At 37.5% G+C, this 57,671-nt stretch carries 54 protein-coding genes (1 of these 54 running past the window's edge); 25 read left to right on the forward strand and 29 right to left on the reverse strand.

Translation table 11 applies throughout. The features are described 5' to 3' along the window. Positions 1 to 193 precede the first annotated feature (193 nt). Positions 194 to 1,171, reverse strand: a complete 978-nt coding sequence (cra, locus tag BTO23_RS12730; RefSeq protein WP_105063707.1) for a catabolite repressor/activator — start codon at positions 1,169 to 1,171, stop codon at positions 194 to 196. A 292-nt stretch (positions 1,172 to 1,463) separates the two neighbouring features. Between cra and fruB the strand changes: the two genes are divergently transcribed. Genes fruB through fruA form a run of 3 tightly spaced genes read left to right on the forward strand, consistent with a single transcriptional unit; the run spans position 1,464 to position 5,359 of the window. Next, entirely contained in the window at positions 1,464 to 2,600 is a 1,137-nt protein-coding gene (gene fruB / locus BTO23_RS12740; protein ID WP_105063708.1) for a fused PTS fructose transporter subunit IIA/HPr protein, read from the forward strand. Positions 2,601 to 2,603: 3 nt separating this feature from the next. Continuing rightward, positions 2,604 to 3,587, forward strand: coding sequence for a 1-phosphofructokinase (gene pfkB / locus BTO23_RS12745; RefSeq protein WP_105063709.1), 984 nt, complete (start codon positions 2,604 to 2,606; stop codon positions 3,585 to 3,587). A gap of 29 nt (positions 3,588 to 3,616) precedes the next feature. Beyond that, positions 3,617 to 5,359, forward strand: a complete 1,743-nt coding sequence (gene fruA, locus BTO23_RS12750) for a PTS fructose transporter subunit IIBC (RefSeq protein WP_105063710.1) — start codon at positions 3,617 to 3,619, stop codon at positions 5,357 to 5,359. A gap of 74 nt (positions 5,360 to 5,433) precedes the next feature. On the opposite strand, the gene BTO23_RS12755 is transcribed toward fruA, so the two are convergent. Next, on the reverse strand, positions 5,434 to 5,958 hold the full coding sequence (locus tag BTO23_RS12755) for an outer membrane beta-barrel protein (RefSeq protein WP_061003578.1): 525 nt from the start codon (positions 5,956 to 5,958) through the stop codon (positions 5,434 to 5,436). 76 nt (positions 5,959 to 6,034) lie between these two features. On the opposite strand from BTO23_RS12755, the gene BTO23_RS12760 reads away from it, so the two are divergent. Further along, positions 6,035 to 6,649 (forward strand): LysE family translocator, encoded by a 615-nt coding sequence (locus BTO23_RS12760; RefSeq protein WP_105063711.1) that lies wholly within the window; start codon positions 6,035 to 6,037, stop codon positions 6,647 to 6,649. 162 nt (positions 6,650 to 6,811) lie between these two features. Next, entirely contained in the window at positions 6,812 to 7,471 is a 660-nt protein-coding gene (locus tag BTO23_RS12765; RefSeq protein WP_060992111.1) for an HAD family hydrolase, read from the forward strand. A gap of 85 nt (positions 7,472 to 7,556) precedes the next feature. Here BTO23_RS12765 and BTO23_RS12770 read toward each other — a convergent pair whose 3' ends face one another. From BTO23_RS12770 to BTO23_RS12785, 4 genes are all read right to left on the reverse strand, one after another. Then, positions 7,557 to 8,399: an SGNH/GDSL hydrolase family protein gene (locus tag BTO23_RS12770; RefSeq protein WP_060992112.1), complete on the reverse strand. Its 843-nt coding sequence runs from the start codon at positions 8,397 to 8,399 to the stop codon at positions 7,557 to 7,559. Positions 8,400 to 8,411: 12 nt separating this feature from the next. Further along, the gene (locus BTO23_RS12775) at positions 8,412 to 9,293 is read right to left on the reverse strand and encodes a LysR family transcriptional regulator (RefSeq protein ID WP_060992113.1); all 882 of its coding nucleotides are present in this window, start codon (positions 9,291 to 9,293) and stop codon (positions 8,412 to 8,414) included. Then, a complete protein-coding gene (locus BTO23_RS12780; RefSeq protein WP_060992114.1) occupies positions 9,293 to 9,679 on the reverse strand; it encodes a nitrous oxide-stimulated promoter family protein in 387 nt (128 codons plus the stop codon). Before BTO23_RS12780 ends, BTO23_RS12775 begins: the two co-directional genes overlap by 1 nt. Before the next feature lie 185 nt (positions 9,680 to 9,864). Further along, positions 9,865 to 10,080: a hypothetical protein gene (locus BTO23_RS12785; RefSeq protein ID WP_060992115.1), complete on the reverse strand. Its 216-nt coding sequence runs from the start codon at positions 10,078 to 10,080 to the stop codon at positions 9,865 to 9,867. Between the two features lie 404 nt (positions 10,081 to 10,484). Between BTO23_RS12785 and BTO23_RS12790 the strand changes: the two genes are divergently transcribed. Together BTO23_RS12790 and BTO23_RS12795 are read left to right on the forward strand one after the other, a co-directional pair. Next, positions 10,485 to 11,003 carry a YbhB/YbcL family Raf kinase inhibitor-like protein gene (locus tag BTO23_RS12790; RefSeq protein ID WP_060992116.1) on the forward strand — a complete coding sequence of 173 codons (519 nt, stop codon included), beginning with the start codon at positions 10,485 to 10,487 and terminating at the stop codon, positions 11,001 to 11,003. Positions 11,004 to 11,050: 47 nt separating this feature from the next. Then, positions 11,051 to 11,836 (forward strand): helix-turn-helix transcriptional regulator, encoded by a 786-nt coding sequence (locus tag BTO23_RS12795; RefSeq protein WP_061012052.1) that lies wholly within the window; start codon positions 11,051 to 11,053, stop codon positions 11,834 to 11,836. 81 nt (positions 11,837 to 11,917) lie between these two features. Here the strand turns inward: BTO23_RS12795 and BTO23_RS12800 are convergent, their stop codons facing one another. The 6 genes from BTO23_RS12800 to BTO23_RS12820 all read right to left on the reverse strand — a co-directional run bounded on the left by BTO23_RS12800 (position 11,918) and on the right by BTO23_RS12820 (position 18,080). Further along, positions 11,918 to 13,042, reverse strand: coding sequence for a M20 family metallopeptidase (locus BTO23_RS12800; RefSeq protein WP_060992118.1), 1,125 nt, complete (start codon positions 13,040 to 13,042; stop codon positions 11,918 to 11,920). 9 nt (positions 13,043 to 13,051) lie between these two features. Next, the gene (locus tag BTO23_RS12805; protein ID WP_060992119.1) at positions 13,052 to 13,519 is read right to left on the reverse strand and encodes a YjiG family protein; all 468 of its coding nucleotides are present in this window, start codon (positions 13,517 to 13,519) and stop codon (positions 13,052 to 13,054) included. Next, entirely contained in the window at positions 13,519 to 14,256 is a 738-nt protein-coding gene (locus BTO23_RS12810) for a nucleoside recognition domain-containing protein (protein WP_060992120.1), read from the reverse strand. The genes BTO23_RS12805 and BTO23_RS12810 overlap by 1 nt, the downstream gene beginning before the upstream one ends. Before the next feature lie 406 nt (positions 14,257 to 14,662). Next, a complete protein-coding gene (locus BTO23_RS21245; protein WP_081092014.1) occupies positions 14,663 to 17,215 on the reverse strand; it encodes a dermonecrotic toxin domain-containing protein in 2,553 nt (850 codons plus the stop codon). A gap of 86 nt (positions 17,216 to 17,301) precedes the next feature. Then, entirely contained in the window at positions 17,302 to 17,436 is a 135-nt protein-coding gene (locus BTO23_RS21595) for a hypothetical protein (protein ID WP_281260273.1), read from the reverse strand. A gap of 101 nt (positions 17,437 to 17,537) precedes the next feature. Beyond that, a complete protein-coding gene (locus BTO23_RS12820) occupies positions 17,538 to 18,080 on the reverse strand; it encodes a hypothetical protein (protein ID WP_105063712.1) in 543 nt (180 codons plus the stop codon). A 277-nt stretch (positions 18,081 to 18,357) separates the two neighbouring features. On the opposite strand from BTO23_RS12820, the gene BTO23_RS12825 reads away from it, so the two are divergent. Further along, the gene (locus BTO23_RS12825) at positions 18,358 to 18,552 is read left to right on the forward strand and encodes a hypothetical protein (protein WP_060992122.1); all 195 of its coding nucleotides are present in this window, start codon (positions 18,358 to 18,360) and stop codon (positions 18,550 to 18,552) included. 136 nt (positions 18,553 to 18,688) lie between these two features. Next, complete coding sequence (locus BTO23_RS12830) at positions 18,689 to 19,534, forward strand: mechanosensitive ion channel family protein (RefSeq protein ID WP_172795079.1); 846 nt, start codon at positions 18,689 to 18,691, stop codon at positions 19,532 to 19,534. Positions 19,535 to 19,626: 92 nt separating this feature from the next. Here the strand turns inward: BTO23_RS12830 and BTO23_RS12835 are convergent, their stop codons facing one another. After that, a complete protein-coding gene (locus tag BTO23_RS12835) occupies positions 19,627 to 20,355 on the reverse strand; it encodes a LuxR family transcriptional regulator (RefSeq protein ID WP_281260274.1) in 729 nt (242 codons plus the stop codon). A 244-nt stretch (positions 20,356 to 20,599) separates the two neighbouring features. Here BTO23_RS12835 and BTO23_RS12840 point away from each other — a divergent pair, with 244 nt between their 5' ends. The 7 genes from BTO23_RS12840 (at position 20,600) to luxG (ending at position 27,700) form a co-directional block, all read left to right on the forward strand. After that, positions 20,600 to 21,181, forward strand: coding sequence for an acyl-homoserine-lactone synthase (locus BTO23_RS12840; RefSeq protein WP_060992124.1), 582 nt, complete (start codon positions 20,600 to 20,602; stop codon positions 21,179 to 21,181). An 82-nt stretch (positions 21,182 to 21,263) separates the two neighbouring features. After that, positions 21,264 to 22,700 (forward strand): long-chain-fatty-acyl-CoA reductase LuxC, encoded by a 1,437-nt coding sequence (gene luxC / locus BTO23_RS12845; protein WP_060992125.1) that lies wholly within the window; start codon positions 21,264 to 21,266, stop codon positions 22,698 to 22,700. Positions 22,701 to 22,715: 15 nt separating this feature from the next. Then, positions 22,716 to 23,639, forward strand: coding sequence for an acyl transferase (locus BTO23_RS12850; RefSeq protein WP_061003586.1), 924 nt, complete (start codon positions 22,716 to 22,718; stop codon positions 23,637 to 23,639). A 41-nt stretch (positions 23,640 to 23,680) separates the two neighbouring features. After that, entirely contained in the window at positions 23,681 to 24,745 is a 1,065-nt protein-coding gene (luxA, locus tag BTO23_RS12855; protein WP_061003589.1) for a luciferase subunit alpha, read from the forward strand. A 34-nt stretch (positions 24,746 to 24,779) separates the two neighbouring features. Further along, a complete protein-coding gene (luxB, locus tag BTO23_RS12860) occupies positions 24,780 to 25,760 on the forward strand; it encodes a luciferase subunit beta (RefSeq protein ID WP_061003590.1) in 981 nt (326 codons plus the stop codon). Between the two features lie 83 nt (positions 25,761 to 25,843). Beyond that, entirely contained in the window at positions 25,844 to 26,986 is a 1,143-nt protein-coding gene (gene luxE / locus BTO23_RS12865; RefSeq protein ID WP_061003591.1) for a long-chain-fatty-acid--protein ligase LuxE, read from the forward strand. Positions 26,987 to 26,989: 3 nt separating this feature from the next. Continuing rightward, positions 26,990 to 27,700: a flavin mononucleotide reductase LuxG gene (gene luxG, locus BTO23_RS12870; RefSeq protein WP_060992129.1), complete on the forward strand. Its 711-nt coding sequence runs from the start codon at positions 26,990 to 26,992 to the stop codon at positions 27,698 to 27,700. A 68-nt stretch (positions 27,701 to 27,768) separates the two neighbouring features. Here the strand turns inward: luxG and BTO23_RS12875 are convergent, their stop codons facing one another. Further along, positions 27,769 to 28,212, reverse strand: a complete 444-nt coding sequence (locus BTO23_RS12875; RefSeq protein ID WP_060992130.1) for a dCMP deaminase family protein — start codon at positions 28,210 to 28,212, stop codon at positions 27,769 to 27,771. 207 nt (positions 28,213 to 28,419) lie between these two features. Here BTO23_RS12875 and BTO23_RS12880 point away from each other — a divergent pair, with 207 nt between their 5' ends. The 6 genes from BTO23_RS12880 to BTO23_RS12905 all read left to right on the forward strand — a co-directional run bounded on the left by BTO23_RS12880 (position 28,420) and on the right by BTO23_RS12905 (position 36,298). Next, complete coding sequence (locus BTO23_RS12880) at positions 28,420 to 29,805, forward strand: MATE family efflux transporter (protein WP_060992131.1); 1,386 nt, start codon at positions 28,420 to 28,422, stop codon at positions 29,803 to 29,805. Positions 29,806 to 29,917: 112 nt separating this feature from the next. Then, complete coding sequence (locus BTO23_RS12885) at positions 29,918 to 30,469, forward strand: sugar O-acetyltransferase (protein ID WP_061003593.1); 552 nt, start codon at positions 29,918 to 29,920, stop codon at positions 30,467 to 30,469. A gap of 191 nt (positions 30,470 to 30,660) precedes the next feature. Then, complete coding sequence (locus BTO23_RS12890) at positions 30,661 to 31,941, forward strand: hemolysin family protein (protein ID WP_105063713.1); 1,281 nt, start codon at positions 30,661 to 30,663, stop codon at positions 31,939 to 31,941. A gap of 271 nt (positions 31,942 to 32,212) precedes the next feature. Next, positions 32,213 to 33,547: a GGDEF domain-containing protein gene (locus tag BTO23_RS12895; protein WP_105063714.1), complete on the forward strand. Its 1,335-nt coding sequence runs from the start codon at positions 32,213 to 32,215 to the stop codon at positions 33,545 to 33,547. After that, entirely contained in the window at positions 33,534 to 34,865 is a 1,332-nt protein-coding gene (locus BTO23_RS12900; protein WP_105063715.1) for a GGDEF domain-containing protein, read from the forward strand. The genes BTO23_RS12895 and BTO23_RS12900 overlap by 14 nt, the downstream gene beginning before the upstream one ends. Further along, positions 34,862 to 36,298: an EAL domain-containing protein gene (locus tag BTO23_RS12905; protein ID WP_061003599.1), complete on the forward strand. Its 1,437-nt coding sequence runs from the start codon at positions 34,862 to 34,864 to the stop codon at positions 36,296 to 36,298. Before BTO23_RS12900 ends, BTO23_RS12905 begins: the two co-directional genes overlap by 4 nt. Positions 36,299 to 36,370: 72 nt before the next feature. Here the strand turns inward: BTO23_RS12905 and BTO23_RS12910 are convergent, their stop codons facing one another. Together BTO23_RS12910 and BTO23_RS12915 are read right to left on the reverse strand one after the other, a co-directional pair. After that, positions 36,371 to 37,243, reverse strand: a complete 873-nt coding sequence (locus BTO23_RS12910) for a hypothetical protein (RefSeq protein WP_061003601.1) — start codon at positions 37,241 to 37,243, stop codon at positions 36,371 to 36,373. Beyond that, positions 37,243 to 37,959 (reverse strand): ABC transporter ATP-binding protein, encoded by a 717-nt coding sequence (locus BTO23_RS12915; protein WP_060992138.1) that lies wholly within the window; start codon positions 37,957 to 37,959, stop codon positions 37,243 to 37,245. Before BTO23_RS12915 ends, BTO23_RS12910 begins: the two co-directional genes overlap by 1 nt. A 227-nt stretch (positions 37,960 to 38,186) precedes the next feature. Between BTO23_RS12915 and BTO23_RS12920 the strand changes: the two genes are divergently transcribed. Together BTO23_RS12920 and BTO23_RS12925 are read left to right on the forward strand one after the other, a co-directional pair. Then, positions 38,187 to 38,411, forward strand: a complete 225-nt coding sequence (locus BTO23_RS12920) for a hypothetical protein (RefSeq protein WP_146107794.1) — start codon at positions 38,187 to 38,189, stop codon at positions 38,409 to 38,411. 210 nt (positions 38,412 to 38,621) lie between these two features. After that, positions 38,622 to 39,419 (forward strand): RecX family transcriptional regulator, encoded by a 798-nt coding sequence (locus BTO23_RS12925; RefSeq protein WP_105063716.1) that lies wholly within the window; start codon positions 38,622 to 38,624, stop codon positions 39,417 to 39,419. Between the two features lie 340 nt (positions 39,420 to 39,759). Here BTO23_RS12925 and BTO23_RS12930 read toward each other — a convergent pair whose 3' ends face one another. The 12 genes from BTO23_RS12930 to BTO23_RS12985 form a co-directional block, all read right to left on the reverse strand. Then, on the reverse strand, positions 39,760 to 40,515 hold the full coding sequence (locus BTO23_RS12930; protein ID WP_105063717.1) for a hypothetical protein: 756 nt from the start codon (positions 40,513 to 40,515) through the stop codon (positions 39,760 to 39,762). Positions 40,516 to 40,608: 93 nt separating this feature from the next. Next, complete coding sequence (locus tag BTO23_RS12935; RefSeq protein ID WP_105063718.1) at positions 40,609 to 43,725, reverse strand: efflux RND transporter permease subunit; 3,117 nt, start codon at positions 43,723 to 43,725, stop codon at positions 40,609 to 40,611. A gap of 21 nt (positions 43,726 to 43,746) precedes the next feature. Continuing rightward, positions 43,747 to 44,901, reverse strand: a complete 1,155-nt coding sequence (locus BTO23_RS12940) for an efflux RND transporter periplasmic adaptor subunit (RefSeq protein WP_105063719.1) — start codon at positions 44,899 to 44,901, stop codon at positions 43,747 to 43,749. Positions 44,902 to 45,123: 222 nt separating this feature from the next. After that, positions 45,124 to 46,377: a BatD family protein gene (locus BTO23_RS12945; protein WP_105063720.1), complete on the reverse strand. Its 1,254-nt coding sequence runs from the start codon at positions 46,375 to 46,377 to the stop codon at positions 45,124 to 45,126. Further along, the gene (locus tag BTO23_RS12950) at positions 46,377 to 48,152 is read right to left on the reverse strand and encodes a vWA domain-containing protein (protein WP_105063721.1); all 1,776 of its coding nucleotides are present in this window, start codon (positions 48,150 to 48,152) and stop codon (positions 46,377 to 46,379) included. The genes BTO23_RS12945 and BTO23_RS12950 overlap by 1 nt, the downstream gene beginning before the upstream one ends. After that, positions 48,145 to 49,200, reverse strand: a complete 1,056-nt coding sequence (locus BTO23_RS12955) for a vWA domain-containing protein (protein ID WP_105063722.1) — start codon at positions 49,198 to 49,200, stop codon at positions 48,145 to 48,147. The genes BTO23_RS12950 and BTO23_RS12955 overlap by 8 nt, the downstream gene beginning before the upstream one ends. Further along, entirely contained in the window at positions 49,193 to 49,726 is a 534-nt protein-coding gene (locus BTO23_RS12960; RefSeq protein ID WP_105063723.1) for a DUF4381 domain-containing protein, read from the reverse strand. Before BTO23_RS12960 ends, BTO23_RS12955 begins: the two co-directional genes overlap by 8 nt. Continuing rightward, positions 49,726 to 50,685, reverse strand: coding sequence for a DUF58 domain-containing protein (locus BTO23_RS12965; RefSeq protein ID WP_061029675.1), 960 nt, complete (start codon positions 50,683 to 50,685; stop codon positions 49,726 to 49,728). Before BTO23_RS12965 ends, BTO23_RS12960 begins: the two co-directional genes overlap by 1 nt. Before the next feature lie 5 nt (positions 50,686 to 50,690). Then, complete coding sequence (locus BTO23_RS12970; protein WP_105063724.1) at positions 50,691 to 51,671, reverse strand: AAA family ATPase; 981 nt, start codon at positions 51,669 to 51,671, stop codon at positions 50,691 to 50,693. A gap of 28 nt (positions 51,672 to 51,699) precedes the next feature. Further along, positions 51,700 to 52,995, reverse strand: a complete 1,296-nt coding sequence (locus BTO23_RS12975; RefSeq protein WP_105063725.1) for an anaerobic sulfatase maturase — start codon at positions 52,993 to 52,995, stop codon at positions 51,700 to 51,702. A gap of 76 nt (positions 52,996 to 53,071) precedes the next feature. Continuing rightward, entirely contained in the window at positions 53,072 to 54,592 is a 1,521-nt protein-coding gene (locus BTO23_RS12980) for an arylsulfatase (RefSeq protein ID WP_105063726.1), read from the reverse strand. A 49-nt stretch (positions 54,593 to 54,641) separates the two neighbouring features. Further along, positions 54,642 to 55,403 carry a hypothetical protein gene (locus BTO23_RS12985; protein ID WP_105063727.1) on the reverse strand — a complete coding sequence of 254 codons (762 nt, stop codon included), beginning with the start codon at positions 55,401 to 55,403 and terminating at the stop codon, positions 54,642 to 54,644. A 182-nt stretch (positions 55,404 to 55,585) separates the two neighbouring features. Between BTO23_RS12985 and BTO23_RS12990 the strand changes: the two genes are divergently transcribed. Beyond that, complete coding sequence (locus BTO23_RS12990) at positions 55,586 to 56,449, forward strand: LysR family transcriptional regulator (protein WP_060992158.1); 864 nt, start codon at positions 55,586 to 55,588, stop codon at positions 56,447 to 56,449. 44 nt (positions 56,450 to 56,493) lie between these two features. Here the strand turns inward: BTO23_RS12990 and BTO23_RS12995 are convergent, their stop codons facing one another. Then, positions 56,494 to 57,671 carry the 3' portion of an HlyD family secretion protein gene (locus BTO23_RS12995; RefSeq protein WP_060992159.1) on the reverse strand. The gene runs 46 nt beyond the window's last position, so the window shows 1,178 of its 1,224 coding nt (coding positions 47-1,224); the start codon falls outside the window, past its right edge; its stop codon occupies positions 56,494 to 56,496.

The following is a 57,671-nucleotide window of genomic DNA, read 5'->3' on the forward strand; positions in this document are numbered from 1 at the left end:
CCGTATTTTTGAATGGGACATGTTTTGATAACGAACTTCAATTTAAAGTACAAGCCGTAGAAGATAAAGTAGCTGATGATTTTGTGTTCCCTAAGTTAAAAAAAGAATCTCAAGCTTATGTCGATGAGTATGGTGTTCCCGTTGGTATTTGGTAAGTGAGAAAAACTGGCTGCCGCAACAGCCAATCTAATGATCAACGAATAACAATCTTTCTAGGAATTAATTCAATCCCTGCTTGATAACGCTTTGCTGATGCATTCAACCCCAATGCTAATGCGCTATCTGCAATTAATTCAAACTGTTGTGGTAGAGAGTTAATCTTAATAGGTAAAAAGTCTAACAAGCGGTTATCACCAAAGGTGCCAAATTTAACGGTTTCCACTAATTCGGGCTTCTCAATCAGTACATCCAGAATACCTTCAAGTAGGATATAAGACGTCGTGATGATTGCATCTGGTACAGTGTCTTCTTTTATCCACTGTTCAAAAACCGCTTTTCCTGATTCGCTGTTAAAGTGCTCACCATGACCTGTAATACTTACTAACCCTTTTTCTTTGGCTTTAGCTTCAAATCCCAGCAGACGCTGACGAGATATATTCAGTTCAGGTAAAGCACCAATTAAACCTATTGATTTTACGTTCTCATTAACTACCGACTTGGTTAACTCGTAAGCCGCATCAAAATCTTCGCTAATAACACAGCCAAAGTGCTCATCATCTAATGAACGGTCAATCGCGATAATTGGTGTGCCTTTTTCTTGAATCGTTAAATAGTAATCACTGCCATCAGGTAAGCAACTTGCAACGAACAGGGCATCAATACGACGACTAATTAATGCGTGTGCGACGTTTTTTTCTGTTTCAGGATCATCATCAGAGCAGCCAATTAAAATCTGATAACCTGCTTTACGAGAATTGTACTCTAAAAGTTTAGCCAGCTTGGCGTAACTGGTGTTTTCAAGATCAGGAATGATTAATCCAAACGAACGACTACTGCCAGCCCGCAATGCAGAAGCGGCATGATCTGGACGATAATTATGTTCATTAACCACAGCCATGACTTTTAATTGGGTCTTTTCGCTGATGCGATATTTCTGTGCCTTACCATTAATGACATAGCTTGCAGTGGTTTTAGAAACGCCAGCAAGTTTGGCTACTTCATCTAATGTCATGGTTAAGATCCTTAAATTCTGTGGGTCGGATCATAGAAATGTAGATCCAATCAGTTTATGAGTTGAATTATATGATGAATCGTTTCAGTATAAAAGCTGAAACGATTCAGCAAGTTTGAAAAACGTGATAACTGCGTTATTTTTACTTTTTATGACACGATTTTTGAGTAGAAAGCATTTGCTGAACTTTTTTTAACTGTTTTGCTGAATCGATTAAGCTTTATTTAAGCAAGCTTTAAATCGTGATTCAGCAGAGCATAAATTACAAATACAGAGCGAGAGGCTAAGACCCATGCTGACATTGACAAAAAATGACATTACGCTGCAACAAGCGGCAGTAGATAAAACAATTGCGATTAAAGCGATTGCAAAACAACTAACAGAGAAAGGCTTAGTTGCAGATAAGTACGTTGACGGCATGCTAAATCGTGAGCAACAAAACTCGACGTTTTTAGGCAATGGTATTGCGATTCCTCACGGTACAACCGATACCCGTGAATTAGTGAACAAAACAGGTGTTGCTGTTCATCACTTCCCTCAAGGCGTTAACTGGGGTGATGGTAATGTGGCTTATGTTGCTATTGGTATTGCAGCTAAATCAGATGAGCACTTAGGCATTCTAAAGCAACTAACTAAAGTACTTTCTGCCGATGGTGTAGAAGAGAAGCTAAAACAAGCAAAAACAGAAGCCGATATTATTGCATTACTTAATGGTGACGTGCAGTTTGAAGCAGATTTCGATGCATCATTGATTCAATTGCTATTCCCAGCAAGTGATATGATCCAAATGAGTGCGGTTGCTGGTGGCTTACTAAAAAACAGCGGTAATGCTGAAAACCAATTTGTTGCAGAGTTAGTGACTAAAGAGCCTACGCATTTAGGTAAAGGTTTATGGTTGGTAAGTACTGACAAAGGCGTTAAGCGCTCTGGTATGTCTATCGTAACAACAGCGAATGGCTGTGAGTTTAATGGCTTACCTGTAAAAGGTTTGATTGCAATCGCCTCTTGTAATGCCTCTCATAAATCGTTTTTAACGACGATTACAAAAGTGGTTTCAGAGCAGCAACAAGACTCTATTTTATCTGCAACTTCAGAGCAGTTACTAGCGATGTTCTCTACTTCTACTGAAGAAACAACAGTAAGTGTTGATGCAGATAATACAGCAACTTTTAAGATTAAAAATGCACATGGTTTACACGCTCGTCCAGGAGCGATGTTAGTAGCAGAAGCGAAGAAATACGAATCAAAAATCACTGTGCTAAATGTAAATGGTGATGGCAAATCAGTGAATGCGAAGAGCTTGATGAAAGTGATTGCATTGGGCGTTAAACACGGTCATGAACTGCAATTTACAGCAGACGGTTCAGATGCAAAAGAAGCACTAGCCGGTATTGGTGCTGCGATCGCTTCTGGTTTAGGTGAGGGTTGATTTATGAGCATTAATCCAAAAAGCAAAGTGGTTACTATCACGTTGAATCCTGCTTTAGATTTAACTGGCAGCTTAGATGCGTTATCGGTTGGCTCTGTAAGTTTAGTAAGTAAAGGCTCACTTCATGCAGCAGGTAAAGGCGTTAATGTTGCAAAAGTACTGTCTGATTTAGGTGCTAAAGTTACGGTTACTGGCTTTTTAGGCCGTGATAATGAAGAGCTATTTTGCCAATTGTTTGAAGAAATGAATGCCAACGATGAGTTTATTCGTGTTGATGGTGCAACTCGTATTAATGTGAAGTTGGTCGAAACTGACGGTCGAGTGAGTGATATCAACTTCCCTGGAGTTGAAGTATCACAACAAGCGATTGCTGAGTTTGAAGTTCGTTTATTTGAATTAGCTAAAACACATGAATTCTTCGTATTAGCAGGCAGTCTGCCAAAAGGTATCTCTCCTGAGCAGTGTGCTGAATGGATTGAAAAGCTGCATCAAATGGGTAAAAAAGTCTTATTTGATAGTAGTCGTGCCGCGTTAGCAGCAGGTTTAGATGCTCATCCATGGTTAATTAAACCAAACGATGAAGAGCTATCTGAATTTGTGGGTCGCGAGTTAGATACTCCAGAAGCGTGTCAACAAGCGGCTCAAGATCTTGCACAAAAAGGCATTGAAAATATCGTGGTGTCATTAGGCTCAAAAGGCGTAATGTGGCTAGGAAAGAAAGAACAAGCGCAACCAGAATGGATGTATTCGCAACCACCAAAAATGAATGTAGTAAGTACCGTTGGTGCGGGTGATACGTTAGTTGCTGGTCTTTGCTGGGGTCATATGCAGCAAGATTGGGATCGTTCACAAATCTTATCTTTTGCTACCGCTTTATCTGCTTTAGCTGTATCGCAGGTTGGCGTTGGTGTACCAAATGTCGAAGACGTAAAAGAATTACAAAAACAAGTAACCCTACATAACCCTATTTCTACAAACGTGCAGTAATGCGTTTAGACTTAGTTTAAGGACAGATTATGAAAAATATAGCTATCGTTACTGCATGCCCAAGTGGTGTAGCAAACAGCATTATCGCAGCAGGCTTATTAGAACAAGCTGCAGCAAAACTGAATTGGAAAGCATCGATTGAATGTCAATCAAGTGTGTTACCCGTTGAGGTTTTAACTCAAGAAGCAATTGATACGGCGGATGCAATTGTTATTGCTGCAAATTCGATTGTTGATACGTCTCGCTTTGTTGGCAAAAAAGTACATCAAGGTTCAATTTCTGAATGTGCAATTAACTCTGAAGTTTGGCTAGAAAATGCAGTAAACAATGCAAAAGAACTAACGGCATCTGAAGTCACTGTACCAGAAACAGCAATAGTGACTGATGCAACAGGGCCTAAGAAAATCGTAGCGATTACGGCATGTCCAACGGGGGTCGCGCATACTTTCATGGCAGCTGAAGCGCTAGAAGAAGAAGGTAAACGTCAAGGCCACATTATTAAAGTAGAAACTCGTGGCTCTGTTGGTGCTAAAAACCAATTAACAGACCAAGAAATTGCAGAAGCTGATTTAGTTATCATTGCTGCTGACATTGAAGTCGCACTTGATCGCTTTAATGGTAAGCGTCTGTATAAAACAAGCACAGGTTTAGCGCTGAAGAAAACAGAACAAGAGATGAATAAAGCCTTCTCTGATGCGACGGTTTTCCAATCATCAGGTAAAGCGCAATCTTCTCAAACCGAAGAGAAAAAAGGCATGTACAAACACCTTATGACAGGGGTATCACATATGCTTCCTGTTGTTATCGCTGGTGGTTTGCTAATTGCACTGTCATTTGTCTTTGGTATCGAAGCGTTTAAAGAGCCTGGTACGATCGCAGCAACATTAATGGACATTGGTGGTGGTGCAGCATTTGCGTTGATGATCCCTGTTCTTGCTGGTTTCATTGCGTTCTCGATTGCTGACCGTCCTGGTTTAGCGCCAGGTCTAATCGGTGGTATGTTGGCTAGTTCAACAGGTGCGGGTTTTCTTGGTGGTATCGCGGCGGGTTTCATTGCGGGTTATTCTGCAAAATTCATTGCTGATAAAGTGTCTCTTCCTCAGTCAATGGAAGCACTTAAACCAATTCTAATCATTCCGTTTGTGGCGAGTTTGTTCACCGGTCTTGTGATGATTTATGTTGTTGGTGGTCCAGTATCTGGCATCATGTCAGCACTAACTGAATTCTTAAACAACATGGGTTCAACTAATGCAGTACTACTGGGCGTTATTCTTGGTTGTATGATGTGTTTTGACTTAGGTGGTCCAGTAAACAAAGCGGCATACACATTTGGTGTTGGTCTTTTGGCTTCACAGACGTACGGTCCAATGGCGGCTATCATGGCGGCAGGTATGGTTCCTGCGTTAGGTATGGGTTTAGCGACATTCCTTGCTAAGAATAAATTTGAAGCCGGTGAGCGTGAAGCAGGTAAAGCGTCATTTGTTCTTGGTCTATGCTTTATCTCTGAAGGTGCGATACCATTTGCAGCGAAAGATCCAATGCGTGTAATTCCAAGCTGTATGGCGGGCGGTGCATTGACTGGTGGTTTATCTATGCTGTTTGGTGCTCAATTGCTAGCTCCACACGGTGGTCTGTTCGTACTTCTTATTCCAAACGCAATTACGCCAGTATTCATGTACTTGGTAGCGATTGCAGCGGGTACTGCGGTAACTGGTTTTACTTACGCTTTCTTGAAAAACAAAGCGGATGAGAAAGAAGTAGCAACAGCTTAACTTATTCATTATCTAAACAAAATGGGCGCTTCCAAGGTGATTGGAAGTGCCCATTTTTATATTCCTAGAGTGCTCTAGAACATGAAATTTACACCAGCACCAATAGATGAAATATAATCATCAGAAGCTAATGGCATATACTGATATTCAAGGTTGAAAGTAACGGAAGGAAATAACTTCATTACTGTTCCGACGGCAACATAAGGCTTAGTTGACACAGCATCTTGTTTTAATGTTTGGTTATTAACTTTATATTGATATTCAACATTGGTGCGATTTAAACCAAATTTTCCATAAAAAGAGCCGTAATAAGACATAGGGAAATACATTTTGGCTGCAATAGTGGCACCTGTAGCAGATGCTTTATCATTATTAGTTGCTATGTCATTCATTGATGCTGTCATGAAATAACTTAAATCCATCGCAATCATTGGTGCAAAATGATAGTTATAACCAACTTGGGTCATTAACCCACTGCCATGAGAACCATCAATTTTCAGGTTAGCAAAACTTGGCTGAATATAGATTTGGTGTAAAGTGTCTGTTGCTTGTGCAGATGCAGTAGCACCTAGCAACAAAAATGGGAGTAACCTTTTCATTATAAACTCGTTTTTTAACCTAATGCGCGATTTTATTGTGAATGAGACAATGTTGTAAAGAGGAATTCAAGAAGAAATGACATTAACTATTTGGTTTTCATTATTATTGGTATCAATGTTGGGAGCAATGTCTCCGGGACCAAGTTTAGCAACGGTTGCAAAACATACGTTATCTGGTTGTAGAATTAACGGAATTGCCGCTGCATGGGCTCACTCTATCGGTATTGGTATTTACGCGTTTGTCACTGTGATTGGTCTAGCAGTGGTATTACAACAATCTCCAATGTTGTTTAAAACGATCAGTTATTTGGGAGCGGCGTATCTGGCTTATTTAGGCTATGGCGCGTTACGTTCTACAGGTGGGATTGCTGCAAAGTTAGAATCAGGTAAACAAGTGAGTATTATTGAGTCGGCAAAAGAAGGCTTACTAATTTCTCTTTTGAATCCTAAAATTGCGTTATTTTTCTTAGCGCTGTTTAGTCAATTTGTGGCTGTCGGTAACGATCCATTAGATAAAGCAATCATAGTTATTACCCCTATTATTGTAGATGGGCTGTGGTATACCATTATTAGCTGTTTATTATCAACACCTAAGATTGTCGATAAGCTTAGAGCTCAAGCTAAATGGATTGATCGTCTCTCTGGTGTTGTACTTATTTTATTGGCATTACGAGTTATTTTTTATACTTAACTTACTTATTTGAAGTATTACCCGAAAGAGGAAATGAGATTAAGATAAGTGTTCACTTTTTTTGGTGGTTGTTTTCACTTAGTATTACAAATAAGTTTCAAGAGCATACTGTGTATGCGTAAAGCATTCTATTATTTTTGTTATTAATACATAAGGTTTCTCATGACATTTCAAGCTGCAATTTTCGATATGGATGGATTACTTCTAGACACAGAACGCGTGTGTATGGCTATTTTTAAGCAAGCGTGTGAAGCTCAGAATGTTCCATTTATTGAAGAGCTATACCTTTCTATCATTGGTTGTAATGCGAAACGTATTGAGCAACTTTTTCGTGAAGGCTACGGGCCAAGTGTTGATTACCCTGCATTAAATCAAGAGTGGCGAGTGCGTTACACAGCTGTCGTTAAGCACCAAGCAATCCCAGTTAAAGAAGGTGTGATTGAGTTGCTAGAGTGGCTAAAAGCAAATCAAATCCCAATGGCGGTAGCAACATCAACACAACATGATATCGCAATTAAGAAATTAGAATTAGCAGGTCTTGATGGTTATTTTGATGTGTTAGCAACAGGTTGTGAAGTTGAGCATGGTAAACCGCATCCTGAAATTTACTTCTTAGCAGCCGAACGTTTGGGAATTGCACCTGAAGTCTGTCTCGCGTTTGAAGACTCTAATAATGGTACTCGTGCGGCAGTGGCAGCAAACATGATTACATATCAGATTCCTGATCTTGTTGAACCGAGTGTTGAAGTTATTGCCCTTGGTCATCATATTAAACCATCAATGATTAACGTGCTTGAACATTTAAAAGCCCAACGATCTTAAATTTACCCTCGTTGGTGTTAAAAATAGATAAGGCGGAGATGACTATTAGTGTTATCTCCGCTTTTTTGATTGTGTCAGTTATTCGTTATGAACGAGATAACGTTAGTAGTTTTTCAATTTGTGGTTTAAGTACGATTATCCATTTTGAATACGCGAGTGCATTAAGGTGTAGATCATCGCAAGTGTATTGATTTGATAACACCCCATTAGGGCTTAATATCGCATTTACGTCTAAATAAGTCAGTTGATGTTGCTGACAGTAGACTTCTAATCGCTGATTTAATTCCGTTACTTTAGGGTTTAAATGGACCAATTTATTGCCACAATACAAAGTGCTCTGAACCAATATAAAGCAGCGACTCTCTTGCCAGTAAGAGAGCATTTTTGTGTAGTTTTCAAATACCGAATCTACCGAGAACCCTTGAGCTAAATCGTTGACCCCCGCCATGATAGAAATCAGTTTTGGTTTAACTGCCATCGTTGTATCAATTCGACGTAACATGCCAAAAGTAGTATCACCAGCAATGCCTCGATTTACGTGAAGGATATCGGTAAACACATCTTGCCATGGGCCCCACTCGGTGATGGAATCTCCAAATAAAACCACATCTACTTCTGGTACAAAGGTTTGATGGGAGTCAACCAAATGAATATAGCGGCTCATACTGTGTCCTCGTTGAGCAATGTCAATTTCTTTACACAGGAATGCAACTTGTTGTGTGGGATCTGAAATTTCATTTAGTTTTGGCAATAAACCATCAATCTGAGAAGTAAGAGAGCTCAGTTTGGTAGTGAGTTGTAATTCTTCTTTTAAAGAATGTAATTCATTGATCAGGTCATAAATAGAAATAGATTGAAATCGGTGAAAAAGACCATATAAATCAATACTATCATTCTTGAGTAAATAATCGGTTAGTTTTGTTTTCATTGGTAACTGTCTCTATAGCTTTTCAAAAGTATGTTCAATTTCGTCTAACATCCATTCCATGGCATTACCCATACCACTATCACGACGTTTTACCACTCCAATTTCAATCTGCAAGGCATCTGGAATATGGTGAGTCGACAATCGAATGGTTTTGTTTTGATACCATTCCGATTCTAGTACGTGCTCAGGAACGAGAGCCCAACCCACATTACGGATCACTAATGCGGTGATGTAATAATAACTGTCGATGTACCAATGATTGGCTGAAATGGCTTTCTCATGTGAGTGACCAACTCTATCTCGAATAACTAATTGGCGGTGTTGGTTTAACTGTATGAGTGTAGGTGTTTTATGTTCAGCAAGGGGATGTTCTGGTGAGACAACCAATGCCTGATTGAAAAAGCCAAGGGCGCGGTACTCTAACGAATCTGATAAGGTATTCACGCAAAATAAGAAGCCAAGATCCGCTTTTTTTTCTTCTACCCACTTTGCAATATCTGCTTGAGACCCATTAATAATCGTCAACTTTAATAAAGGAAAAGTAATCGATATTTTTTGGAAGAAATCTTCAAATACATCAATAGGAACTGCTTCATCCAAAGCGACGGTTAACGCTATCTCGTTACCTGTCGCAGCTGTATCTGCACGAGCTTGTAGGCGTTCACATTGTTCTAAGATTGCTTGAGCTTCAATAAACATGTCTTCACCGTCTTGAGTTAATACAGGTAGACGTGCGCTTCGATCAAATAAATCAAAGCCAAGGTCGGCTTCTAAATTTGCAATTGCGGTACTAATTCGAGATTGTGCCTTCCCCATTTTACGCGCAGCGGCTGAGAATGACCCACACTTTACTGACGTAACAAAGGCGTTGAGTTGATCCAAAGTCCAATTCATTATTTTTCTCTTTTTTGCAGACGGATATGACGGTTAGAACAATGAGGAGATGGCTTAGGGTTAACTGTTCGTTTTTCAGAGAGCAAATGGCGAATGGCTAAAATAGGATGCTTTAATAGCATTCTAGGGCCAGAAAAACGCATCACAAGACGCATCTGCTCTTTTGGTTCAGGCTTATAGCAATGAATAGGGCAGGTGTTACAGGTTGGCTTGTTTTCACCGTATGGGCAGCGATCTAAACGAATTTCAGCATAATCCATCAAGGTTTGGCATTCTGGACACAAGGAGTGGGTGTGGTGGTTTTTCTTACAATAGATCTCAATCATTGCTGATACAGTTTTAAATTCAGTATTGAGTTTTCCAAGCAGAATATCGCTGGTTTTCATACATCACTCGTTCTTAATCAATCATTATTGAACCAGTATAAAGGGGAAATGATATTGGGTGAAGTGTTCACTTTTTTAGGGGGGAATTGTGGCTTAATATATGTTTATCCCCTAAAGCATATTGCTCCTAAGTATATGCGCTCAAAAGCCATTTAGTTTATCGCTAAATGGCTTTTTTATTTGAATTATTTATCTTCAGAAGTGTAACTTGAATACGAACAGTAATAGCAGCCATTTGATTGTGGGTATATTTCTTTAGCTGCATTTAACGCCGTGCTACATGCTGTGTGGTAGCCAAGAGGTTCACATTTTGTAATGCCAGGACTGTGAGTGCATGTTGCGGTGTGGATTTCATGATCGCCATTATCTTGTTCGTTTTTATCAACATAAAATAAACTCATAATTACCTCTAGAAAATAATATATAAACGGATATCTGAATAATCACAATACGCCTATTCGATGTTGTTGATAGTTAAAAAAATGAATAGTTAGATGTACATCACTTGTAATAATTAAACTTGTGAGGCGTCTTTAATACAGTAATTTTAAAGTTATCTATTGAGCATCTGTAATACTTGTTAGCTCATTAGCTAATGAGACGCATGATTAGAACTTACTTTTGTTTTAATTATGCTAATTCAAATGACTTATCAATTGTATTTATCTTTTAATTTCGCCAAAAGTATCACTAATTACTTTTTATTGTCTTATAATGATACTTATTGGTAATTTTTTCATTGAGTGATCTTTAATAATGTTCCTTAACTTACTTAACCACCTTATTTAAAGTAAAGGAAATTATTATGAAAAAGACAGTGTTAGCGTTACTTACTTTAGCCTCTTTCTCTAGCCAAGCTTTTGAAGTCTCAAGTAATGATATTCACGAAGGTCAATTGATGAAAAGTGAATTTACCTTCTCTGGCATGGGCTGCACAGGTGACAACATCTCTCCACAACTAAGCTGGAAAGATGCGCCAGAAGGAACAAAAAGTTTTGCAATTACTGTATTTGATCCAGATGCACCAACAGGCAGTGGTTGGTGGCATTGGTTAGCGCTTAATATTCCAGCGAATGTAAGCAGTGTTGTTCAAGGCTCACCAATGAAAGATGTGCTACAAACTAAGAATGACTTTGGCACAATGAGCTACGGCGGTGCGTGTCCTCCTGCTGGCGATGGGATGCACAGATACCAATATACAGTGTGGGCGTTACCACAAGAGAAAATTGATTTACCGGCAGATATCTCACCTGCGGTAGTCGGCTATACATTAAATAGTATGGCACTAGATAAAGCGGTGTTAACTGCCACTTATGTTCGTTAGTCGGGTTTATAAAAGGCTAAGAATGATAAATAAACGAGGAGCATGATATGAGTAATACGTTATTTAAAGTACAAACCTATTCAGGGTTGAATGATCAGCATTTACGTAACGTTCATATTTATGCTCCGAGTATTATTTGGGTTAAATCGGGCTGTAAAACCGTATTTCAAGGAACAGATTCATTTGATATTGATGCACGATCGTGGCTATTAACCTCTGCTAATCAAGAATTGAATTTCGTCAATAAAGTCTCTTATGAACACTTTTATTCTGTGCAGCTTTCTTTTTTATCAGCACCACCAAAAGAAATGCTAGAAGAGAGTATGCATCGAGAGGTTAATCGTGAGCATGTTCATGCATTAAAAATCTCGTCGGCGTTAGCTTATGGTTTTTCTATGCTACTTGAAATGAGTACGCACTCGCTGAGTGAAGAGGTACAAAAACTGCATTTAATGGCTTTCTACCAACAATTAGTAGAGTTAGGTGTATTACATGTCCTATTTTCTGGATCTCATGCCTCTTTCCAAAATCAATTAAGTGCTTATTTCTCAAGAGATCCTGCTGAACCTTATCAACTTGAAGAAGTATGCCATGATTTTTCAATGAGCAGAGCGACACTTATACGTCGCTTGCAGCGTGATGGAACCAATTTTAGAACGGTATTATCAAACGTTAGAATGGGTCATGCACTTTCGTTAATGCAAGAGAAGCGCCAAACCCAATTAGAGTTGGCACTACAGTGTGGCTATCAATCTGAAAGTCGTTTTAGTCAGCGCTTTCATCAGCAATTTGGCATGACGCCAAAGCAGTATATGAAGACGGTGGCGTATTAATATTATTAAATAATCCATATAAAAAAAACAGCGAGCACTTAGGCTCGCTGTTTTATTTTTAATCATGAATAAGTAAAGGGTTTACTTAGCTAATTTTGTCAGTACACGCATCAATAACTTAATACGTGGTTCGATTGACTCAAGCAATAAGTACTCATCTGCACTGTGGAAGCCAGCACCGATTGGACCTAAACCGTCAAGTGTTGGTACACCTAGAATTGCAGTATTGTTTGCATCAGAACCGCCACCCACTTCTTGCCAGTTAATACTGATTTCAAGTTCTTGTGCTGATTCCTCTACCATCGCCATTAGTGCTTCAGTTTGTACTGATGGAACCATTGATGGTTTGTATGCTTCACGTTCCACCTTGATAGAGACGCCATCAACAAACGGTGTGTGAGTCATACCATTTAATGCAGTATCAACTTGGTCGTATTCTGAGTTATCCCAGAAACGAACATCAATGATAGCGGTTGCTGAATCAGGAACGATGTTAGCGCCAGCACCACCAGAAACTACACCTACGTTTAGCGTAGTGCCTGATTCAAAGTTAGTCATCGCGTTAGCTGCTAAGATCCAGTTAGCCATTTCAGTAATTGCACTGCGGCCATTCTCTGGTTCATTACCGGCATGAGCCGCTTTGCCACTGAAGGTTACTTTGTAGTTAGCCATGCCTTTGCGTGCTTTAACTAAGCCACCATTTGCACGAGCCGCTTCTGCTACTAGTACGTTTTTCGCATTTTTTGCTGTCTCTTGGATCCAATCAACAGAATCTAATGATCCCGTTTCTTCATCTGGATTCATACACACGCAAATTGATAGCTTATCTAATACCGCTTGGTCTAAGTTACGCAGTGCATATACCACGTTTAATAGGCCAGATTTCATATCAGAAACACCTGGACCATACGCTTTTTCAGCATCCATAGACATTGGGCGTTCTGCCGCAGTGCCTACAGGGAAAACCGTGTCCATGTGACCAATCATCATTACATCAATGTGTTCAGCATCTGGCTTGTTACGAACTTCAAGGCCAACACCAGCTTTGCCACAATCAACGCGTTTTACTGACCAACCATTCATTGCTTCGTATTTTGCAGACATTTGGTTAGCAATAAATTCGATGCCATCAAGTGTGTATGTACCGCAATCTACATCGATAAGAGGGCGTAGTTCTTCTAAGTAATCATTTAAAGAAAAGTTCATCTTGAATCCTTATAGAATCATGTTCATAACAAACATAGCACCGAATGCATTCAGTACAGAAATTGCGATCATTACAGGGATGTAGCGGCCTTCAGTACCGATAGGGCCCATGATACGACCCATGTATTGAACTTGAGAGCCCATTAGGTAGATTGCAGGAGCTAGGATAGCAATGTGAGTACCGTTAAGAATACCTTGGTCAAACAGAGTAATAACAACACCCACTGCGCCGCCCATAGACATCCATGCGCCAATTAGAACTGCAGCAGCTTCACCAGGAAGACCAAAAATAGCCATGATAGGAGAGAATAAGGTTCCCATTAACTCAAGAGCACCCGTAATTTGAAGTGCTTTGATAATAACGAATGCCATTAATACGTTAGGAACAGTAGAAGTCGTTGCAATAACCCAGCCTTTTTTAGCGCCTTCAACGAAGATGTCTGTCACCATTGGTTTTTTTGCTTTAACGTCGCTCATTATGCAGTCTCCTCAGTCATTTTTTTGTCTTGCTTATCGTTATCTTGTCCTTCTTTACCTTCAGTGATATTTAGGTAGATACGGAATAAGTTTGCACCTACAAACTTGAAGGCAAACATAACAACAACAGCAAGACCAATAGAAGAAGGTACCGCTAAAGAACCGTCAGGGTTTGTTAATGTAAATAGCACCGCGCCTGATGAAAAGAAGTTTACAATTGCTGCACCTGCAGTGAATTGGAACATAGTGAAGATATCAGTTTCGCGCTTAGTTAAATGCTTCTCATCCTTTAATTGACGAGTCATTGCTGCACCCGCATCGGTACTTTGTAATGACGCAATTAAGGCTAGGCCAGAGTTACCAGGAATCCCCATTAGAGGACGAAGAAGAGGAGTAAGCAATTTACGAGCAGCATCAAGGGCACCGTAATGCTCAAGAACGTTGATCATACCTAATGCAAACATAACGGTAGGAATAAGTGTTAATGCAAAGATGAAACCGTCACGTGCACCGCTACCGCCTTTACCGCGTAGAGAGGTTGTTGCTGCTTGAACGCCATCTGCTGTTTCAGAAACAGAATAAGCAACTTTACCAAAAGAACCGTTCAGAGTTGTAAAGTCAAGAACACCATACCATTCATTGGATTGCATTAAGCCAGAAAAGAACACAACAGCGAAGGCCAAAGCCACATAGCTGCCAATACCGACTTTACGAGCTTTATCAGCCGATTGAGTCATAATTACCTCGTTTAATTTAAGATTAGAAATTGTGATGGATTAACCATTTGGAGGTATTTTGCGTGAATAGCTTTTAAAAGGGTTTGATTCTTATCAAGAAGTATTTCTAAAAGTAAAAGATTATATAAATAGTTTTTTATTTTGTGATCTATCTGAAATTGTAGATTTTTATGTTGATTTGTTGCGTTATTATGTATTTGGTTATTAAATGTAGAGGCTGGTTAATGTTGAACATGAGGACTGTCGTTTGAAATGTTGTCGATGTATATAAAAGCAGAGAAAATAAGAGATAAAATAAAAAACACCCTTGAGTTATTCAAGAGTGTTTTCTGTTTATTATTGTGGATACTTATTTATTTTATTGCTTATACTGCATAGACGTACAATATAATGTCATGGTTTTTGGTTATTCATTATCGACTGTATTTTCGAGAGCTTCCTCTTCATACCAGAATAAATCTTTACGGCTAGCATAACGATCAGTAAATGACATGTTAGGACTTAACTCATATTTCATTGTGTTTTTGATACGTTCAAATGCGCGCTCTGCAACTTCAGGAGATGCTGTTGAATGAGGATTAATTCTGAGTTCAGCGGTGCGATAAGCTGCATCTTCAACCACTTCTCTATAACTGGAGTTAACACTGTTAAATGGCCCAACGGCAAACATAATGTCTTCAGGTGGAATGTTTAATGTGGCAATTTCACTGAGTGATTCTTCTCGTAAAAGTGTATCGACAACTTGCCCACCGTGATTGAGTTCAATGGCATAGACGTATCCTCGTTGGTTGTCTAATGCATAATTTACGGCAACGGCTTCTTCAGTACTGGTAGAAATAACGCCGCGGATCCCTCGAGTATGATGCGCTAATTGCACATAAGAAACCGGTTCAATTTTACGATTGAATCCAGAATGGAATAATTCATCTGGTAGTCGAGCATCCCCTCTAAATACTAATGAACCTTTTACTTCAGGTTGGTAACGTTGAAGAAAGGGAACATCTAGGATCTCCCTTTGAGCTTGAACTCCTACATTATGCAGTTTTTTTGTATCAGTGAGATAAGCATAAGGATCGACTTGTTGTTCTAATTCATAGAAGTCCCTTAGTGCCTCTTGATCTCGGCCTCCAGTCATATCAGCATAGCCAGAACCGCCTAATCCAGGGTGTTCTGGAAGGTCTTCAGGTAATAAAATTTCAGAAACTTGACTGTGATTTGTTGAACCGTCTGAATTTATTTCAGTAGAAGAGACTCCATCACCACTGTTATTTCCTCCTCTAAGTCCGCCTCGTTCAAGCCATTGGGGTTCACTGGTTTCCATGTTGATAGTACGAACGACTCGGCTGTCTAAAATTAAGCGACCAGTGACAGGATCGACCTCTCGAAAATAACCAAAACCATCGGCTCTTAATAATGTATTTCGACCAGAATCAGTTAATCGAACACCTAATAGTTCCTCACCTGTTTGAGGGTGGTTAACGATTTTAGGCATTGATGTGAACTCGTTTAATGTTTGGGTTGGAACCCCTTCATTTAAGAGGATACGGTTGGGCAATAAATCAACCTCTCTTTCTACAGATAGAGCAAGAGATTGTCCGTATTTTACCATTACAGGTAATACAGTGGCGGTGCCTAAAATTGCAGCATTAACTGCACTCATACGAGTACCAGCTAATCGTTCAGATAATGAATCACCAGTAACGGCTTGATTAACGCTAAGGCCAAGTTGCGTACTACTAAGAGAAAGAGTTAGTGGGATCCCCAATTCAGGAACTAAGATGTCAACGACAGGAAAGAAGACGACCAAGCTATTAGCAATAGACAGTATGTAATCTCTTTGAGATTCGCTGTTTGACTTTATTGCGGTATCCCCATCACTTGCCATACGAGCTTTTCGTTGTTCGGTCATTCTTGCAAAAACATTGCCATGAACAGGGTGGTGTTTCATCATAAAGTAGCGCTTATCCCAATTACCATGAATAAGCTCAGTCAGCGCACTTTCTACACCTGAATATGTCACGCCATCTTGACGTAAATAAAGGCTAAAATGGCTTAGCAATGTATTTTTACTCGCAGGATCTTGTAATCGTTTATATAACGTTTTTCTTAATTGTCGCTCTGTTCTATAAGTAATGAAGGGTTGTTCATTACCAGGAATATATAACAGACCTCCTGAATTTCCTTTTTGTTCAATTACGAGAATATCCGTAGAGTCATACCCATAAATATCGAATCGATAAACATTGATATTATTAGGGCGAACGGGTTTAAGAAGAGAAATGGCGAGTTGATAGTCACCTTGCGTTAGCAAGCCTAATTGATATTGTTGGTGAGCTGAAAAAGCAAAGCTGTCACGCATTAGTTGAGTGTAACTTTCACTATTTTTATTCCAAAATTGGGTTAATTCTGCTGTGTAAGTGGTTTGAATATCCAGATCGTAATAAGCGATGTCCCATAAATCCGATGAGAGAAGACGAACTTCATTGCGCTCATCAAAAATCTCCCCATCGGATCCTTGAGTATAAATTCCAGTATCTAGGTTGATTGTCCCCGGAAAAGAATCTCTGAATTGATTAAAAGTATTGAGCATAACTGCTTGAGAGAGCGTGTAAGATTTATGAGGTGATTCATGGTGTGCCCAGCCATTATAGCTACGTGAACTACTCATTGCACTTTGGAATTCATTATAAAAAACGGCATCTGGATCGATGCCAGTATGACCATGTTTTATTAACGCTGCTTTAAGTTCTCGTGATGTTACCGCAAGAGGGTCAGGGAGTGTTTTCATTAACTTTGCATAGTCATGAACAAAGTGAAGTTTCCATGCTGCATCAAAACGGTGGGAAGGAATTTCGTTGTTATTACTTGTTGGTTTTACATTCGCACTAGCCTGAAAAGAAATATAAAAAAAGGCGAATATCAGGACTAAAACTAATGTTTTAATTATTTTTCTGTTCATAGATTAACCTTGTTATTTTTTGGTTATCTCGCCCTGAAATAGATGTTCATATTTTAGAGCGAGATAAATTTATTTTGATTAAAACCTTAGAAGCAAGACACTGGGTTTAAAAAACATTGTTGATAGACAATATCTGTATCATCAGGGTCGCCGTCGTTTGCCGATACATGTGGAGCGAGTGATGTGGTAAAAATAAAGAAAGTAAAAAGTAATTTTTTCATGGGTATTATCCTTTTATTCGTAGTGAGCAAGCATAAGGTTTATGTTGTAGAAATAGTTATTATTTATTTTTAATATATTGTTATTTAAGTTTTTTATTTACTTAATTAGTTTCGGTACTTTCGTCACCTAGAATACAAAATACTTTAGCTTCCCCTAAAGAGGGCGCTAGTGTAATAAGATCTGAACGCCATCCTGTCGCATCAACTAAAGCTAAGTTTGCAACTAACTTATCATCTTCATTTTTAGCGATTGAGACTAGTGTTGTTGGGTTATAGTGCGAAATTGAATCATGAAAGTAAAAAGGAAGAGAGATGGTTTGATGCCTTCCATTTAATTCAAAAGTTGATTGAATTTGAGGGTCGTTAGAATCAGCGAATCCAAAGGTTTCTCTAAGAAAAGTATAAAGTTTCGGGCGATCATATTCATTCTTAAAAGCTTCACTAAAAGCGATTAAGTCAGAGATTTTTGGAGGTCGAGAGCCTGTGAGTTTTTCATTACAAACGAGATCTAAATGAGCCCAATAAGGGTCTTCGCTTGAGTCGAGTTTTATTTCTTTCCATCTTTCAGATTCAAATATGCTCTCATTAGCAAAACTAGAAAATGAAGAGGTGATTAAGATGGCTGATAGTAGTAATCGTTTCATATATATCCTTATTTAATATTTTTGGGAATGATCCCAATGAGAATGTATATCATTTGTTTGTTTGTTGCTATAGGTAAATGTCGTAATTTTGTGTGAGATATTGACTATATGAATGGATTTTATTGAGTAATTTTATAAAAAATGCAAACTTCATTAAAATAAATTATGTTTATTTACAGCATCTTACTGATATTTTTTTTAGGTTAGTTCTCCGTTCATATTCGATTTAGAAATGGAGTGATAAAGTGAATATTCATTTATAAAAGAGAGTCATATTATGAAACAGCTATTAACTACTATCGTTGCTTTATTCGTTGGTTTTTTTGTATTGGTTTCGAGCTTATTTTTTGCTATTGGATTTAGTATTGTTGGCTTTTTTATGTCAAAAGCGTACGGTAAAAAAGCAGAGCAAGTAATGGATAGAGAAGCAAGAATCATCGAAGGTGAGTATTCTGATGTGACGAATTCTTAATCACTTACGTTGAATTCGTTGTAGTTTAGTGAATCAAGTTCGAGGAAATAGAGCGAGAGGGGTGAAATTATCGCTTACCTATGGGATATTTACTGCTGATATTAAGTAATGCAGTAATAATTTAAAAGAGGTGAGCGTGGAGAGACTGTTATTAGTCATAGATTTCTTATTAGCACATAAGATGATTTTTAGTGTGCTGATTATCAGCTTTATTTTTCTACTACGTCATTTCATGGTGAAGCATATCCGAGGAGATATTGCGTTTTTAACCGAAGAGCAGCGTAAGTGGATTTCTCGAACTAAAAATGGGTCGTTTAGCTTCCTTCTTATTATTTTATTTATTCTCTGGCAATCAGAGATAAATGAATTTGCTCTATCTGTAACGGCGATTGCCGTGGCGATTGTAGTAGCATCAAAAGAAATCATTCTTTGTTTTACTGGATCAATACAACGTGCAAGTTCTCGTTCATTTCGTATCGGTGATTGGATTGAAGTTGGTTCCTTGTGTGGTGAAGTGATTGAGCACAATATGATGGCAACTGTGATTCAAGAAATTGATTTACACCATGGGCAATACGATTACACCGGAAAAACAGCAACCTTACCTAATAGTATGTTCTTTACATACCCAGTCAAAAATCTTAATTTCATGAAGCGTTATGTTTATCATAACTTTTCTATTTGCGTTAAAGAATTTGTAAATCTATACCCAATGATCCCTGACTTATTACATAAAATTGATACACATTGTGAAGATTTTATTGATGTCGCTAGACGCTATAATAGCGTGATAGAAAAACATGCAGGGGTCGATTTACCAGGTTCTGAGCCTCATATCCACATAACGACAACGTCACTGGGGGATCAAAAAGTGCATTACATGATTTTTTGCCCAACAGAAAAAGCATCTCATTTAGAGCAACTTATTCGCCAAGATTTTATGGTGATGTATGAAGAGAAGTTTCCTCAGAAAGAGGGTTAAGTAACGTTTTTGTTATAGAGACAGGATTGAATTTTTTATGTGAGCGCGATTTATTTAAGTCGCGCTCATTTTTTATTCGTGTATAAAAGTGATTAATATGAAGGATTGATAGCGCCAGTTAAGATGGCTTTTGATACGCTTTGACAGCGATTGTTCGTACCTAACTTAGTTTGTGAATTGGTGAGATGAAATGTAACTGTGCGTTCAGCACAACCTAGAATTTTAGATATTTCCCATGAGCTTTTCCCTTCACAAGCCCATGATAAGCATTCTTTCTCTCGCTTTGTTAAATAGGTACTTGATGTTGGTTCATTTTGATTAATTCTATGATAGCTGTCTAACAAGGCTGGAATAATAGGTGGAATATTCATGCAAGCATTAGAATAGACATAATCTATATTCTTTCCTTTATTTGAATGAGCAAAGCTTATCATGCCAAACCCCCCATTTATGGTATGAATAGGAAAACTAAATCCTGAATGTAACCCTGAGGTCTTCGCCTCTTTAATTACATTTGGTTTACTTTTTTTTTGTGTTTTTTTATCAAAGATATGCCATGAAATTGGTGAATGATTAGAAAGGCAGTAATCGACGATAGGGTCATACTTAATTAAATTTTCTTCGTCATAATAGTCACGCCACTGTTTTGGGTAGTTGTCTAATATTAATACATCAGATTTGATCATAGATTTTGGGTTTATAATAGCGAAAAGATAATATTCGCAATGGATCATATCTGTAAGTTTTTCTAAATTATTATCTATATCCTGATATTTTTGAGATGTTTGAATATTATTAACCAATTCAAGTGTTGAATTCATATTCTCAATGTTCATCCCCTATTGAGCCTGATTAAAGTTTATTATTTGTTACTTTTATAATTATATTTTTGCGTGTTATATATCATTAAAACAGGTACTTAATGATAAATGCTTTCGATAAATATAGCTTATGTCACACAATATCGATAAGTGTAAATGTAGATTTAATGTTAAGTCCCTGTAGGATTGTACAGGTTTACGAATAAAATTGGATTGTTATAGTGACGAAAACAAAGGAGCTACGATGACTATAATGATTAAAAAAGCAGAGTTTACTACAATCCCAAAGAATGAGTACTTAGGGATATTAAGTCTTCGCTATCAAGTGTTTAAGAAAAGATTACAGTGGGATTTAAAGTCTGAAAATGATTTAGAATCAGATCAATATGACAATGATTCAGCAGAATATATTTATGCGTGTGATGATACCAGAAACGTCAATGGGTGTTGGCGATTATTGCCGACAACTGGTGACTATATGTTAAAAACGGTATTTCCTGAATTACTTGGTCATCATAAGGCACCAAGTGACCCAAGAGTGGTGGAGTTAAGTCGTTTTGCTGTAGGGAAACACAGTTCAAAAATGCATGATTCTGCTAGCGAAATAACCATGAAATTATTTGAAGCGATATATTTCCATGCAATTAAAAATGACATAAAAGAGTACGTAACGGTCACATCAACTGCGATTGAGCGATTTTTAAAGCGCATAAATATTCCTTGTGAGCGAATTGGAGATCAACAAGTTCATTTATTAGGCGAAACTAAATCTGTCGTATTATCAATGCCAATTAATAATATGTTTAGAGAAGCAATAGCAAGTTGATATATAACTATTAAAAATATAATTATCTAACAATATTATCACATCGTTGGTTGGCTATTTAATGATTGTGTATAGGATTATAATGAAAAAATATATCCCAATGATAATCTCTGGAATAATAAAAGAGAATTCAAATACATATGCTAGGGAGGTATTATTAAATAATAATACCTTATTTATTGCAATTCCTGATGAGACAAATATAGAACTTGCTATAAATAATGACGTAAAGAATAAATTGACATTAAATCAGATTATTAATTTTTTATACACGGTTGGACAACGGTGGAAAAGTGAAGAATACACACGTCGTCGAGCTTATATTCGAGATTTAGAGAAATTTCTTGGCTATTCAAGAGAAATGGCAAAGCTAGAGGCGAATTGGATTGCAATGCTGTTGTGCTCAAAAAGCGCACTGTATGACATTGTAAAAAACGATTTAGGTTCGCAACATATTACTGATGAGTGGTTACCTCAGGGAGATTGCTATGTAAAAGCGTTGCCTAAAGGAAAATCGGTACATTTATTGGCTGGTAATGTGCCTTTATCGGGCGTTACCTCTATTCTCCGAGCTATTTTAACTAAGAATCAATGCATTATTAAAACTCCAGCAGCCGATCCATTTACCGCAAATGCATTAGTTTCTAGTTTTATTGATGTTAATGCCGAACACCCAATAACAAGGTCGATGTCGGTCATGTATTGGTCACATAATGAAGACATGACTTTACCGCAAAGGGTCATGGATAATGCTGACGTGGTGGTAGCATGGGGCGGCGAAGAGGCAATTAAGTGGGCGGTTAATCATACACCTCCTCATGTGAATATTTTAAAGTTCGGACCTAAGAAGAGTCTCACTATTGTTGATAACCCGGAAGATCTTACTCAGTCGGCGATTGGTGCTGCTCATGATATTTGTTTTTATGATCAACAAGCCTGTTTTTCAACGCAAAATATTTATTACATTGGCGATAGGTTAAACGAGTTCATTAATGAGCTTGAGAAACAATTAATGCTATACGCTCGAATTTTACCGAAAGGCGACCAAAGCTTCGATGAAAAAGCGGCATTCAGTTTAACAGAGAAAGAATGTTTATTTTCAGGCTATCAAGTGAGAAAAGGAGAAAATCAAAGCTGGTTAATAATCGAATCACCGTTAAACAGTTTTAATAATCAACCTCTATCCCGTTCTGTTTATATCCATCAAATTTATAACATCTCAGATGTATTCCCTTTTATTAATAAAAATACGACTCAAACCGTTTCTATCACACCATGGGACTCTTCATTTAAATATAGAGATCAACTAGCAGAATGTGGTGCTGAACGAATCGTTGAATCAGGTATGAATAATATATTTCGTGTTGGGGGATCGCATGACGGTATGCGACCACTTCAACACCTCGTTAATTATATTTCACAAGAAAGGCCCTCTAGCTATACCACCAAGGATGTTGCAGTAGAAATAGAACAAACCCGTTATTTAGAAGAAGACAAATTTCTTGTTTTTGTTCCATAACCAAAAGGATATTACATGGAAAATACAGACACGTTCTCAACCATTGATCATGTTATTACTCTTGTAAATGGCCAAACAATCAGAGTTTGGGAAACCTTACCTAAAGAAAATACAGAGAGAAGAAATAACACCATTCTTATTGCTTCTGGCTTTGCTCGGCGGATGGATCATTTTGCAGGTCTTGCAGAATACTTATCAAGCAATGGGTTCCATGTTATTCGTTATGATTCTCTTCACCATGTTGGTTTAAGCAGTGGTGAGATTAATGAATTCTCCATGACGATCGGAAAGAATAGTTTATTGACGGTCATTGATTGGCTTAATGAGCGCGGTATTAATAATTTAGGGCTTATTGCTGCGAGTTTGTCCGCCCGAATTGCTTATGAAATAGCGAATGAAATAGGTATCTCTTTCTTAGTGACTGCGGTTGGTGTTGTTAACTTACGCGATACATTGGAGCGAGCACTAAAGTACGATTACCTTCAATTAGCGATTCATGACTTGCCCGAAGACTTAGATTTTGAAGGCCATAATTTAGGTTCTGAAATCTTTGTTACCGATTGTTTTAAATATCAATGGGACACATTAGATTCGACAATTAACAGGATGAGAAACAGCGATGTCCCACTTATTGCGTTTACTGCTAACGATGATAATTGGGTTAAACAAGATGAGGTTATTACATTAATTAATACGCTTGATCCGAAAAAGTGCAAATTGTATTCATTAATTGGTAGCTCGCATGATTTAGGGGAGAACCTCGTTGTTTTAAGAAATTTTTATCAATCAGTAACGAAAGCATCAATGGCTTTAGATAAGGACTCTTTAGATTTAGATGTACGAATTATCGAACCAAGATTTGAAGAGGTGACAAGCGTGACAGTAAAAGAACGTCGATTGAAGAGTCAAATTGAAAATGAGTCTTTCATACTGGCCTAGTTTAATAGCGTAAACGACATATCACAATAAAGGAAGATACTATGAAGTTCGGGAATATTTGTTTTTCATACCAACCACCAGGTGAAAGTCATAAACAAGTAATGGACCGTTTTGTTCGGCTTGGCGTTGCATCTGAAGAACTGGGTTTTGATACTTATTGGACTCTTGAGCACCATTTCACAGAGTTTGGTCTCACTGGTAACCTTTTTGTTTCAGCGGCTAACTTACTTGGACGAACAAAAAAACTGAATGTAGGAACTATGGGGGTAGTACTTCCAACGGCTCACCCTGTTCGTCAAGCAGAAGACGTTTTGTTATTAGATCAACTGTCTAAGGGACGTTTCAATTTTGGTGTCGTGAGGGGGTTATATCATAAAGACTTCCGAGTGTTTGGGGTCAATATGGAAGAGTCTCGTGAAATAACACAAGACTTCCATAAGATGATCACCAATAGCTTTAAAACTGGAACCATTAGTACCGATGGCAAACATATTGATTTCCCTAGTGTTGAGATTTATCCAACGACGTATTCAAAAGAAATAGCAACCTGCATGACTGCAGAATCTGCTAGTACAACGGAATGGTTAGCGAGCCAAGGGCTTCCTATGGTATTGAGTTGGATTATTGGAACCAATGAGAAGAAAGCTCAAATGGAACTCTATAATGAGATCGCGACAGAGCATGGTCATGATATTACTAAGATTGATCACTCAATGACCTTTATTTGTTCTGTGGATTATGACCGAGAAAAAGCGCGTGAAGTGTGTCGAAAATTCCTGACAAGTTGGTATGACTCTTATGTTAATGCCACGAATATCTTCAGCGATAGTAATCAGACTCGTGGCTATGATTACCATAAAGGACAATGGCGAGACTTCGTTTTACAAGGACACACGAATACAAATCGACGTGTTGATTACAGTCATAATATCAATCCAGTAGGAACGCCTGAAGAATGTATCGAGATCATTCAACGCGATATTGATGCCACGGGGATCACTAATATTACGTGTGGTTTTGAAGCGAATGGCAGTGAAGATGAAATAGTCGCGTCAATGGAGCGCTTCATGACAGAAGTGGCCCCTTTCTTAAAAGATCCTCAGTAATCATTAATACATTTAATAGCGTAAGGAATACATTATGAAATTTGGATTATTTTTCCTCAATTTTCAAGTTGATGGATCTACCTCCGAAGAAACGCTTGATAACATGATAAATACGGTAACGCTCATCGACTCTGAAGAATACCATTTTGATACCGTTTTTGTTCATGAGCATCATTTTTCAAAAAATGGCATTATCGGTGCCCCAATTACCGCGGCTGGTTTTTTACTTGGGTTAACAGATAAACTACATATTGGTTCATTAAACCAAGTAATAACAACCCATCATCCAGTTCGTATTGCGGAAGAAGCCAGTTTATTGGACCAAATGTCGGAAGGGCGTTTTATTCTTGGTTTTAGTGAGAGTGAAAATGACTTTGAAATGATTTTCTTTAAGCGTCATATTCTTTCTCAGCAATCACAATTTGAAGCGTGTTATACCATTATCAATGAGGCATTAACTACGGGATATTGTCATCCTCAAAATGATTTTTATGACTTTCCTAGAGTGTCTATCAATCCCCATTGTTATAGTGAATATGGTCCTAAGCAATACGTAGTTGCCTCCAGTGATGAAGTAGTCGCTTGGGCCGCTAGAAAAGGATTGCCGTTAACCTTTAAATGGGATGACGATCTTGATACGAAGGAAGAATATGCCTTACTTTATAATAAAACAGCGACACAATATTGTATTGATACTTCAGAAATAGATCATCAATTAACCGTTATTGTTAATCTAAACGCTGATGGCGATGTGGCTCGCGAAGAAGTTAAGCAATATTTAGAAAGCTACCTTATAGAAACCTATCCAAATGTGGATATAGCCGAAAAAATGAATACGATTATTAAAGAAAATGCAGTGGGAACGGACGGTGATTACTATGAATCGACTAAATTAGCGATTGAAAAAACCGGAGCCTCGACTGTACTTTTATCGTTTGAGTCAATGAGAGACCAACATAATATTGAAGATGTTATTAATATGGTCAATCAGAAAATCCATCAGAACCTTACTTAATCATCATTAAATAATGGCAGAATCCTTCTGCCATTATCTTAATCTTATAACGCTAATTATTACTTTAATAATTTGGAGTCTATATGAGTATTCAGGTATCTGTTGAGAAGCATAAAATTATAGCAAGTTCAGAAATTGATGATCTTATTTTTATGAGTTCTCCGCAAGAATGGACATTTGAAGAGCAACAAAGAATACAAGATAAACTAGTGAGAGAAGCGTTTCACTTTCACTATAATCGAAATGAAACTTACCGGAATTATTGTGTCACTCAACACGTTAGTGAAAACATCCACACACTTGACGATATTCCTGTATTTCCAACCTCTGTTTTTAAGCAATTGAAAGTCCATACTGCAAGTGAAGACGAAATAGAAAATTGGTATACCAGCAGCGGAACCAGTGGAGTCAAAAGTTATATTGGACGTGATCGTCTTAGTATTGAACGTTTATTAGGATCTGTAAATTTTGGAATGAAATATGTGGGGGATTGGTTTGATCACCAAATGGAGTTAGTAAATCTTGGGCCAGATCGATTTAATACCAATAATGTATGGTTTAAATATGTCATGAGCTTAGTTGAATTACTGTACCCAACAGAGTTCACTGTTAATGATGATGAGATTGATTTTGAAAGTACGATTGATCACCTATTTCGTATCTATTACTCTAAAAAGGATATGTGTTTAATCGGCCCCCCTTATTTTATTTATCTGTTATGCCAATACATGAAAGAGCATGAAATTCAATTAAAAGCGGGAGACCGCTTGCATGTCATTACTGGAGGTGGCTGGAAATCAAATCAAAGTGAATCGTTAAATCGCAATGAGTTTAATGACATGGTGATGGATACTTTTCACTTATCTAATATCAATCAAATTCGTGATACTTTTAATCAAGTTGAATTAAATACCTGTTTTTTTGAAGACAAGCAGCAACGAAAACACGTACCTCCATGGGTATACGCACGTGCACTAGATCCAGAAACCTTACAGCCTGTTGATGAGGGGGAATTAGGCTTATTAAGCTATATGGATGCATCTGCAACAGGTTATCCCGCGTTTATTGTCACGGATGATATTGGCACAATTCATCATGTCAAAGCACCTGATGCTTATCCAGGTACGACGGTGAATATTGTTCGACGGTTAAATACCCGAGCACAAAAAGGCTGTGCACTTTCTATGGCAAACATAATGCAAGAAAGAATCGACAATAAGGAGTAGCGTATGCGAGTTAAATGTAAGGTTTTAAAAATAGAGGCGGCTAAAAATCATATTTATAGAGTCTATATTACGCCAAGTGAATCTATCGTGTTTAAGGCGGGGCAATATATCTTTGCCTATTTAGGAGACAACAAAAAACAGCCTTTTTCAATTGCGAGTTGCCCTACTGAGACAGATATAATTGAATTGCATATCGGCAGTTCTGACAAAGACAGTTCATTAGAGGCGGTGGAGTACTTTGTGGATGCTTTACTTAAAAATTCTACGATTGAAATTGATGCTCCTCATGGTGATGCTTGGTTGCGTGAAGACAGCCGAAAACCTTTATTATTAATCGCTGGTGGGACAGGATTATCTTATATCAACAGCATTCTTAAAAACTGTTTAAATCGACGATTTACTCAGCCGATTTATGTGTATTGGGGAGTAAAGAACCGTGAATTTTTATATATAGATGAAGAACTGAAACTGTTATCAATAAAATACACCAATCTATCTTATATACCTGTTGTTATTGATGATGATTCAAATTTATGGTCAGGAAAGCGGGGAACTGTACTTGATGCCATTATGGAAGATTTTACAGATCTTACCTTATTTGATATTTACGTGTGTGGGCCACCAATGATGGCAAAAGCAGTAAAAGAACAATTAGTAGCAAAAAAGAAGGCGCAACAAGAACGAATGTATGCAGATGCTTTTGCTTATTTGTAATAACGTTGTGGTATTTATTATTTAATACCACAACATCAATAGCCGGATTAATGTTATTCATTATCCGGTTATTTTAATGTATCCAAAGGCAACCATGTTACCTCAACACCTGCTTGTGAGAACATGTCTTGGCTGATTTGAATCTTCTCACCCCATCGAGATAAGAAATCTTCAGTTTGCTCTGGGCAATAGACTTTTGAAATACCTGTTTGAATGATTTTTGCAGCACAGTTAGGGCAAGGGAAGTGTGTAACCCAAATATCACAACCTTCTAAATCACGTTTAGCGAATAAGATAGCATTCTCTTCTGCATGCAGTGTTTTCAAGTATTTTAATTCTCTGTCATCCGTATCTGCACTGTCTGAAACACCGTGTGGATAACCATTGAAACCAACAGAAACAATACGGTTATGCTTTGTGATCACGGCGCCAACTTGTGTTGAAGGATCTTTACTCCACGAACCGACTAATTCTGCCATTTGGAAAAATCGTTTTGCCCATTTAGTTACCATAATTTCGCCCTTTGTCTCTGTATTTCACTAATATAAATTTATCTATTTCATAAGCTTATAACACAGTTCCTTGCTGTCAATAAGAGTAAAACGATAATCTGGATTAATTACCCATAAAGCATCCGAAAATCGGATGGATACTAACTTTTTCAATCTTAAATAGTGTCATAGAATCACTTTAATTCTTTGTTGTTACTGAGGTAAATTATGACAACATTTCATGCAGATTCATCCATCACACGTACCTTTTGGCGTTATGCCATCCCTTCTATTGCTGCAATGGTGGTGAGTGGACTGTATCAAATTATCGATGGGATCTTTGTCGGTCACTATATCGGGTTTGAAGGACTTGCTGGTATTAATATGGCATGGCCTGCTATATGTATATTAGGTGCGCTAGGGGTAATGATTGGCATGGGAACAGGCAGTGTTATGTCTATTTACCGTGGCGAAAATAAATTAGAAAAAACCAAAGTTGCATTAACTACTGGTTTTTGGTTACTCGCAATATTAAGCCTTGTGGCTATTGTATGTATCGTATTGCTTTCTGAAAATATTTTGCATGCTCAAGGCGCAGAAGGTAAGAACTTTGATTTTGCGATGGATTACATCAATGTATTAATGTTTGGTGGTTTTTTCACTGCGTGTGCAACTGCATTACCAATGCTAGTCAGAAACGATGAATCTCCTAATGTGGCGACTTTTTTACTTGTTGTAGGGGCTTTAATTAATATCGTATTAGATTACCTATTTATTGGTGTTATGGGATTAGGGCTATCAGGGGCAGCATTAGCAACCCTTATTGCTCAAGCTGTAGTAACCGTGCTTGGCATTCATTATTTCTTTACTAAGCGTTCAAGTATTCAGCTATCACTTAATGAAGTGTTATTTTCTCGTAATAAAGCGAAGCAATCACTTACATTGGGTTCTTCTGCATTAGTTATGTATATGTACGGCAGCTTTGTGGTTGCGATGCATAATGCATTAATGATGCATTATGGTTCAGCAACGACGGTTGGGGCTTATGCGATAGTTGGTTATCTATTTATGTTGTATTACCTTCTTGCTCAGGGTATTGCCGAAGGTGCACAACCACCAATCAGCTATTATTTTGGTGCAAAAGAAAATAAGAAGGTGTATCAAATCTTTAAGTTGGCATTAAAATGGGTAACGATTACGGGAATTGGTTGGGTGGCGATTCTTAATATCTCTCCTGAGTTAACCACTGCGTTATTTACTAATGGTGACCAATCTCTTATTGCAGAAACCATTGTTGGGATACGCTATCATTTATTTGCCATGTTCTTGGATGGCATTATTGTGTTAGTGACCATTTACTTTTTATCTGTGAATGAAGGTAAAAAGGCAATGGTGATATCAATCAGCAATATTATTATTCAATTGCCATTTTTACTTATTCTACCTAAATGGTTAGGTATTGATGGAGTATGGTTAGCAATGCCTATCTCAAATATTGCACTTATTGTGTGTATTACACCAATGGTTTGGAATCATTTAAAATCGCAGAAAATAATACCAGAAATACCATTAGCTTCAGTTCTTCAGCCACAAAATAGTATCTCTATGAAGTAACTCTAGTGATAAAAACAGGAAGTTTTTTCTTCGTCTTTCTGCTCTTTTTATTTAACTCAAATCGAATAGACTTAGAGATAGGTCTATTCGATTTTTTATTTAAGGAAAGAAAATGACAGAGTTTGAGAAAATGATAAATGGAGAGATATTTAATGGTGGCGATCTTGAGATAGATACCATTAGAACTCGTGCAGCTCAGACCTTATCTGCATTTAATCAAGCAGAAGGGAAAGATCAACGTGCCGAATTACTAAGTGACTTATTTAATGAGTTTGGTCATAGTGTTATTCAATCTCCATTTTCATGTGAGTTTGGAAAAAATATCTCAATCGGCGCTCAAACCTTTATTAATATGAATGTGATCATGCTTGATGGTGCACCTATTACGATAGGGAATAACGTATTAGTCGCTCCAAATGTGCAATTTTATACCGCCTCACATTCATTGGATTATCAAAGTCGTCGACGTTGGGAAACGTTCTGTAAACCTATCGTAGTTGAAGACGATGTATGGATTGGGGGTAGTGTAGTAATTAACCAAGGTGTCACTATTGGGGCTCGATCTGTTATTGCGGCCAACTCAGTGGTTAATCACGATATACCGTCTGATTGCCTCTATGGAGGGGCTCCAGCTAAGTTTATCAAGCGACTTGATGGTAATTAAGTCATGTAATGAATACTTAACCTTAATAATGAACAAGTTAAGTTATTTAATATCTAAATGTATAAAATTTTAGTTATTGCTTAAAATAAGGTCAACATAGTTATTGACCTTATCGTAAATCAGGAATATAAGGATATAAAATTACAGCGTATTGTTGTTGTAATTGTCTATTTATTATTTAGAGGTTTACATTGGATATTGCCATTTTACTTTTTTTAATTGTGATTAATGGTGTGTTTGCTATGTCAGAAATTGCACTGATGACAGCAAAAAAAAGTCGATTACAAAAATTAGCCGCAGAAGGCAGTAAATCTGCTGCAAAAGCGATAAAGTTGGGTGAAGATCCGACACAATTTTTATCTACTGTACAAATAGGTATTACCGTCATTGGTATTCTTAACGGTATTTTAGGTGAAGCCGCTCTTGCTGGGCCATTATCAGAATTGATTATATCCATAGGTGTGCCTGTAAATCTTGCACCAACCATTTCAACGATCTCAACCGTTGTTATTATTACTTATGTATCGATTGTTGTCGGTGAATTGGTACCAAAACGTATCGCTCAATTCCATGCTGAACGCATATCAACTCTTATTGCTGCTCCTATTGGTTTGTTAGCTTCGATATCAAGACCATTTGTATTCTTACTATCGATTTCAACAGATGCCATTTTGCGTTTATTAGGACGCTCTAGTTCTGATGAAGCGTCTATTACAGAAGATGACATTCATGCGTTATTGCATGAAGGTTCAGAGCAAGGTGTGATTGAAAAGCAAGAACACAGCATGATGCGTAATATCTTCCATTTGGATGATAGAAAAGTGGCTTCGTTAATGACGCCAAGAAGCGAGTTAGTCTATTTTGATACAGAGCAATCATGGGATGAAAACTTACCTAAGTTATTACGTTCAGATTATTCTATTTATCCAGTTACACGTGGTGGAATGGATAATGTATTAGGTTTTACCACTTCTCGATTCTTACTAAAAGCCTCTCACCAAGAGCATCGTACTAAGTGGTTAATGCGCAATCTATTACCATGTCTAACTATTTTAGAGAATAAAGTAGGTAGCCAATTACTTGAATTACTACGAACAACAGGTGAAGAAATTGCACTTGTTGTGGATGAATACGGTGATGCTCAAGGCATAGTGACTCAAAAAGACCTATTAGAAGCACTTGCGGGTGAATTTAAATCAGAAAATCCGAATGATTCATGGGCAGATCAGATTTCAGAAGAAGAATGGATCTTAGATGGCTCAATCCCAACGACAGTACTGAAAGACACTTTAAATTTAAGCGCCTTGCCTGAAGAAAAAGAGGCAGATTACCAAACATTAACAGGTATGTTTATGTGGTTAACAAGCAAAGTTCCAGTGGTAGGGGAAGTTATTCAATATCAAGAATGGAATTTCGAAGTGCTGTCGATTGATAACAATAGAGCGAGTAAAGTTCGAGTAACTCGTATTTAAAATAAGGCAGCATCCAAAAAGGCTTTTCTTTCTTTTTTAAGCCTAGTATTGATAACTAAGCGGTTATGGTTAATTGAATCATAACCGTTTTAATGAGGCTATTAATTACTCATTTTCTATAAATAATACGAATAAGACGGTAAAAAATTTGGTATAGGAGATACTGAAAGCCAATAAAGGAATAGAACATTGCTTTCATTGATGGGTGCATTACTTATATAAGTTAATCGCATCTTTAGTTTTGCATTAAAAATAATGTATAAGTTATCTAATGAATAAAATTGGTTTATTTAAATACTATAAAGTGGGGGCGTTTTCTGTTCTTCTAACAGGGGTTTTTCTTTCTTTATTATATTATAATATCTTATCTGTTCCTCTTTTAGAAAAGAGAATAAGTATTAAATATCAAGAAATTATTGATATCACGAAGCGTTTTCATGGTTATTATATTAACGCAAATGAAATTCAACTTAATGAAGGTATTCACGACATTAACAATGTCGGAATAATCGTGAATAAAACAGGGACAGTGAAGGTATTGTCACCTGCGATAACATTGTTATATCAAAGCTTATCAGAAGTTATTGATAACAAGTATTTATGGACAATAGCAGTTATTGAAAAATTGCATGACCAAAATACAGGTAACTCTTATTTCAAACCATTAAGAGATAATTATGTCTCTTTTAATGATAAATCATTACATGACTCTTTGATGTTAGACCGTATTGTAAAATTAGAAAACATAGAAGAGAGATACAAAGGCTTTCATGAAGATGATATTAGAGTTACTGAGGTGTATAAAGAGCAATGGACAAGCGAAAGAATTAATTCAATTATTTACCCTATTTACCTAGATACTAGATTAGTCTCTCTTGTTATCGTTGATATTAAAGAGGGGTTAAATGACTGTATCGTTGAAGAATTTAATGAAAGTAAATGGGTGTTTATTAATAATAAACCAGGATTAGGTTGGTTTACTTTTAACATTAACCGCCCTTATACCGCGCAAGATATAATTCACAGCGTTAGTATTAATATTGTCGACGTGTTTTTGGTTAGTTTGTATATAACCATCACGATATTTTTTCTGGCGTTCTTTTTGTATTACTGTTATTTGAAAATTGAAATGATTAGACGTTGCGATCGAATGACGAGCTTTTATCGTCGAGATTATTATGATTTAGAGCTCGATCAACTAGAGAATACTCATGTGTTAATGGTTGATATTGATAACTTTAAGTATGTAAATGACACTCATGGTCATGATGTTGGTGATAGTGTCATAAAAGAGGTAACTCGACGTCTTCGTAATAACATTCGAACAGAAGATATTGCTATTCGTTGGGGTGGTGAAGAGTTTGTTATTATATTTTTTGATATGAATCAGAGTGATTTTGCTAAAAAATCAGAAGCATTACGATTATGTATAGAGTCTATTTTGATAAAGAATATGGCTATCACCATATCTTTAGGTGGGGTAGAACAAAAGAAATCTGAGTTAATGATTGATGCAATACAGCGAGCAGATATTGCGCTGTATGAATCAAAAGCCTCGGGGCGTAATCAAGTAACCATACATAAGAATGAATATGGCGAAGAATAAATTTAATATTAAGCATGTCTATTTGAAATTCTTTTTATGTATATTCTTATTGTCTTTTTATGGTTTGTATCAATATAATCGTTTAGAAGCGAATTCTTTTAATATGGAATTCCATGAGAAAATAACTAAACTATATGACACGATAAGAAAGGTTACTCCTTTTTATTTAAATACAAAAACAGTGCTATTACCTCAAGGCACTTATACCATTGATATGGTTTCTGTCATCGTTAATCAAGACAGCAAGGTGAAGAGATTATCATCAGGGATTAACTTGTTAGAGACAGAAATTAAGCGTTATATTGGTAATGATTATTGGAGCATCGCAGTATTACAACAGTCAGAATTAAACGCGAATACGGCTCATTTTAAGCCGTTACATGAAGTGCATTTGTCTCTAAATTCTGAATTTGGTTTTGATAAGAATGGAATAAGCCGAATATTAAGCAATGAAAACATGCCGACAACTTATCAAGCGTTTACGCAGTGTGATTTAAAATTAACAGAACCATATATAGAGCAGTTTTCAGAGAAAAAAATAAGAAGTGTTTTTTATCCTATTTATGTCAATAAAGAAATTAGCGCGATGTTTGTCCTTGATGTTAAAGCGTCAATGTTTACTCATTGGCTAGAGACATTTAATGAAAAGAGAAACAGTTTTTTAGATTATAGTGACGGTTCGAGTACTTCTTTGGGATCAGAAGAAACAATTGAGATACCTTGCACACCAATAGATGGAGAGTTAACACTGTCAATAAATGTGAAAAACATCTTATTAATTAGTGCTGTGTTTTCTTTATTTATGACAAGTCTCTTCTGCTTACTTGAAATCGCATTATTTCGGTTGATTAATTACTTTACTATTGATCAAATGACGGGTTTATATCGTCGTGATTTTCATGAAGTGAAATTAAATCGAACGTCAGGAAAATCAGTCATTATTGTTGATATTGATAATTTTAAATTCATTAATGATCAATTTGGTCACTTTAAAGGTGATTTGGTTATTAAAGAAGTATGTAGGCGGTTACAAAAAAACATAAGACGTCATGATTTAGCGATTCGTTGGGGCGGAGAAGAGTTTGTTATTGTATTAAATAATATCTCATACGAAGGCTTAATAAATCGTACTGAAGCAATTAGGCACTCCATAGCAACAGGAACGATTGCAGGAATGAAAGTAACCGTGTCAATTGGCGCGACAGTAGGTAACGCGTCATCTTTTAAAAAAGCATTGAAATTGGCCGATACAGCCTTGTATCAATCAAAACATTCTGGAAAAAACAGAGTGACTGTACTGGAAGGTGCAAATAAATGAAATTTATTGTTAATAGATACATAATCTGTGTTTTTATTATATTTATGGTTTCTAAATACGTAATCTTTGCTGACTACAAAAAATACGTTGAACATAATGTTAAAGGGACCGTAGCTAAAATTGAATCTAAATTTGATAAAGCGAAAAGTACAGTTGAAACGTTGAGCTATTTAAAAGACAAAACCTGCCAAGAGATGATGATCCCTTTGCAAAAAATTGTGGCATTGAATCCAACGATTAATAGCATTTCTGTCATTAGAAATGGCAAATATTATTGCAGCTCGATTGTTGGAATGAATATATCTAAAAAAGTAACGCCAGAAAAAGAGATTTACATAAAAGAAAAAAACACCTTAACAGGTCTGCCAAGTATCTCTTATTATCATCGTTATGATAAAGCCAATGGCATTCAATTCTTCATGAAAGGGATCCCTTTTCATTTAGAAGAAAGCCGTGTGGGAAACGTAACTTTATCTAACCGAGAATATACGATATCAAAAGATAACCAGTTTGGTGTTCACGCTTCAAATGGTGAAGAGGAATACCCATCAAGTAAGTATGATTTTTTAATTCTACTTAAATACGACACATGGGCGTCAATTAAATCTTATTTGGTTGATAATCGACTCATTATTGTGCTCTCACTGTTAGTGTTAGCTTTGCTAAAAGGTATTTCAGTAAAAAGTGTCTTCTTCAATAAAGAGTATTACAAATTAAATGAGGCAATAAAAAATCATAAAATTCAACCATTTGTTCAGCCAGTGGTTAATAGTAAAGAGCAGATCGTTGGTGGTGAAGTACTTGCTCGTTGGATAACTGAAAAAGGCAATATCATCTCTCCATTAGAGTTTATTCCTAAAATAGAGAAGTTTGGTTTGATGAATGCGATGACGAAATCACTGTTAATGCAGTTGAGAGAGTGTTATCAAAATATGCCTAAAAATGAGCTAAGGATCAGTGTTAATTTAACGGAAGGCTGTCTTTATGACGATGAGATATACGATTTATGCAAACCACTGTCTGAGAAGTTTACGCTGATCTTAGAGTTTACAGAATCGACTGAATTTGAAGACCGATATAAAATTATTCAGTACATGCAAAAATTCAGAGATATAGGGGTTAAATTCGCGTTGGATGACTATGGGACAGGGTATTCATCATTGCAATATTTGAACTACTACCAGTTTGATTTTGTTAAGATTGATAAATCATTTATTGATGATATTGAGACGAATAGACAATCACTTAAGATACTCGAAAATATTATCTTACTTGCCAATAATTTGGACATAAAACTTGTAGCTGAAGGGGTTGAGAATCAAAATCAAAAACAGATTTTGAATGACTTGAATATCTCTTCACATCAAGGTTTTTTATATTTTAAACCGATGCCTCTGAGTGAGTTTAACTCAGCAGTAAATCATAAGGTCTAAACCTGTTTTAGTATAAATTCCATGAGATAAAAAAAGGGAGAACACATGAGTTCTCCTTTTTTTATTGGATAATTATTTTCTAAATATCCAATTTGGATTCAGTGATTGCCACGAAATTTCAGTCGTACGATAAAGAGAAACACTAACAAACAGTGCGATTGCACCAATAATAGAATAAAGGCTAAGAAAACCTATTCCAGCATTTGCGAAGCTCATTAAGGGCGTTTTCGATAATAAAATGGTCGTTGGTATTTGATAAATATGCGTTAAAAATACCGCAATGCCATCCCAATTTAATACCCATGTAGATAATAATTTTAATGCATAACCACCAAGAAACAAGACGATCAATGGTGAATTATTTATTTGTGAAATAGCAAGCACCAGTCCAGCAATGGGCAGCATAACAAGGCTTACAAGCAACATACGACCCATGAACTGTAACCAGTTAGTAATAATCGATAAAAATGAAGTATGTTCATGAAGTAACACTAATACCGTGTCACTGGATATACTGATTATCCAAAAAAATAAATTTGCAGTTAATACCAACAATGAAAAAATAAGTGGGATAACAATTAACCCAAAACACAACTTTATCGCATGAGTATATTGACTCGATACAGGCATACTGCGCCAAAATGCTGAGCTACCTTCCTTACGTTCTTTTCGTAATGTTTTCGACAGATACGTTGTTGTTAATGCTAAAGATAAAATTCCAGCCATAAAACTTAGCATCATTTGTAAATCATTAGAAAACTCAGTTGAAAATGGCGTAATATCGCCTTGGGTTTGAACTGAGATAAATAAGTTATCTTGTAGGTTGGTATTCATCATTAAGCTAATGAAAAGCACCACACCGCAAAGAAGGATAAACAGAGGAACACGAGTAACGGTTCTGTGTTCAATTAGCTCTTTTTCAAGCATAAAAAGTGCAGGGCGCATTAAATTGATTCCTTTTGTAGAGCGATGAAAAGTTCAGCTAAAGTACCTTTTTGGATGTTATTCATATTGTCTTGTTTGACGACTTTTCCTTGTTTTAATATCAATACATCAGTAAGTAAGTGCTCAATCTCAGAAACCTCATGGCTTGCAATAATCAAGCAGCGTTCGCCAGCATTAAACCAAGTGGTTAGATGCTGATAAAACGTATCTCTATATAATAGATCTAAACCTAAGGTTGGTTCATCTAAAATAAGAATTTTGGTATCGGTTGCAATAACTATGGCCAAATGAACCTGAACCTTCATCCCTTTAGACAATGTGTTAATTTTGCTATTGAGTTTGATGTTTGTATTGTTTAAAACCGATTTTGCTTTATCAATATCAAAACTAGGATGAACGCCTGATGTGTATTTCAATAGTTGTTTTACGTTCATCCATTCAGGTAAAACATTAACATCCGAAATATAGGCTAAATGTTGCATTAATTCAGCATGTTGATCGATAGGGTGTAAACCATTAATACGGATCTCACCTTGGCATCGATGCGTACCTAATAGAGCGCTAATTAAAGTCGATTTACCTGCCCCGTTATGACCAAGAAGCCCAAGAACTTGTCCGGCTTTTAGATCAAAGCTTATATCACTCAGAGCTTGTTGGTTTTGATTCGAGTTTGAATAGCTTTTTGAGATATTTCTTACATGAACAAGAGGAATCATCTTATACCTTATAGATTATAAAATTTGTAATATGTTATTGATTAGAAATACCATGATAAGTTCATTAAAGAAAGGTCAATGGGTAATTTAGCATCTTGAGAATATTTTTAATTTAAATGCTAATCAAATGTATTTTTAGGTGAGATAACATCGAGATACGTTTTTTATTTTAGGCATTTTATTCTATGGGGAATCGATATTTAGTTATGAAGAGGTTTGAGCAGCGAGTGCGAAAAACACATGAACGATTTGGTTATATATCGCTGGAAGCGATTGCCGGTAGCTATTTTATTTATAGAAAAAAACCAAGAGAGTTTGTTTCAGTAAGGCGTACTCAATTAGCACCTTTTAGTCGAACTCCTTCTAATGTTACTCAATTGCGCCTTAATCAAATGTTAGGTGCATTAAATAAAGCAAATGAAGTGACAAGGTTAAGGCGAGAAATAAACTAATTTTTATTTAATATCAGAAAATATGGGGAGTATAAACTTCATTTAGTCAATAATGATAAATGGAAAAAGGGATAGAAACCTTGGCTAGTAATTGTGGTTAAGCAAGTTAAATGCGTCGAGTGAGAAAGGTTATTTAACCCATCTATAGCATCTACTTATTATATGCGTTAGATTCGAGTTCGTGTGTTTCTAATTACCATTGAGGTTCTTATGTTCAGTCAACGTCCCGTTAAACCCGCAAAAACCATTGATAATGTATATGGCAGTGCTTTTTATCACCTTGAAGCGAAAGACAGAACCATTGATGAGTTAAGAAAAAAACTTGTAGCTAAGACGGATAATCAAGAGTGGATTGATACCGTACTTGAAGATCTCATCGGGCGTGGTTATTTAAAATCAGATAAAAACTTTGCGATTAACTTTGTAGAAATGGCATTTAGTGGCGAGAAAGGCAGTCAGTTTATTTTGTCGAAGTTAAGAGAGAAAGGGATTAATGAATCGGTAATCAATGAGGCTATTTCATACGTTGCTAATCGTGATGAAGTGTGCGAGATAGCATTACTTAATAATCGTTTGGCTAATATGAATTTAGACTCATTATCGAATGATAAATTATATGCAACGTTAACCAAATATGGTTTTAAATCATCAGACGTTCGAGAAGCAATGAAATCTCATCCAATAGCTTCAGCTTTGCCTTCTAAAATGCAAATTAAAGCCGATAAAGCAGATATCGTAAAAGAGATTGAAAAATTAGCTCGTAAGCTAAAAGGTAAGTCGGTTATTAAGCGAGAGCTAAAGCAGAAACTGATCGATATATCTAATTTTGATGAAGAAATTGAAAAACTAGAGATGGACGGTTCGATTGATTTTTATGAAAACTGCCAAGCAAGATTAGATAAAAAACGCTTTGATTTAAGTAATTCAAAAGATAAAAGCAAAGCGTATGCATATTTGTATTCTCATGGTTTTAGTTCAGATGAAATCAAAGAGACATTGTCTAATTAAACCATTGATATCAGAGTCATTATAGGGAACTATGACGGTATGTTCTTCAATAGGTAATTAACGATAAAATAAAGATTTATTTCAATGGCAGTAAATGATGTTGTTTTTTACATTGAAAGTAAACGGGTTCAATAATGGGTATTTTTTTGTTCCATGTAGATAGCGTCTTTAATGAGATATGCCCATTTCGTTTATGTGTATTTGTTATGGTTTTAAACGAATAAATACGCAATGTATCCATGTTACTCACCTATGGATTGCCCCACAGCAATATTATATAGTTATCGCTTTGGGGGCATTGATTACATTTGATCAATGATAAAAACTAAGGATGTGGCGATCAATTAAAAGTGTATTTATAAGTGATACCAAAGCGTTTTTCTTGCCCATAGTTATTATCAATCATGTATGTAAATGTACTTAGAGTTTGTTTCTCTGCAATTTTGTAACTTAGCCCTCCAAATAGCCACCATGCATCGTAATCATTCGTTCCTTTTCCTGCTCCTGTAGCCATTATTAAGGTGAATTTTTGAGTTAATGGTTTTAAGGCAAAAGCACCGACATATCCACTTTGATTGTTGGCCGATACCATCATGAACGTGTCATCAAAAGTTGGGGTTGCTTCATAGCATTTACTCATTGATGAGTTAGTATCACAAACTTCTTCACCATCATTATAGTTATAGCCAATAGTAGGAAATATTTGAATGCCTAATGGTTCAAACCCAAAGTAACTTAGTGGTATGAAGGTGCCAACACTGTAATTTGTTTGGGTATTACCATTATCGAATTCATTTTTACCAAAGTTAAAATTGACGATCCCTAGGTCAAATAACCATGAACCACCAATGCGCCACTCACTGCCATCATCATTGATTCTCACATTGATTTTTTTAACAGGGTCAAAGGCTATCGACCCCGTTAATGACCAACTATTACTATTGGTATCGTAATTATCGCTATAAGTTACACCTAATTCAGTGACGACACGGGTTGGGTCATCAGGGAGTTTTTTAGTATTCGTTTTTATTGTGCTTGCTGCGTGAGATACGGATGAAGATAAAAGAGACAGCAAAATAAGATGTTTAATATTCATTATGTAGCCTGATAAAGTTGAAGATTAAATCAAAAAACCTACAAGGCATGGATAAGCCATGTAGGTTTAAAGTGATATTTAGACGATATTTATTTACTCTTTCTTTGGATTAAACTTCTCCCTTAATGTTTGCATAGCAACAAAGAATACCGGAGTAAATATTGTGCCGACTAAGGTCGATAAAATCATGCCGCCAAATACGGCATAGCCCAATGAATGACGAGATTCAGCCCCCGCACCAGAAGCAATGACAAGAGGGAATACGCCCCAGATAAAGGCAAATGCAGTCATTTGTACTGCTCTGAAACGTAATCGGGCTGCTTCTTTTGCCGCGTCAATAATTGAGTACCCCTTTTCTTCACGTAATACCTTGGCAAATTCTACAATCAATATGGCGACCTTGGCCGACATCCCGATGAGAATAATAATGCCTATTTGAACGTATAAATCGAACGGCTGACCAAGAGCAAATAGAGTTGCTATTGCACCGAGTATTGCAATGGGTACAGCCATCATTACTGCTGTTGGAATACTCCAACTTTCGTATTGGGCAACTAAGAACAGATAAGTAAATAATAATGATAAGGCAAATGCGATAGGTGCAGCGTTACCGGCTTCTTGCTCTTGATATGTCATGCCTGACCATTCGTAGGAATACCCTTTTTGTAATTCATTCTCTGCTAATTTTTCAATGGCATTAACGACATCACCAGAACTGTAACCTGGTGCAGGAACGCCATTGATTGTTGCAGAGCCGAATAGGTTGTAGTTCATTAGTGAATCAGGCCCAAAGATAGGTTTGATTTTGACTAATGTTCCTAACGAGACCATTTTTCCAGTATTACTTCTTACATAAAGGTTATTGATGTCATCAGTGCTGTCTCGATATTCTTGTTCTGCTTGTACTTTTACTTGAAAAGAACGTCCGTAAATATTGAAATCAGAGATGTATGCACCACCTAGTTGCGCTTGAAGCGTTTGGAATATATCACTCAAAGGTATCCCCATTGAAATGGCTTTATCGCGATCAACATCAATGAAGCGCTGCGGTACATTTGCTCTAAAAATAGAAAAGGCACGGGCGACTTCTGGTAGTTGGTTTATTTTAGCGACAAAATCTTGAGTAGTGCGTGCGAGTTCTTGAGGTGTTCGACCTAAATTATCTTCCAGAACAAAGTTGAACCCATCGACAGACCCCATTCCACGTATTGCGGGGGTTGAAAAGACCAATGCATTAGCATTAGGTATTGAATTCAACATTTGACGAACTTTATTCATCAAGGCTTGTTGATGCCGTGCCGGATCCTTACGTTGGTCCCAATTATCTAGTTTGATAATAAGCATTCCTGCATTTGGTATTGCCGACATGTTGATCAAAGAAAAACCACTGACAGAGACTACATCTTCTACACCTTCAATCTTTAATAGGTCTCGTGTGTAATCTTGTAGAATTGGAATCGTTCGTTGCAATGATGCCGAATCAGGAAGGCGCATTTCTACCATAAATGCACCTTTATCTTCATTTGGTACAAATGCGGTAGGAACGGTGCTAAAGGTGTAAGCTAAAGTACCAATTAGAGCCATATATACAATGCTTGATAGGAATAAGCGTTTACTCATTATTCCTACAAGAGATTGGTATTTCTTTGTTAATGCTTCAAAACCTCGGTTAAAGACACGAAGTAGAGCGACTGGCTCACTGTGTTTATCCGTTAAAATTAAACCACATAATGCAGGAGATAGAGTTAGTGCATTAATGGCTGAAATTAATACCGACACACAGATCGTAACCGCAAACTGATTGAACATTTTACCTGATATACCAGGCAAGAGAGCGACAGGAACAAATACCGCCAACAAGATTAACGTGGTTGCAAGTACTGGCCCAGTAACTTCTTTCATTGCTTCAATAGTAGCAGGGATCGGCTTCATGTGTTTTTCATGAATGATACGTTCTACATTTTCGACCACAATGATCGCGTCATCCACTACAATCCCGATAGCGAGTATTAAGCCAAAGAGTGAGATTGTATTTATCGTCATTCCCATCATGTTCATTACCGCAAAGGTTGCAATAATCGAAACTGGAATCGCGATAATCGGGATAGCAGTAGCGCGTAAGTTTTGTAAAAAAACGTAGACGACAAGGGCAACGAGTAGCGCCGCAATAATGAGAGTTTCATACACTTCATCAATAGAGGCTTCTACGTATTCGGTAGAGTCATACGCAATGTTATATTCCAAATCATTCGGAAATGTTTTGCTGTATTGCTTCATTGCAGCTTTAACTTTGCTCATAGCATCTAGAGCATTTGCAGTGGGTAATTGGTATAACGCCATTACCGCTGCTGGTTGGTTATTCAGTTGCCCGTCGGCTTCATACCCCTGTGCTCCAAGTTCGATACGAGCAACATCAGACAATCGAATGATCGAGCCATCTTTGTTTGCTCTGATCACGATACCACCAAACTCAGCAGTCGTACTCAAACGTCCTTTTGTTTGCAATACGTATTGATTTTGTTGTTGATCAGGTGCTGGCATTCCTCCAATTTTCCCAGCGGCAACTTGGATGTTTTGGGATTTAATGGCTCCGATAACATCGGTAGAGGTCAGGTTTAACGTACTCATCTTATTAGGGTTCAGCCAGATACGCATTGAGTAAGACTTCTTACCTAGTAACGTAATATCACTCATGCCTTCAAGCCGTTTTAGGCGTTCAACCAAATTAAGATCGGCATAATTCGACAGATAAATACTGTCATAAGTCCCTTTTGGTGAGCTTAACGTCACAACACCCAGGATATCCGACGATTTTTTACGAACCGTTACACCAATTTGTTTCACTTCTGGCGGTAAGGTTGATGTTGCTTGAGAGACTAAGTTATTGACTCGAACCTGTGCCATATCGCCATCAGCACCAATACGAAAATACACACGCAAGCTATAGCTGCCATCATTACCAATGTTCGACGACATATAAATCATGTCTTCTACGCCATTAATTTTGGATTCTAAGGGTTGAGCAACCGTCTTTTTAACTACGCTTGCATTCGCCCCTGGGTATACGGTATTAACAATAATAACTGTTGGTGAAATTGCTGGGTATTCTGCAATAGGTAAAATCTTCAAGGCAATTAAGCCCATTAACGTCATGACGAGTGAGATTACCAATGCAAACTTAGGTCGATAGATGAAAAATTTACTTAACATAATAGATATCCTAATTTTGCATTATTCTGCCGAAGGTAATTCTTCAACTTGTATGCCTGAACGGATTTTTTGTAGACCTTCAGTTACGATGCGGTCTCCTTCATTTAATCCTGAAATTACTGCTTTATTGGTACCATAAGCTTGGCCGAGAATGACGTATCGTTGTTCAATGATACTCGTATCATTAATTTGCATGACGTAGTCCCCAGCTTGATCTTGCTGAATGGAAGATTGAGGGATCAATAAACCATTAACCGTGCGTTCTTTTAAGCTAATTTTGATTTTCCCAAATTCTCCAGGCATCAACCCATAATCGGTATTATCAAAAATAGCTTGAACGTGGATAGATCCGGTAGAAGGGTCGATTTTATTGCCAACAGCAGAGATCTTTCCATTTTTAGCATAAAGAGAACCATCAGATAGCGTTAAGCGAATATCAAGATTAAGTTTCTTTTTCTTATTTCTTACAATGTCGATAGCATTACGAATACGACGATAAATCTTCTCATCGACATTAAAATCAAAGTTCATCACATCGACTTTTGTTAATGAAACCAAGCTGTTTTTCATTGTTGAACTTGGTGGCAATAAAGCCGTCACTTGCTCTCCAATTTTGTAGCGAGAAAATCCAAGACGACCGGAGAAAGGAGCGTAGATACGAGTGAATTCCAAATCGAGTTGAGCGGATTTTAAAGCTGCTTTTTTTTCTGAGATATCAGCTTTTGCTGATGTGTAATTAGCGATGGCTGAGTCATATTGCTGGGCACTAATGCTTTTATCTTTTATTAATTGTTCGGCGCGTTTTGCATTGCTAGATGTCATCTTTAAAGTCGCTTTGGCTTTTTCTAAAGAGGCTTCTGCAGAGTTAACGGTTGCATGAAACTGACGGGAATCAATTTCATACAAGAGTGCGCCTTTTTTTACAAAGTCACCATCGTTAAAATGAATGGCTTTAAGTTCTCCGCCAACGCGAGGAATAATTTCAACACTGCTTGCTGATGAAGTTCGGCCAATAAACTCCAAGTGTGGGGTAATCGGTTGTGATTGAATTACAAGTGACTTCACTTTAGGGAGTGAAGCGGTGACTGCTGTAGGTGCTTTCTCTTGATTACAGCCGCTTAGAAACACAGAACTAAGCAGGCCAATAATAAAAGAATTGGTTATTATTTTTTTCATGAGAACATCTCAGGTTGAATGAAAGATACATTTGGTTACATTTAAACCTTACAATTTACAATGTTATAAATAAGTTCAATTATTGAGTAGTGGGAGATAGCCCACGGGGATTTAATAACGTTTTTTTAGCTTTGATAATTCATTGATAAATATTTTTATATAATATTTATGTTTAATAATTTTCCTGTAAATCTGGAACTTAGCGATATTTCTGTTTTATAACTATTTCTTTATCTTGAACCATAATTGCCACAGTTTACGGGGAGGTAAGGTTGATTGTTGTAGTGTTTCACTATTTTTTAACCACTTTTTTTGATTATTTGTTTGGTATTTTTTCAGTTCAAGTAAATCTGTTTTATTAAATAATCGGCGGTAGAGATAAAGGCGTATTTGAGGGTATGAGTGGGATTTAATGGATTGTAAAAATACGAACCAATCAGGGTAAGGGTGTGATTTATAGTAGTGAGTGATCTTCTTAATGAAGTCAAAACAAGTGATGGTAATTAGAGTAATTAACACCAATATTTTCCAATATGCGATCAGCCATGATGATAGTGTGTGTTTAACTCGTATCGTTTTCCCTTCTAATATTAATTTTTCAGATTGTTGTGTCATGGTGTTCCAAAATGGAATCGTAATACTTGGCAAGGTGACTTCTCCACCAGTTTGTAGAACATAAGTTTCAGACTCTTTTTTCTGCGCGGTATGCTCACCTCTATTGTTGATGTCTTTGAGTTGAATTGGGTCGGTATAACGCAGAATAGCTTTATTTTGTATAGCAGGAAGGAGTGGTGGTAATAACATTGCTAGAGAATCGGGCACTTTTAATGTGATGGTTCGAGTTATTGCATCACCCACGGTTAATGTTGATGCTCCAATATCCACGTTAGTTTTTTGGGCTGTTGAAGCCTGCCAATCTTGGGTTAGTGCTGCTTCTGGTGCAATAATCCATTCATCTGGATGAGTCATTTTTGCCGTTGGGCGCTGAACTGAAAAGCGATGTTGGGAGGTAAATAATACGCCTTGCACACTTTTCCCTGTAGCTACCGAAACGGTAATTTTGATCCCGATAGATGGCACGATAAATTGCCCTGATTGCTGAGCAAAAAGAGGAATCTCCCAACGTTGATGAGACCAAGTTTGTTCACCTTCCATCTGGCTATAATTGGTTGCTTGTAAATTACGTTGTTGAGCAATAAGGTTTGGGATTGAAATGGTTTCAATTACGGTTCCATCAGTAAACCAACGAGGCGTCGCAATATCAATAGTCAGAATAACAGGTTGGTTAATAGCAATAACGGTTGGTCTTTTCTTATCTAAGTTTGTGCTTTCCGAGCTTAGCCAACTAGTAAGCGTAATTTTATTATTGTTTATCAATTCTTGCATTGTCGGTACTGGTTCTTCTTTGGCATAAAGAGAAAAACTGGTTACGAAAAGCATAAGTAAAAGTAAAAGAGATGCGTGTGCTCGGTGCATTATTCATTTCCTTTTTTAGAAAGCGTTTGTAAGTGGAATTTGTTTTGTAAAAAGTATTTAGGATCAGCTTCTACTCGACGTAACCACTTATCCGCTATTTTCTCATTAGCCAAGATTTGCTCCGCTGAGAGTGTTTGTTTCTTTATTTGTGATTGAAGAACTTGTTCATCGGCACCATCAGCGGTTTGAGGTTCGTTTTCTGGCAGTTCTTGCGATTGTTCAAGTTCACCTGTGTTGGCTTGGCTTTCACTTAAACGGTTAATCTCATCAATCATATTTTGTATCAGATTAAGGTTATGTTTAGCAGGCTTGTTGTTTGGATAGCGCTTCACAATGGAGCTAAGTAAATCCCGAGCAGCAATATACTCTCTCTGTCTGGCAAGTGAATTCGCGGTATTAAATAATAAAACCTCGATGTTCGAATCTTCTTTAGCCTCTTGGTGATTATTTGTTTGCTGGGTGTTTTCTAATGCAGTTTGAAGATCAGGGACCCCTGCCATAAATGCGGCATAAGCTTGTTGATATTCTGCCGCATAATAAAATGCGACGCCTTTATGCAATGGGTCTTGATAATGCTGTGCTGCTTTAGCGTAGTTATTTTTATTGAAATACCATTGACCTTGTTGGTCTGGGGTTAACCATAAATCCATCCACCATTGTGTGGTCTTTTCCCATAAGTTCAATGTTGTTACTTGTTGTGAAGGGCTGCTTGTAGATTTATTAGACACCATTTTTGCCATACTCATTGGTGAATAAAGACTAATACTGCTGACTAATACAAAAGCCATACACCATTGAACTAACCATCCGCGCCTAAACCATAACGACATTAACAACAGAACGGGAATGAGCAGATAATAACCAAGATCTTCCCACGGCATTACAGAGTCATTACTTAACTGCATATGACGTTTTATTTGATTATTTAGCCAAGTCACATCGCTGTTATCAATGCTCAATTGAGTGATTTTTCCATGGCTCAATCGACTTAACTCGTTAAGAGAGTCAATATTGAGGGGAAAATTACTTGGTCTATTGGTGTCACCTATCGCAAGAATGAGCAGTTGATTAAATGAATGAGTAAAATAGTCTTTGAACCCTTGATTATCTTTTGTTGTTACGCCATCGGTTATTAATATAACGGTGCCAGAAGTATTGGATTGGGAAGAAGATAATTCCTTCAATTGTTGCTTTATTAATGGCAGTGTTTTGTATGCGGATTTTCCTTCAATTGGCATTATTTCAGGACTTATCGCAGCAAGATAAGGCACAAAGACAGCAGAATCCTGCGTTAATGGCATCGCAAGGTGTGCTGTGCCTGAATAGACGATTAGGCCTGTTTTCCCGCCTTCTCGCAGGGTTAATAAATCCTGTATTTTTTGTTTTGCTCTTGATAAACGGCTTGGTGCAACATCTTTCTCAAGCATTGAAGTGCTAGCATCTAAAACAATCAATAAAGGCGCTTTATCTTCACCAAAGGGAGACGGTTCTTTTTGCCATGTAGGACCCGCACAAATAATAATAGTAAAGCTCATGACAACGGTTAATAGTTTTAGAGGTAGCTGTTTTTTCCAACCGTCATCACCGATTAATAATGCGTTTTGCAAATGTGGTGGCAGTTGATTCTGTCGGCTACTTAATGTGTCTTGTCGCCATTTTAGGTAAATAATTACAGCTAATGGCAACAATGACACTAGCCATAATGGGCGAATGAAATGAAATTGAGTGATTATTTGGCTGAGTAAAGGCCAACGGGTTAATTGCAGATCAAGCATGGCGATCCCCTTTGGATTGAACGTGAGTTTGCCATGTGCGTTTACACGATATAAATCCAAAGAAGAACAGGTGCAATAACAAGAGCAACATCATAGGATATTGATGAATACTTTGCTTTGGTCTGTAAGTTGTACTTTGATAAAGCTGAGGTTCTAATTTACCAATTTCACGGTATGCTTTAGTTAATTCATCTTTGTTCAGTGCCTGAAATGCCTGACCGCCAGATGCATTAGCAACAGTATTAATAGTATCCATATCAAGGGCTTGCTCTCCTATAGTTTGTGGGTCACCAACAGCTATCATATGAAGTCGAACGCCTTTTGCTTTTGCAACTTTTGCTGCATCAAGTGGAGGAACGTAACTGTCTGTATCATTGCCATCGGTGAGGATGATCGCGACTTTCTCACGAGGTGCGTTGTGTATAAGTTGTTGTGGGATATCACTGTCTTCAAAGCGCTTTATGGTTAAGCCAATCGCATCACCAAGGTGAGTACTTTGACCTGCCATTTCTACACGTGTTTGATTAAGTAAATCGAGCCAAACATCGTGATCGGCGGTAAATGGTGTTTGCAAAAAAGCAGCATCACCAAACAGAATTAAACCAAGGCGATCACCTTTACGAGTTTCTGCGAATTCAGTTAAAACTTCTTTCACGGCATCCAATCTGCTGATCTTTTTGCCATTTTTTGAAGTGAAGTCTTTTTCTGCCATTGAGCCTGATAAATCGACCACGACCATGACATCTCGTCCAATTTGCTCGCGTGTTTGAGGTGCACCTAATAGTGTTGGTTTGGTTAATGCGATTAGGATGAGTAACCATGAGAGAATTAATAGTCCTCGTTGCCATTTTGTTGGTGTTAAACGACTTGCTCCATCAGAGATTGGAATGTCGAGAGCATCAATCAATACCGGAAAGAAAGGGACTTTAATGGCTTGTTGTTTTGTTCTATAAGATGGTGCAATACGTGAAATCAATAAAGGGAGTGGTAATAGCCATAACCACATTGGATACACTAATTCGATATTAGAAAGTGAAACATTAATCATTATTTTTCACTCCATCATTATTTTGGGTGTCGTTAACCACTGAATGATGAGTAATCCAGCCTTTAAATTGATTAATTAGAACAAGAACTTGCTCAGGAACGAGAGTGCATTCCGCTTCTGGTTGCCAGATCTCGTTAAAAGCCCGCTTGGTTAATACGGAATGAAAATGAATGCAGTTATTGGTTTTTGTTGATATTAAGAACAGTAATAAGTCGTCTCCTGATTTTGAGGCATTCTTAGGGTCTAAATAAATAGCTACTGACTTTATTAAATGGAACAGTTCACATATTGCTTGATATGGTCGTTCGCTATTGATGACATCAAGCGCTTGAAGTGCTTGTCGACGATAACGGTTGGCGTGGTAGTGCTTTACTGCACGATAAATTAAAAATACGGTCAGTGCCGCTAATAAGAAAAAGAGTATTTTCCAGCCCATTGTTTGAGGTTGCCAAGAAATCGAATTTGGTACAGAAATATCAATGAGTCCTTTTAAAATATAAGAACTTGGGGGAGTATGAGTTGTCATTATTTACTTCTCAACAAGTGACAAAACTGAGCAATGTGAGTTCCAGAAGTGGAAACATCCATAAACGGTAACCCTTTCATCGCCATTAAATGACGTAAGGAGTCACAGCGTTTTTGGTTATGACTCTCAAGGCTTTGGCTTACTTTTACGAGGTCTCTTTTTTTGTCTAAATTGATTTGATGCGTCCCATTACTCAGTACCCATTTTGATGTTGAGCTGACATCTAATGATTTTTCCATCGGGTCACTGATTAAAATGCTTAATACATCATTATTTTTCTGAAGATGTTTCAGCAATAAGGTGTCTTTTTCATTCATGTTCATCCAATCACTAAAGATAATAATGACGCTATCTTTGAGTTTTCTTCGATTAAGCTCATGAAGAGCGTCAGATAAAGAAATAGGGTGGGGACTATTTGTTTTTGCGCTTAATTGCTGGTTAGCGAAAGCAAGCTGTTTGAGATAATGTAATACATCAGCCTGACTGCGTTTTGGTGACATCCATTGTGTATTGTCGTCTTTAATTAGAAACAGCCCCACACGGTCACTCTCTTTAATTACACGCCATGCACATAAGCTCGCAAGTTCTGCCGCAACAACGGATTTCATGGTATTAACGGAAGAGAAAAACATGGTTGAACGCTGATCAACACAAAGAATAATATTGTGATCTTTTTCTTCTGTGTAAGACCTTACATGAGGTTTACCTGTTCTTAAGGTGACCTTCCAATCGAGGTTGCGAATATCATCCCCAATGTGATAATGACGCAGTTCTTCAAAGTTTAACCCTCTACCACGATAGCCTGAGAGGTGACGACCAGAGAGTAAACGGCTGGTTTTTAAATGAGGAAATAACGAGAATCCATTGATATGAGCTTGCACTTTAACAAGCTGAGAGTGTTCGCAATGGATCCTAGGATCTATAGTTTGATTTGATGAGGTTTTTTTTATTAAATCCATCAGGATTAACCAATAGCAACGGTGTTTAAGAGTATTGCTACAATATCTTGTGTAGATATACCATCAGCCAGAGCATCATAGCTTAAGCTAATACGGTGGCCTAACACAGAATGAGCAACCGCTCTAATATCATCGGGAAGTACATGTTCTCTGTTTTCTAACCAAGCGTGGGCACGAGCACATTTGTCTAATGCGATAGAAGCTCGAGGGCTAGCACCAACGTCTATCCATTGTGATAATTGAGTATGTGGGTAACGCTCAGGGTGGCGAGTTGCCATAATTAAAGCGACGATATAGTTTTCTGCAATGTCAGAAACATGTATCAAAGGCAGCTCTTTTCGTCCTTCTAAAATAGCTCTTGGATCAATCGTTACGGTTTCTTTTTGTAATTTATTTACTTGCTCACTTTCTTCATAGCGAACTAAACGAATGATTTCTTTTTCGGCTTCATCATCGGGATAACTCACACTTACTTTCATCATAAAGCGGTCCATTTGTGCTTCTGGTAATGGGTAAGTTCCTTCTTGCTCTACTGGGTTTTGTGTTGCGAGTACCATAAAGAGTTCAGGCAAGGTATGGGTGGTATCACTGACTGTGATAGTGCCTTCTGCCATGGCTTCGAGTAATGCGGCTTGTACCTTTGCTGGAGCACGGTTTATTTCATCGGCCAAAACGATGCTGTTAAAAATAGGTCCTGCTTGAAAATGCAATTGAGGTTTGCCATTTATCTCTTGATAAACCTCAGTACCCGTTACATCAGAAGGCAGTAGATCTGGAGTGAATTGAATTCGACCAAACGACGCATTTAATGCATGTGCTAGCGTTTTAATTGAGCGTGTTTTTGCCGTTCCTGGTAAGCCTTCAAGTAGGACGTGACCATTGGTTAACAAACCGATAATCAGAGATTTAACGACATGAGGTTGGCCAACAACCGATTGGTTTACATGATTTATTAATTTGGCAACTGCATCTTGAGCTTTGTGCATAGTGACTCCAGAAGTATTCATATATTTATTAGTTAAGTGCGTCTTGCTGCTTTTTTAATAAAACAGATAATCCGGTAAGCATAGGGAGGCTTTCATCGAAGAAGGCGCGAATGCCACTGCACAAATAGTTCAATCCAAGTTCACCATCAGGAGATTTTATTAGTCGATTTTTAGGACACTCTCCCCAACATAAATTTAAGTATGGGCAGGCTTTGCAGTAAGCAGGAAGACTGTCTCTTTTCGCCATTCCAAAACCATGTTGTCGGATTGAAAAAGCAAGTTCGTTTAAGCCACGTTCGTTGACATTACCAAGTTTATATTCAGGGTATACGTAATGATCACAGCTAAACACATCACCATTGTGTTCCATTGCTAGGCCTTTACCGCAGAACTCGGCAGTCACACACAGTTGAGATTCTTTACCCATTACCTGAGCAACTGCGGTTTCAAATAAGTTAACTAACACACGACCTAAATCATTATTAACCCACTCCACAAATACGGTATTTAAAAAGTAGCCCCAGTCATCCGGATCGACAGACCAATCAGTGACGATTGACATTGGGTGTCCGGGTTTAGTCAAATCACTGCCTTTTTCTGGTGTCATTGATTCGTTCCAAAACTGAGGAGCAGTAGTGGCAAAATCTTTGGCTTCAACACAAGGTGTGAACTGAATGTAAGTAGCACCAAGCTCTTTTGTTAAGAATCGATAAACTTCGAGTGGGTGTTTTACGTTATGGCGGTTAACGACAACAAGGGCATTAAAAGGGATTTGATAATCTTGCAGGCGCTCAACCGCCGCCATTACTAAATGAAAAGTAGGTTTACCACTTCGAGTCACACGATACTTATCGTGCAACTCTCTTGGTCCATCAATTGATAAACCAACTAGAAATCCGTTATCTTTTAAAAATTGGCACCATTCGTCATTCAATAAAATGCCATTGGTTTGTAAATCGTTTTCAATTTTTACGCCTTTAGGGCAGTGCTTTTGTTGCAGTTGAACGACTTTTCTGAAGTAATCGACACCTAATAAGGTTGGTTCTCCTCCTTGCCATGAGAAGACAATCTCATTGCTGTCTTGACTCTCAATATAACTCTTTATAAAGGCTTCTAAGGTCGCGTTATCCATTACGGGTTGTTTTGGTTGGTGAAGCAACTCATCCTTATGAAGATAAAAGCAATATTGGCAATCAAGGTTACATTTTGAACCGCCGGGTTTAGACATTACGTGAAATCGACGTTGATAGTCTGTGTTTTTTGTTGCTGTTTTTAATGGAACAACGTCTAAGAACGTTGAATTTTTTACAGAAGAATAAGACATAGAATCACTTATATATTAAAAAGAGAGTGGCTCTGAAATGAGCCACTGCACATTACAAATCATTAATTAAAAATGATTAATCTTCTTTTGGAACAAAACTACCGGCTTTCATGCGAGGCGGGAATTTTTCAAAAGACTTATAGATCTTGGCTGCTTCACGTTTCGCTATTGCTAAAACATAAGAGCGGTCATACATCCATTTGTCATAACCCATACCGCCGTCACCACGTTCTAGTGGATCGACTTTTAAGTCAAAGATCAGCGGTACGCGAAGTTTTGTAAATGGATATCTCCATACATCTAGTCCTGTTTCATGTTCTTGGATCATGAAGTGGAACTTCCAACGATCATAACGAATAGCTAATAGGTCACCATCATCACTCCAATAAGCAAACTCTTTACGAGCACTTTCATCTGTTTTACCAGTGATCATTGGTAGTTGGTTATAGCCATCTAGATGAACGTTGTATTTTTTTCCTTGGATACGTTCGCCCTTTAGAAGGTCTTGTTTAACGTGATTATTACCGGCTGCTGCAAGCAGTGTTGGCATCCAATCTTCTAGAGACATCATGCCATTAATGTTTTTGCCTTTAGGGATATGGTTTGGCCATTTAACCATTGCTGGTACACGGAAGCCGCCTTCCCAACCTGTATTTTTCTCACTACGGAATGGCGTCATTGCAGCATCCGGCCATGTTGCTATCATTGGGCCATTATCGGTGGTGTAAATAACAATCGTGTTATCTTCAATACCAAGGTCTTTGATTTGTTTTAGTACTTGGCCAACTTGTTCATCGTGTTGAACCATACCATCTGCATAATCGCCTAAACCCGTTTTGCCACGAGCTTTTCCATCAATATGAGTATTGTTATGCATGCGAGTGGTGTTAATCCAAGTAAAGAACGGTTTATCTGCTTTTACTTGTTTTTCAATAAAGGTTGAAGCGACACCTAATACTTCAGTATCGATTGTTTCCATACGTTTTTTAGTTAATGGGCCCGTATCTTCAATCTTGCCGTCAGCCGAAGATTTAATAACACCACGAGGACCATATTGTTTACGGAATTCAGGATCTTTAGGGTAATCGACATTTTCTGGTTCTTCTTCAGCATTTAGGTGATATAAATTACCGAAGAACTCATCAAAACCATGATTTGTAGGAAGCATATCATCACGATCGCCTAAGTGATTTTTACCAAATTGCCCCGTTGCATAACCAAGATCTTTTAATAATGTAGCGATAGTTGGATCTTTTTCACTAATGCCTTCCGGTGCACCAGGCATACCAACTTTTGATAGGCCTGTTCGTTTTGGCATTTGACCTGTGATGAAGGCAGAACGACCTGCTGTTGAACTTTGTTGTGCATAGAAGTTAGTAAACTTCACACCGTCTTTTGCAATACTATCGATATTTGGTGTTGAGTATCCCAACATATCTTGGTTGTAAGCACTGATGTTCCAGTAACCCACGTCATCACCAAAAATAACGACGATGTTAGGTTTATCTGCCGCATGAGCGACCGCTGATGCAGCACCAAGAGCAAGTGTGCACGCGTTAAGTGCGAACTTCTTGGCGTTAATTTTTTTTACGTTCATAAAATCTCCATAAAATGTAGAGTACGTTTAATTAAAAATGGTATTGCGATTAAAATTGGTAGTTGTATTCGATGCGATGATCGCCTTTGGATATGTCGGTATATTCATTCCAATTAGCAAAGTAACGAATGTTTGATCTCGCATTGATTTGATAAGAAATAGCGAATTCATGGGTTAAAATATCGCTATTGCCTTCACCATAAGCGTCTTCTTTATAGGTATCTGATCCAGAAAGTGCTGACATGTACATAGGGTTGTAGTTAATCCAGATTTTGTCTGTTAGCTGCGCTTTCGCGTACATACCAACAAGAGCAAAAGTCCCCGGAATGCTATAGCCAGTTACACCGTTTTGATCGTTTTGGACTGTAATTCCTGCGCCAGCAAGTGGGAAGAAACTGAACATTCCGAGTTGTGGTAAAGCTTGTATGATGCTGTAAGAACTAGAGAGAGTTTCCGTCTCAATGTCATAAGACATATCAATTTGATGCCCACTGCCACTCTTCATGTTTGCGCTAAAGTTACGAAAACGGAATGAGTCGATAGAGTCATCAACCGATGGATAGTGGTCGGGGTCTCTAAGGTTTAGCAGCTCTCCGCCTATGCCTTTTATTTCAATGATATTCATTGCTGCTGTGTCAGCATTACCTGTGTCATAGGTTTGACCTACTTTAAGGTTGATGCCTTTGTCTGTGATCCCCAAACCGGCTTGGGTATAAACCGCTAGAGGATCTGACATATCTTGTGGTGTTTCTTCAGCAATACATGACAATGAAAATAGAGGAAGCGAAATCAGTAAAAGTGTTTTTTTCATTATTTGCTCTTTTATTTATCTTAATGAGTTAACGCACAGTATTGTTATTGAGTAAGTGCGCAGTAAATATACCAGTGGTAAAGTATCGATAAATAAGGTCAACTTATGCTGTTACCAAAATTCAATTTATGAATGGTGTTGATTTTGGTGCTTATTAGCCCTAAGTGAGTATTAATAAAGTAATGGATTTAAATTTAGTTCGTACATTTATGGCGGTATACCAATGCCAGTCGTACACCAAGGCATCAGAGTTATTGGAATTAACCCAACCTGCTGTGAGCGCAGCGATTAGGCGTCTTGAAACTGAGATTGATAAGCAATTATTTATCAAAAAAGGACGGGGAATAGAGGCGACGTCTAAAGCGCATGCTTTAGCGAACAAATTTCAGTTTGCTTTGGATACGATTAATGATGCGGTGAATGAGAAAAATACATTATCAGTTTATTGTGCGGAAATTATTCTTCATGCATTAGTAGGAATGGAACAAATCGATTTCTCCGAATCACCTCGAAGCCAATCGATGATGTTTGAACACCTTAGAGAACAAAAAGTAGATCTGGTACTAGACGTTGTTACGATAAAAGATTCTGCGTTCATTATTGAAGATGTATACACCGAACCCTTAGTTGTTGTTTGTGCAAAAGATCATCCTCGAATTCAAGAACAGTTAACGAAAGAAGATTATTATCGTGAATCACATGTGATTTACTCAGGACGTTGGCAGGGGCTTAATGGATTTGAACAAATTGCGCAAGAGCCAGTAAAAGAGCGGAAAATAGCACTTAGTGTTTCTTCATTATCAAGCGTAATAATGTTCGTTTCTCATGGTGAATCGCTAGGATTGGTTTCTCAATCATTTGCAAAACGTTGGCAACAGCAGTTAGATTTAGCGATTTATCCTTGTCCTGTAAATTTGCATTTGGCTAACTATAAATTTATTTATCATAAGCGCTATATTAATGATCCTCAGCACAAGAAAGTGAGGCAGCAAATTATGGATAGGTTGGGGAATAAAAAATCATTTGCAGATTGGATGGATATATAAAAAACCTGCAGCTGGGAGAGTAGCTGCAGGGTAAATTGGTATGCTTACAAAGAGTAAAAGAAGTAAATTTGCGATTTCATTCGAATGATAATACCGCGGATTACATCTAGAAATGCCATGAAGCCAATTGGTTTTTCACCAGAGATCCACGCTAAACCAACAGATCCAACAGGAATATCATAACCTTGATCTTCTTGCAGTTTTAAACGGACAAAGTGGTGTTTGTTATTAACGTTTAATCCTGTTGTTTGACGTACATTAGTTTCTCGACCAAGTAAATTAGCTTGAGCTTCACCAGTTGCTTCCACAATGCCTTCAACCTCGGCAATAAAGACTTTTCCCGGATAAACAGCACTTGAAAACTCCGCAGGGCGACCCACTTTAACGTTACGTATTGCTTGATGATTAACTCGCATTAGTACGTATTTTTCGTTGGTGTACATTTGCATACGAGGTACGGTCCCGACATATTGCCCTTCACGAAGAATAAAGTTAGTGACATAGCCATCTGCTGGTGCATAAACCTTGGTATTATCTAAATTCCACTGTGCTTGAGTTACGTTTTCTTGTGCGCTTGCTAGCTCACTTTCTTTTGCCTTTACGCCTAACTTGGCATTGTCTAAATCTAAAAGAGCTTTTTCATTAGCGAGTTTGGCTTTGTCTAGTTGAGCAACAGCACTGGCTACATCAATTTTACCAATAGAGACCAATGTACCTTGTTCATCAAGTGCACTTTGCGTAATGGTATTTTTGACTTTTCGGTTTTGATCTACGTAGCGTTTTAGAGTGATCTGTTTGTATTTTAAATCTTGTGTTTTAGCTTCGATTTGTTTTTGGCTTACCACAATATCACTTTCAGATGCGGTAATCGCTTGCTGTGCCAGTTTCACATTTTGCTTAGCGACTTCAAGAGCAACTTCGCTGGCTTCTTGTGATACATCAGCCTTTTTTAGCGCAATTTGATATAACTCATCATCAATCTCATACACTAGTTGTCCTTTCGTTACTTCTTGGTTCGGCTTTATATGAATGGCTTTCACTGTACCTTTAATTTGGGTACTTGCAGGACGAAGTTGAATATGTGGTGATTGAACAACAGAACCACCAGATAAATCCATAGGGGTGTAATTTAATAAACCCGCCCATACAAACAACAACCAAGAGCCGCCACCAATGTAAGCAAAACCTTGCGTGAACTTATTCCAAGGCATGCCTACCATTC

This window comes from Aliivibrio sifiae (assembly GCF_002954715.1).
Classification (GTDB): Bacteria; Pseudomonadota; Gammaproteobacteria; order Enterobacterales; family Vibrionaceae; genus Aliivibrio; species Aliivibrio sifiae.

What these genes read in the sequence shown, in the direction of transcription:
- BTO23_RS12930 (WP_105063717.1), bottom strand. Translation starts at nt 40,515, where the DNA reads ATGAATATTAAACATCTTATTTTGCTGTCTCTTTTATCTTCATCCGTA.
- BTO23_RS12795 (WP_061012052.1), top strand. Translation starts at nt 11,051, where the DNA reads ATGAGTAATACGTTATTTAAAGTACAAACCTATTCAGGGTTGAATGAT.
- BTO23_RS12975 (WP_105063725.1), bottom strand. Translation starts at nt 52,995, where the DNA reads ATGTCTTATTCTTCTGTAAAAAATTCAACGTTCTTAGACGTTGTTCCA.
- pfkB (WP_105063709.1), top strand. Translation starts at nt 2,604, where the DNA reads ATGAGCATTAATCCAAAAAGCAAAGTGGTTACTATCACGTTGAATCCT.
- BTO23_RS12875 (WP_060992130.1), bottom strand. Translation starts at nt 28,212, where the DNA reads ATGGTAACTAAATGGGCAAAACGATTTTTCCAAATGGCAGAATTAGTC.
- BTO23_RS12935 (WP_105063718.1), bottom strand. Translation starts at nt 43,725, where the DNA reads ATGTTAAGTAAATTTTTCATCTATCGACCTAAGTTTGCATTGGTAATC.
- BTO23_RS12985 (WP_105063727.1), bottom strand. Translation starts at nt 55,403, where the DNA reads ATGAAAAAAACACTTTTACTGATTTCGCTTCCTCTATTTTCATTGTCA.
- luxB (WP_061003590.1), top strand. Translation starts at nt 24,780, where the DNA reads ATGAAATTTGGATTATTTTTCCTCAATTTTCAAGTTGATGGATCTACC.
- BTO23_RS12885 (WP_061003593.1), top strand. Translation starts at nt 29,918, where the DNA reads ATGACAGAGTTTGAGAAAATGATAAATGGAGAGATATTTAATGGTGGC.
- BTO23_RS12770 (WP_060992112.1), bottom strand. Translation starts at nt 8,399, where the DNA reads ATGAAAACAAAACTAACCGATTATTTACTCAAGAATGATAGTATTGAT.
- BTO23_RS12760 (WP_105063711.1), top strand. Translation starts at nt 6,035, where the DNA reads ATGACATTAACTATTTGGTTTTCATTATTATTGGTATCAATGTTGGGA.
- BTO23_RS12970 (WP_105063724.1), bottom strand. Translation starts at nt 51,671, where the DNA reads ATGCACAAAGCTCAAGATGCAGTTGCCAAATTAATAAATCATGTAAAC.
- BTO23_RS12910 (WP_061003601.1), bottom strand. Translation starts at nt 37,243, where the DNA reads ATGCGCCCTGCACTTTTTATGCTTGAAAAAGAGCTAATTGAACACAGA.
- fruA (WP_105063710.1), top strand. Translation starts at nt 3,617, where the DNA reads ATGAAAAATATAGCTATCGTTACTGCATGCCCAAGTGGTGTAGCAAAC.
- fruB (WP_105063708.1), top strand. Translation starts at nt 1,464, where the DNA reads ATGCTGACATTGACAAAAAATGACATTACGCTGCAACAAGCGGCAGTA.
- BTO23_RS12790 (WP_060992116.1), top strand. Translation starts at nt 10,485, where the DNA reads ATGAAAAAGACAGTGTTAGCGTTACTTACTTTAGCCTCTTTCTCTAGC.
- BTO23_RS12765 (WP_060992111.1), top strand. Translation starts at nt 6,812, where the DNA reads ATGACATTTCAAGCTGCAATTTTCGATATGGATGGATTACTTCTAGAC.
- BTO23_RS12820 (WP_105063712.1), bottom strand. Translation starts at nt 18,080, where the DNA reads ATGAAACGATTACTACTATCAGCCATCTTAATCACCTCTTCATTTTCT.
- BTO23_RS12905 (WP_061003599.1), top strand. Translation starts at nt 34,862, where the DNA reads ATGAAATTTATTGTTAATAGATACATAATCTGTGTTTTTATTATATTT.
- BTO23_RS12915 (WP_060992138.1), bottom strand. Translation starts at nt 37,959, where the DNA reads ATGATTCCTCTTGTTCATGTAAGAAATATCTCAAAAAGCTATTCAAAC.
- BTO23_RS21245 (WP_081092014.1), bottom strand. Translation starts at nt 17,215, where the DNA reads ATGAACAGAAAAATAATTAAAACATTAGTTTTAGTCCTGATATTCGCC.
- BTO23_RS12840 (WP_060992124.1), top strand. Translation starts at nt 20,600, where the DNA reads ATGACTATAATGATTAAAAAAGCAGAGTTTACTACAATCCCAAAGAAT.
- BTO23_RS12925 (WP_105063716.1), top strand. Translation starts at nt 38,622, where the DNA reads ATGTTCAGTCAACGTCCCGTTAAACCCGCAAAAACCATTGATAATGTA.
- BTO23_RS12880 (WP_060992131.1), top strand. Translation starts at nt 28,420, where the DNA reads ATGACAACATTTCATGCAGATTCATCCATCACACGTACCTTTTGGCGT.
- BTO23_RS12965 (WP_061029675.1), bottom strand. Translation starts at nt 50,685, where the DNA reads ATGGATTTAATAAAAAAAACCTCATCAAATCAAACTATAGATCCTAGG.
- BTO23_RS12810 (WP_060992120.1), bottom strand. Translation starts at nt 14,256, where the DNA reads ATGACTCAATCGGCTGATAAAGCTCGTAAAGTCGGTATTGGCAGCTAT.
- BTO23_RS12960 (WP_105063723.1), bottom strand. Translation starts at nt 49,726, where the DNA reads ATGACAACTCATACTCCCCCAAGTTCTTATATTTTAAAAGGACTCATT.
- BTO23_RS12950 (WP_105063721.1), bottom strand. Translation starts at nt 48,152, where the DNA reads ATGCTTGATCTGCAATTAACCCGTTGGCCTTTACTCAGCCAAATAATC.
- BTO23_RS12900 (WP_105063715.1), top strand. Translation starts at nt 33,534, where the DNA reads ATGGCGAAGAATAAATTTAATATTAAGCATGTCTATTTGAAATTCTTT.
- BTO23_RS12940 (WP_105063719.1), bottom strand. Translation starts at nt 44,901, where the DNA reads ATGAAAAAAATAATAACCAATTCTTTTATTATTGGCCTGCTTAGTTCT.
- BTO23_RS12825 (WP_060992122.1), top strand. Translation starts at nt 18,358, where the DNA reads ATGAAACAGCTATTAACTACTATCGTTGCTTTATTCGTTGGTTTTTTT.
- BTO23_RS12755 (WP_061003578.1), bottom strand. Translation starts at nt 5,958, where the DNA reads ATGAAAAGGTTACTCCCATTTTTGTTGCTAGGTGCTACTGCATCTGCA.
- luxC (WP_060992125.1), top strand. Translation starts at nt 21,264, where the DNA reads ATGAAAAAATATATCCCAATGATAATCTCTGGAATAATAAAAGAGAAT.
- BTO23_RS12895 (WP_105063714.1), top strand. Translation starts at nt 32,213, where the DNA reads ATGAATAAAATTGGTTTATTTAAATACTATAAAGTGGGGGCGTTTTCT.
- luxA (WP_061003589.1), top strand. Translation starts at nt 23,681, where the DNA reads ATGAAGTTCGGGAATATTTGTTTTTCATACCAACCACCAGGTGAAAGT.
- BTO23_RS12990 (WP_060992158.1), top strand. Translation starts at nt 55,586, where the DNA reads ATGGATTTAAATTTAGTTCGTACATTTATGGCGGTATACCAATGCCAG.
- BTO23_RS12805 (WP_060992119.1), bottom strand. Translation starts at nt 13,519, where the DNA reads ATGAGCGACGTTAAAGCAAAAAAACCAATGGTGACAGACATCTTCGTT.
- BTO23_RS12780 (WP_060992114.1), bottom strand. Translation starts at nt 9,679, where the DNA reads ATGAAAACCAGCGATATTCTGCTTGGAAAACTCAATACTGAATTTAAA.
- BTO23_RS12980 (WP_105063726.1), bottom strand. Translation starts at nt 54,592, where the DNA reads ATGAACGTAAAAAAAATTAACGCCAAGAAGTTCGCACTTAACGCGTGC.
- BTO23_RS12945 (WP_105063720.1), bottom strand. Translation starts at nt 46,377, where the DNA reads ATGCACCGAGCACACGCATCTCTTTTACTTTTACTTATGCTTTTCGTA.
- BTO23_RS12775 (WP_060992113.1), bottom strand. Translation starts at nt 9,293, where the DNA reads ATGAATTGGACTTTGGATCAACTCAACGCCTTTGTTACGTCAGTAAAG.
- BTO23_RS12955 (WP_105063722.1), bottom strand. Translation starts at nt 49,200, where the DNA reads ATGATTAATGTTTCACTTTCTAATATCGAATTAGTGTATCCAATGTGG.
- BTO23_RS12785 (WP_060992115.1), bottom strand. Translation starts at nt 10,080, where the DNA reads ATGAGTTTATTTTATGTTGATAAAAACGAACAAGATAATGGCGATCAT.
- BTO23_RS12800 (WP_060992118.1), bottom strand. Translation starts at nt 13,042, where the DNA reads ATGAACTTTTCTTTAAATGATTACTTAGAAGAACTACGCCCTCTTATC.
- cra (WP_105063707.1), bottom strand. Translation starts at nt 1,171, where the DNA reads ATGACATTAGATGAAGTAGCCAAACTTGCTGGCGTTTCTAAAACCACT.
- BTO23_RS12850 (WP_061003586.1), top strand. Translation starts at nt 22,716, where the DNA reads ATGGAAAATACAGACACGTTCTCAACCATTGATCATGTTATTACTCTT.
- luxG (WP_060992129.1), top strand. Translation starts at nt 26,990, where the DNA reads ATGCGAGTTAAATGTAAGGTTTTAAAAATAGAGGCGGCTAAAAATCAT.
- BTO23_RS12835 (WP_281260274.1), bottom strand. Translation starts at nt 20,355, where the DNA reads ATGAATTCAACACTTGAATTGGTTAATAATATTCAAACATCTCAAAAA.
- luxE (WP_061003591.1), top strand. Translation starts at nt 25,844, where the DNA reads ATGAGTATTCAGGTATCTGTTGAGAAGCATAAAATTATAGCAAGTTCA.
- BTO23_RS21595 (WP_281260273.1), bottom strand. Translation starts at nt 17,436, where the DNA reads ATGAAAAAATTACTTTTTACTTTCTTTATTTTTACCACATCACTCGCT.